The organism is Streptomyces sp. NPDC049541, from assembly GCF_044465725.1.
In the GTDB taxonomy this organism is placed as follows: domain Bacteria; phylum Actinomycetota; class Actinomycetes; order Streptomycetales; family Streptomycetaceae; genus Streptomyces.
The window spans coordinates 1-57671 of the sequence record NZ_JBITLY010000019.1 but is presented as its reverse complement, the minus strand read 5'-3'; the positions used below and the strand labels follow the sequence as shown (position 1 = coordinate 57671).

At 71.7% G+C, this 57671-nt stretch carries 40 protein-coding genes and 1 pseudogene; 13 read left to right on the top strand and 28 right to left on the bottom strand.

Going from position 1 to position 57671, the window contains the following annotated elements; genetic code table 11:
• Positions 1–93: 93 nt before the first annotated feature.
• The 11 genes from ACIBW9_RS40765 to ACIBW9_RS40715 all read right to left on the bottom strand — a co-directional run bounded on the left by ACIBW9_RS40765 (position 94) and on the right by ACIBW9_RS40715 (position 26372).
• Complete coding sequence (locus ACIBW9_RS40765; RefSeq protein ID WP_398963375.1) at positions 94–858, bottom strand: ABC transporter permease; 765 nt, start codon at positions 856–858, stop codon at positions 94–96.
• Positions 855–1829: an ATP-binding cassette domain-containing protein gene (locus tag ACIBW9_RS40760; RefSeq protein ID WP_398963372.1), complete on the bottom strand. Its 975-nt coding sequence runs from the start codon at positions 1827–1829 to the stop codon at positions 855–857. The genes ACIBW9_RS40765 and ACIBW9_RS40760 overlap by 4 nt, the downstream gene beginning before the upstream one ends.
• A gap of 100 nt (positions 1830–1929) precedes the next feature.
• The gene (locus tag ACIBW9_RS40755) at positions 1930–2619 is read right to left on the bottom strand and encodes a thioesterase II family protein (protein ID WP_398963515.1); all 690 of its coding nucleotides are present in this window, start codon (positions 2617–2619) and stop codon (positions 1930–1932) included.
• A gap of 114 nt (positions 2620–2733) precedes the next feature.
• Complete coding sequence (locus ACIBW9_RS40750; RefSeq protein ID WP_398963369.1) at positions 2734–6621, bottom strand: amino acid adenylation domain-containing protein; 3888 nt, start codon at positions 6619–6621, stop codon at positions 2734–2736.
• A 4-nt stretch (positions 6622–6625) separates the two neighbouring features.
• Positions 6626–14371 carry an amino acid adenylation domain-containing protein gene (locus tag ACIBW9_RS40745; protein ID WP_398963367.1) on the bottom strand — a complete coding sequence of 2582 codons (7746 nt, stop codon included), beginning with the start codon at positions 14369–14371 and terminating at the stop codon, positions 6626–6628.
• The gene (locus ACIBW9_RS40740) at positions 14368–22161 is read right to left on the bottom strand and encodes an amino acid adenylation domain-containing protein (RefSeq protein WP_398963364.1); all 7794 of its coding nucleotides are present in this window, start codon (positions 22159–22161) and stop codon (positions 14368–14370) included. Before ACIBW9_RS40740 ends, ACIBW9_RS40745 begins: the two co-directional genes overlap by 4 nt.
• Before the next feature lie 40 nt (positions 22162–22201).
• On the bottom strand, positions 22202–23389 hold the full coding sequence (locus ACIBW9_RS40735; protein ID WP_115914663.1) for an NAD(P)/FAD-dependent oxidoreductase: 1188 nt from the start codon (positions 23387–23389) through the stop codon (positions 22202–22204).
• A 13-nt stretch (positions 23390–23402) separates the two neighbouring features.
• Complete coding sequence (locus ACIBW9_RS40730) at positions 23403–23633, bottom strand: phosphopantetheine-binding protein (protein ID WP_398963361.1); 231 nt, start codon at positions 23631–23633, stop codon at positions 23403–23405.
• A 34-nt stretch (positions 23634–23667) separates the two neighbouring features.
• Complete coding sequence (locus ACIBW9_RS40725; protein ID WP_398963357.1) at positions 23668–25254, bottom strand: amino acid adenylation domain-containing protein; 1587 nt, start codon at positions 25252–25254, stop codon at positions 23668–23670.
• Between the two features lie 90 nt (positions 25255–25344).
• Entirely contained in the window at positions 25345–26037 is a 693-nt protein-coding gene (locus ACIBW9_RS40720; protein WP_398963354.1) for an LmbU family transcriptional regulator, read from the bottom strand.
• A 119-nt stretch (positions 26038–26156) separates the two neighbouring features.
• Positions 26157–26372 (bottom strand): MbtH family protein, encoded by a 216-nt coding sequence (locus ACIBW9_RS40715; protein ID WP_398963352.1) that lies wholly within the window; start codon positions 26370–26372, stop codon positions 26157–26159.
• Between the two features lie 473 nt (positions 26373–26845).
• Between ACIBW9_RS40715 and ACIBW9_RS40710 the strand changes: the two genes are divergently transcribed.
• The 9 genes from ACIBW9_RS40710 (at position 26846) to ACIBW9_RS40670 (ending at position 36366) form a co-directional block, all read left to right on the top strand.
• Positions 26846–27592, top strand: a complete 747-nt coding sequence (locus ACIBW9_RS40710) for a thioesterase II family protein (RefSeq protein WP_398963350.1) — start codon at positions 26846–26848, stop codon at positions 27590–27592.
• Between the two features lie 27 nt (positions 27593–27619).
• Positions 27620–28603: a BTAD domain-containing putative transcriptional regulator gene (locus ACIBW9_RS40705; protein ID WP_398963347.1), complete on the top strand. Its 984-nt coding sequence runs from the start codon at positions 27620–27622 to the stop codon at positions 28601–28603.
• Positions 28604–28738: 135 nt separating this feature from the next.
• On the top strand, positions 28739–29935 hold the full coding sequence (locus tag ACIBW9_RS40700) for a serine hydrolase domain-containing protein (RefSeq protein WP_398963345.1): 1197 nt from the start codon (positions 28739–28741) through the stop codon (positions 29933–29935).
• Between the two features lie 27 nt (positions 29936–29962).
• Positions 29963–30991 (top strand): N-acetyl-gamma-glutamyl-phosphate reductase, encoded by a 1029-nt coding sequence (gene argC, locus ACIBW9_RS40695; RefSeq protein WP_398963342.1) that lies wholly within the window; start codon positions 29963–29965, stop codon positions 30989–30991.
• Positions 30988–32139, top strand: coding sequence for a bifunctional glutamate N-acetyltransferase/amino-acid acetyltransferase ArgJ (argJ, locus tag ACIBW9_RS40690; RefSeq protein ID WP_398963340.1), 1152 nt, complete (start codon positions 30988–30990; stop codon positions 32137–32139). Before argC ends, argJ begins: the two co-directional genes overlap by 4 nt.
• Positions 32136–33095: an acetylglutamate kinase gene (gene argB, locus ACIBW9_RS40685; protein ID WP_398963337.1), complete on the top strand. Its 960-nt coding sequence runs from the start codon at positions 32136–32138 to the stop codon at positions 33093–33095. Before argJ ends, argB begins: the two co-directional genes overlap by 4 nt.
• Positions 33092–34324, top strand: coding sequence for an acetylornithine transaminase (locus ACIBW9_RS40680; RefSeq protein WP_398963334.1), 1233 nt, complete (start codon positions 33092–33094; stop codon positions 34322–34324). Before argB ends, ACIBW9_RS40680 begins: the two co-directional genes overlap by 4 nt.
• A 184-nt stretch (positions 34325–34508) precedes the next feature.
• Positions 34509–35201, top strand: coding sequence for a DUF4097 family beta strand repeat-containing protein (locus ACIBW9_RS40675; protein ID WP_398963331.1), 693 nt, complete (start codon positions 34509–34511; stop codon positions 35199–35201).
• Between the two features lie 373 nt (positions 35202–35574).
• Positions 35575–36366, top strand: a complete 792-nt coding sequence (locus ACIBW9_RS40670) for an LmbU family transcriptional regulator (protein ID WP_398963328.1) — start codon at positions 35575–35577, stop codon at positions 36364–36366.
• Between the two features lie 28 nt (positions 36367–36394).
• On the opposite strand, the gene ACIBW9_RS40665 is transcribed toward ACIBW9_RS40670, so the two are convergent.
• The gene (locus tag ACIBW9_RS40665) at positions 36395–37039 is read right to left on the bottom strand and encodes an FMN-binding negative transcriptional regulator (RefSeq protein WP_398963326.1); all 645 of its coding nucleotides are present in this window, start codon (positions 37037–37039) and stop codon (positions 36395–36397) included.
• Between the two features lie 298 nt (positions 37040–37337).
• Here ACIBW9_RS40665 and ACIBW9_RS40660 point away from each other — a divergent pair, with 298 nt between their 5' ends.
• Positions 37338–38684, top strand: a complete 1347-nt coding sequence (locus tag ACIBW9_RS40660) for a lysine N(6)-hydroxylase/L-ornithine N(5)-oxygenase family protein (RefSeq protein ID WP_398963324.1) — start codon at positions 37338–37340, stop codon at positions 38682–38684.
• Positions 38685–38771: 87 nt separating this feature from the next.
• Here ACIBW9_RS40660 and ACIBW9_RS40655 read toward each other — a convergent pair whose 3' ends face one another.
• Positions 38772–39008, bottom strand: coding sequence for an MbtH family protein (locus ACIBW9_RS40655; RefSeq protein ID WP_398963321.1), 237 nt, complete (start codon positions 39006–39008; stop codon positions 38772–38774).
• A gap of 252 nt (positions 39009–39260) precedes the next feature.
• On the opposite strand from ACIBW9_RS40655, the gene ACIBW9_RS40650 reads away from it, so the two are divergent.
• A complete protein-coding gene (locus tag ACIBW9_RS40650; protein WP_398963318.1) occupies positions 39261–39578 on the top strand; it encodes a hypothetical protein in 318 nt (105 codons plus the stop codon).
• A gap of 67 nt (positions 39579–39645) precedes the next feature.
• Positions 39646–40152, top strand: a complete 507-nt coding sequence (locus tag ACIBW9_RS40645; RefSeq protein ID WP_398963315.1) for a hypothetical protein — start codon at positions 39646–39648, stop codon at positions 40150–40152.
• Between the two features lie 92 nt (positions 40153–40244).
• On the opposite strand, the gene ddaH is transcribed toward ACIBW9_RS40645, so the two are convergent.
• Positions 40245–41093, bottom strand: coding sequence for a dimethylargininase (ddaH, locus tag ACIBW9_RS40640; RefSeq protein WP_398963312.1), 849 nt, complete (start codon positions 41091–41093; stop codon positions 40245–40247).
• 233 nt (positions 41094–41326) lie between these two features.
• Entirely contained in the window at positions 41327–41788 is a 462-nt protein-coding gene (locus tag ACIBW9_RS40635; protein WP_398963309.1) for a nuclear transport factor 2 family protein, read from the bottom strand.
• Between the two features lie 248 nt (positions 41789–42036).
• Between ACIBW9_RS40635 and ACIBW9_RS40630 the strand changes: the two genes are divergently transcribed.
• Complete coding sequence (locus tag ACIBW9_RS40630; protein WP_398963307.1) at positions 42037–44280, top strand: MMPL family transporter; 2244 nt, start codon at positions 42037–42039, stop codon at positions 44278–44280.
• 283 nt (positions 44281–44563) lie between these two features.
• Here ACIBW9_RS40630 and ACIBW9_RS40625 read toward each other — a convergent pair whose 3' ends face one another.
• The 13 genes and pseudogenes from ACIBW9_RS40625 to ACIBW9_RS40565 all read right to left on the bottom strand — a co-directional run.
• The gene (locus ACIBW9_RS40625; protein WP_398963304.1) at positions 44564–45832 is read right to left on the bottom strand and encodes an MFS transporter; all 1269 of its coding nucleotides are present in this window, start codon (positions 45830–45832) and stop codon (positions 44564–44566) included.
• Between the two features lie 34 nt (positions 45833–45866).
• Positions 45867–47156, bottom strand: a complete 1290-nt coding sequence (locus tag ACIBW9_RS40620) for a M16 family metallopeptidase (protein WP_398963301.1) — start codon at positions 47154–47156, stop codon at positions 45867–45869.
• Positions 47153–48463, bottom strand: coding sequence for a M16 family metallopeptidase (locus ACIBW9_RS40615; RefSeq protein WP_398963299.1), 1311 nt, complete (start codon positions 48461–48463; stop codon positions 47153–47155). Before ACIBW9_RS40615 ends, ACIBW9_RS40620 begins: the two co-directional genes overlap by 4 nt.
• Complete coding sequence (locus tag ACIBW9_RS40610; RefSeq protein ID WP_398963296.1) at positions 48460–49002, bottom strand: GNAT family N-acetyltransferase; 543 nt, start codon at positions 49000–49002, stop codon at positions 48460–48462. The genes ACIBW9_RS40615 and ACIBW9_RS40610 overlap by 4 nt, the downstream gene beginning before the upstream one ends.
• Positions 48999–49919, bottom strand: a complete 921-nt coding sequence (locus tag ACIBW9_RS40605; RefSeq protein ID WP_398963294.1) for an aminoglycoside N(3)-acetyltransferase — start codon at positions 49917–49919, stop codon at positions 48999–49001. Before ACIBW9_RS40605 ends, ACIBW9_RS40610 begins: the two co-directional genes overlap by 4 nt.
• Complete coding sequence (locus ACIBW9_RS40600) at positions 49916–51862, bottom strand: prolyl oligopeptidase family serine peptidase (RefSeq protein ID WP_398963291.1); 1947 nt, start codon at positions 51860–51862, stop codon at positions 49916–49918. The genes ACIBW9_RS40605 and ACIBW9_RS40600 overlap by 4 nt, the downstream gene beginning before the upstream one ends.
• Positions 51859–53133, bottom strand: a complete 1275-nt coding sequence (locus ACIBW9_RS40595; protein WP_398963288.1) for a TfuA-like protein — start codon at positions 53131–53133, stop codon at positions 51859–51861. The genes ACIBW9_RS40600 and ACIBW9_RS40595 overlap by 4 nt, the downstream gene beginning before the upstream one ends.
• Complete coding sequence (locus ACIBW9_RS40590) at positions 53130–54323, bottom strand: YcaO-like family protein (protein ID WP_398963286.1); 1194 nt, start codon at positions 54321–54323, stop codon at positions 53130–53132. Before ACIBW9_RS40590 ends, ACIBW9_RS40595 begins: the two co-directional genes overlap by 4 nt.
• Complete coding sequence (locus ACIBW9_RS40585) at positions 54320–55258, bottom strand: JmjC domain-containing protein (protein WP_398963283.1); 939 nt, start codon at positions 55256–55258, stop codon at positions 54320–54322. Before ACIBW9_RS40585 ends, ACIBW9_RS40590 begins: the two co-directional genes overlap by 4 nt.
• Complete coding sequence (locus ACIBW9_RS40580; protein WP_398963279.1) at positions 55258–56124, bottom strand: JmjC domain-containing protein; 867 nt, start codon at positions 56122–56124, stop codon at positions 55258–55260. Before ACIBW9_RS40580 ends, ACIBW9_RS40585 begins: the two co-directional genes overlap by 1 nt.
• 73 nt (positions 56125–56197) lie before the next feature.
• Complete coding sequence (locus ACIBW9_RS40575) at positions 56198–56374, bottom strand: hypothetical protein (RefSeq protein WP_398963276.1); 177 nt, start codon at positions 56372–56374, stop codon at positions 56198–56200.
• 196 nt (positions 56375–56570) lie between these two features.
• On the bottom strand, positions 56571–57242 hold the full coding sequence (locus tag ACIBW9_RS40570; protein WP_398963273.1) for a DUF4097 family beta strand repeat-containing protein: 672 nt from the start codon (positions 57240–57242) through the stop codon (positions 56571–56573).
• A 184-nt stretch (positions 57243–57426) separates the two neighbouring features.
• Positions 57427–57671: pseudogene (locus ACIBW9_RS40565) on the bottom strand (2-oxoacid:ferredoxin oxidoreductase subunit beta); the annotation flags it as partial.

Below are 57671 nucleotides of genomic sequence, written 5' to 3'. Positions count from 1 at the left end.
GCCCCCGGCCGGGCGCGGAACACACAAAGCCGCCCCGGCGAAGTGGAGTTCGCCGAGACGGCAGGGGAAGTGGTGCGAACCGGTGGGGCGGAGTCACACTCGCTTCTTGAAGTTGGCGATCGCCCACACATAGCCGACGACCGTGAGCCCCGCGCACCAGGCGACGGCGGCGATGACGTGGCCGGTGGACGGCGTGGTGTCGAACAGCAGGCCGCGCAGCGTCTCGATGATCGGGGTGAAGGGCTGGTACTCGGCGAACTGCCGCACGCCGGCCCCCATCGTGTCCGCGGGGACGAACGCGCTGCTCAGGAACGGCAGCATGATCAGCGGCACGGTGGCCATGCCCGCGGATTCCACGGTCTTCGCGCCGAGGCCCATGGCGACCGTGAGCCAGCTGGTCGCGAACCCGAGGAACAGCATGAGGCCGATCGCGCCGAGCCACTGCGGGAAGCTCGCGTGCGGACGGAACCCCATCGCGAAGCCGACGCCGATGATGGCCGCGTCGGCGATCAGGGCGCGCAGCGTCGTGGAGACGACGTGACCGAACAGCACGGCGCCGTGCGAGACGTCCATGGCCTTGAACCGGTTGGTGATGCCCGTCGTCATGTCGCTGTTCACGGCCGCAGCGGTCGGTCCCAGCCCGTACGTGATGGCCATCACGATCAGGCCAGGCACCGCGTAGTCGACGTACTCGCCCTGGACCTTGAAGGCGCCGCCGAACACGTAGACGAACATGAGCATCATCACGATGGGAAACAGGACCGCGTTGAACACGGTGACCGGATTCCGGGTCGTGTGCTTGTAGTTGCGGCGCATCATGATCGCCGCGTCGCCGAACGCCGTCGCGACACTGCTCACGGTGCGACCGCCTCCTTCTCCTTGATCGTGTTCTCGGTGTTCGTGCCGCCGGTGGCCGTGTTGTCGGTCAGGGCGAGGAAGACGTCGTCGAGGTCCGGTGTGTGCACCGAGAACTCCCGGGCGTTGATGGCGTTCTCGTCGAGCCGGCTCAGCAGGGCCAGCAGCGACCTCGACTCACCGTCGTTGGGCACCCGCAGTGTCAGCTCCTCGTCGTCCCGCGTGGAACCGGGCAGCACCCGCGCCGCCGCGTCGAGTTCGTGGAGGTCGGCGAAGCGGAACCGGGCGTGGGTGCCGGGGATCTGGCGCTTGAGCTCCTCGGGGGTGCCCTGAGCGACCAGGCGGCCCTGGTTGAGCACCGCGATCCGGTCGGCGAGCTGGTCGGCCTCCTCGAGGTACTGGGTGGTCAGGAAGATCGTGGTGCCCTCGGCCACCAGCTCGCGGACGATCTCCCACATCGTGCGCCGGCTGCGCGGGTCGAGACCCGTCGTCGGCTCGTCCAGGAAGATGACCTGCGGGTTGCCGACCAGCGTCATGGCCAGGTCCAGCTTGCGGCGCATACCGCCGGAGTAGGTCGCCGCCATCTTGTCCGCCGACTCCACCAGGTCGAACCGCTCCAGGAGCCGCGTGACCAGCTGGTCGGCCGCGCGCACGCGCTTCAGGTCCGCCACCAGCCGCAGGTTTTCCCGGCCCGACAGCAGCTCGTCCACCGCGGCGAACTGGCCGGTCACGCCGATGGCCGCGCGCACCTGCTTGGTCGCGGTCACCACATCGTGCCCGGCGACCTGCACCGTTCCGGCGTCGGCCGTCATCAGCGTCGTCAGGATGTTCACCGTCGTCGTCTTGCCGGCCCCGTTCGGACCGAGCAGGGAGAAGATCGACCCGGCGGCGACATCGAAGTCGATGCCGTCGAGCACGACCTTGTCGCCGTATGCCTTGCGCAGCCCTGAAACTGCAATCGCTGAACTTCTCATGCTTCCACTTTCCTCTCCGGGCCTGTTACGCCCCTGTCACGGCGCTCGACCCCGTCTCCGCCGGTCACAGCCGCGCCTACGGTCGGTGGCCGACGCCTCGTCAGCGGCCGCGGGCGGACTCCGCTTCGATCACGTCCAGCACCTGGCGGCCGTGGTCGACCAGGTACATGTGGTCGCCCGGGAGCTCCGCATAGCTGAATTCCGCCGTGGTCGCGGCCTGCCACTGCCGGGCCTCCTCCGCGGTGACCAGGCCGTCGATGTCGCCGCGCAGCGAGCAGATCGGCACCGACACCGGTTCGTCGGTGCTCGGGACGTAGGCCTCGTGCATCTCGCAGTCGGCCTGCAGGGTGGGGAGGATCAGTTCACGCATCTCCGGGTGGTCGAGGGCCTCGTGCCGGAAGCCCGCGAACTCCTCGACCCTGGCGAGGAACTCGTCGTCCGGGAGGCCCGCCGCCCGCCGCTCGCGCTGGGTCCACGGCCCCGGCGAACCACTGACGACCAGCCGCTCGACGTGCACGTCGCGCGCGCTCAGCAGGTGCACCAGCTCGTAGGCGAGCACCGCGCCCAGGCTGTGCCCGAACAGCACGGCCCGCGTCCCCGCACCGAGGTCCGCGACGATGTCGTCGATGGAGCCCTTGGCCGCCTCGACGACATTGCGGTACGGCGTCTCAAGGATCCGCCGTTCCCTGCCGGGCAGTTCGACCGAGGTCACGCGCCACCGGCCGGCGGCCAGCTCCCGCCACGGGTGGAAGAACGAGGCACCTGCTCCCGCGAACGGCACGCACAGCAGCGTGGTCTGTTCCCCGTGTTCCGCGGATACGCCGGGTCTTGTCACCCTGACCAACCCCCATCATCTTCGCTTGGATCGCTTGTTGAACCAGTTCCGGACACAGCGGTCCGGTCGCTACGCCAGCTTGGGCCCGACGACCTCGAAGAACTGGGCCACGGGTGCGGGCATATGCATCTCGTGGTGCGTCGCGTGCAGGTCGTGGACCTGCAGGGAACCGCCGACGTACGGCCGCCACAGGTGCGCGTACGACGTGTCCTCGAGCGCCGCGTGGAAATACAGCACGTCGCCGCGGTAGACCGGCGACTCGAAATCGATCATGAGCGACGTGTTGTTGGCCATGACCTTCGCCATGGTGTCCAGGAAGCCCTGCCGATTGCCCATGCGGATGTACTGGCCGAAGTCGTCCTCCAGCTCCGCCCGGTAGTCCGACGACTCCTTGTCGGCATGTACCTGCCTGAACCCGTGGCCCCCGGGCTGGGCGTCCAGGACGGCCACGAGAACGACCTCGTGCCCGCGCCGGTCGAGCGCGTCCGCGACGGCCTGCACGACCGTGCCGCCGTAGGACCAGCCGATCAGGTTGAAGGGGCCTTCCGGCTGGATCTTCAGGATCTGGGTGACGTAGTCCTCGATCATCTCCTGCGCGGAGCCCGCGAGCGGCTCCACGCCGTCGGAGCCGCGGGACTGCAGGGCGTAGGCCGGCCGGTCCTGCAGATGAGCCGCGAAGCTGTAGTACGCCCAGCCCAGCCCGCCCCCTCCGTGGAAGAACCACACCGGCGGCTTGCCCGTACCGGGATCGCTGTTCAGGGGCAGCACGACCGCGAAGGTGTCGGCGTCGTCGGCGGGCACGCCGCCGGCGAGCATCAGCGCCGCCAGCTCGGCCACCGTGGGGTACTTGATGATCGTCCTGATGGGGATGTCGATGTCGAACTGCTTGCGGATCTGGACGCTGAGCCGGGTGGCCAGCAGCGAGTGGCCGCCGAGCGCGAAGAAGCCGTCGTCGATACCGACGTTCTCCCGCCCGAGCAGCTCGCCGAAGAGGGCGCACAGCTTCTCCTCGTAGGCGTTGCGCGGCTCCCGGCCGGCCACGGTGTTCGTGTCCTCCGCGGGCAGTGCGCGCCGGTCGAGCTTCCCGTTCGAGGTCAGCGGAATCTCCGCCAGTGAGATCAGCGCGGACGGCACCATGTAGTCCGGCAGCCGCTCGTGCAGGTACGCGGACAGCTCATCGGCGTCGACCGTGGCATCGGGCTCGGGCACCACATAGCCGACAAGGCGCTTGTCCCCCTCCTGGTACTCGCGCACCAGGACCACCGCCTGCGCCACGCCCGGGTGTCCGGCCAGCGCGTGCTCGATCTCGCCCAGCTCGATGCGGAAGCCCCGGATCTTCACCTGGGAGTCGGCTCGCCCGACGTACTCCAGTCGGCCGCTCCTGCTCCAGCGGACCAGGTCGCCGCTGCGGTACATGCGCTCGCCCGGCTCGCCGTAGGGGCAGGCGACGAACCGTCCCGCGGTCAGGCCCGGCCTGCCGTGGTAGCCGCGGGCCAGGCCGTAGCCCGCCACGTACAGCTCCCCGGTCACGCCGGTGGGCGTCGGCTTGAGGTTCGTGTCCAGGACGTAGGCGCGCAGCCCCGGGACGGCCGGGCCGATCACGCTGGCCTTGTAGCGGGCGGCGGAGTGCTCGTCCAGGTCGATGCGGGTGACGTGCACGGTGGTCTCGGTGATGCCGTACATGTTCACCAACACCGGCGCGTCGGAGGCGTGGCGCGCGTACCAGTCCGCGAGGCGGCCCAGGTCGAGGGCCTCACCGCCGAACACCACGTACCGCAGGGCCAGTTCCTGGCCGGGCGCCTCTGCGTCGGCCTGGACGAGCTGGTAGAAGGCCGAGGGTGTCTGGTTGAGGACGGTGACCCGCTCGCGCGCGAGGAGCTTCAGGAAGTCGGCCGGGGAGCGGGAGACGTCGTAGGGGACCACGACCAGGCGGCCGCCGTACAGCAGGGGCCCCCACAGCTCCCACACCGAGAAGTCGAAGGCGTAGGAGTGGAAGAGTGTCCACACGTCGTCCGCGCCGAAGGCGAAGTCCTCGGTGGCGGTGAAGAGCCCGACCACGTTGCGGTGCGGGATCAGCACGCCCTTGGGGCGGCCGGTCGACCCGGAGGTGTAGATGACGTACGCCGGGTGCTCAGGACGCAGGGTCGCCGGGCGCTCGGTGTCGGTGAGGTCGGCGGCCGGCTGCTCGGCGAAGGCCTCGGCCTGGTCGAGGTGGACCAGGGGCAGGTCGTGGGCCAGGTCCTGTGCGGTGGCGTTCGTGCTGGTGGTGACCAGCAGGACCGGCTGGGCGTCCTGGACGATGTAGGCGATGCGGTCGGCCGGGGAGTCGGGGTCGATCGGCAGATAGGCGCCGCCCGCCTTGAGCACCGCGAGCAGCGCGACGACCAGCTCGGCCGAGCGCTCCAGGCAGATCCCGACCAGGGACTCGGGGCCCACTCCCTGAGCGACGAGGTGCCGCGCGAGCCGGTTGGCCCGGGCGTTCAGCTCACCGTACGAAAGTGTGGTGCCGTCGCAGGTCACCGCGACCGCGTCCGTCCGCTGCGCCGCCTGCCGTTCGAACAGCTCGACCAGGGTGGCCTCGGGGATCTCGCCGCCGGTGGCGTTCACCTCCGTCAGCAGGTGCTCCCGCTCCGCCGCGCCGAGCACGTCGATGTCCCCGATGCGCAACGCCGGATCGGCGGCCAGCTGCTCCAGCACCCTCACGAGCCGGGCGGCGATCACCTCGGCCGAGTCGCGGTCGAACAGCTGGGTCGCGTACTGCAGGTCGCCCCGCAGCGCCCCCGACTCGTCCACGGTCAGGCTGAAGAACAGGTCGACCATGGCGGTCGACGGGATGGCCTGCTCGAACGTCACCTTGAGGCCGGGGATGTCGAGGTCCGGCTTCTGGTAGCTCTGCCAGGCGAACATCACCTGGAACAGCGGCTGGTAGGCGGCGGAGCGTTCGGGGTTGATGGCCTCGACCAGCAGGTCGAACGGCACGTCCTGGTACTCGTAGGCCGTCAGCGCCTTGTCCCGCACCTGCGCGAGCAGCTCGGTGAACGTCGGGTTGCCGGACAGGTCGGCGCGCAGCACCTGGGTGTTGACGAAGAACCCGATCAGATCGGCCAGCGCCTCGTCGGTCCGCCCGGCGATCGGGCTGCCGATCGTCAGGTCGTCGCCGCCGCCGAGCTGGCGCAGCAGCACCGCGAGCGCGGCCTGCAGGACCATCGACATGCTGGCCCCGCGCTCGTCGGCGAGCTTCTGCAGCCTGGCCGCCACGTCCGCCGCCACCGTGAGGGAGATCGTGTCGCCGTGCGAGTTCGCCTCCGCGGGCCGCGGGCGGTCGAACGGCAGGGTCAGCGGCTGCGGCACCCCGTCCAGTTCCTTGCGCCAGTACTCGACCTGCGTCGCGGCGAGAGAGTCCGGATCGGTGACGTCGCCGAGCACCTCGCGCTGCCACTGCGCGTACTCCTTGTACTGCACGGGCAGCGGCTCCCACTCCGGTGCCCGGCCGTCCTTGCGGGCGGTGTAGGCGTGGATCAGGTCCCGCATCATCGGTGCGCTGGAGCTGCCGTCCGAGGCGATGTGGTGGACGACCATGACCAGCACATGTTCCTGGGGGGAGCAGCGCAACAGGCTTGCGCGCAGGGGGAGTTCGGCCGACAGGTCGAACTGGTGCGCTACGGCCTCCTCGATCGCGCCGGTCAGGTCCTCGGGCGCCACTTCGGCCACCCGCAGTTCCGGCGCGGCCTGCGCCGTCGGCAGGAGCCGGGAGCAGGGCTCACCGGCGTCGTCCGTCGCGTACGTGGTGCGCAGGATCTCGTGGCGGTCGACCAGGTCCTGGACCGCCGCACCGAGAGCGTGCTGGTCCAGGGCTCCGGTCAGCCGGAACGCCGCCGAGATGTTGTAGGTCGCCGCCCCCTGTTCCAGCTGGTGCAAAAGCCACATCCGGCGTTGGGCGAATGACAGCGGAATCATTGCTTCACTCCTTGACGATCATCTGGCGGAGACTGGGGCGCCGGGGGGCCGCCGACTGCTCCGACCAGGCGGCGAGCGCGGCCACCGTGGGCAGGTCGAAGATCTTGCGGATGGGTATCTCGATCCCCAGCTCGGCGCGGGCGCGGCTGATCAGCCGGGTGGCGAGCAGGGAGTGCCCGCCGAGCTCGAAGAACCCGTCGTCGATGCCGACCCGGTCCATGCCGAGCACCTCGGCGAAGAGCCCGGCCAGGGTCTCCTCGCGGGGGGTGCGGGGCGCCCGGTAGGCGGCGCCGGTGTACTCCGGCTCGGGCAACGCGGCCCGGTCCAGCTTGCCGTTCGGGGTGAGCGGCAGCCGGTCGAGGACCATGAAGGCGGCCGGCACCATGAAGTCCGGGAGCCGCTCAGAGACGAAGCCGTGCAGCTCCCTCGTCTCCAGGCCGGCGCGGTCCTCCGTCGTGCCGTCGCCGGTGGCAGCGGGCACGGCATACGCGACCAGCTGCTTGCCCGCGCCGCTGCCACGCCCCTCGCGGGCGATGACGGCGGCCTGCGCGACCCCGGGGTGCGCGAGGAGCGCGGCCTCGACCTCGCCGGGCTCGACACGGAAGCCGCGCACCTTGACCTGCGTGTCTCCCCGGCCCTCGTACTCCAGTTGGCCCTCGCCGTTCCAGCGGGCGAGGTCACCGGTGCGGTACATGCGCGAGCCGGACGGGCCGAACGGGTCGGCCACGAAGCGCTCGGCGGTCAGTGCGGCGCGGCCGTGGTAACCGCGGCCCACGTTCCCGCCGACGTACAGCTCACCGACCGTGCCCGGCGGCACCGGAGCGAGGCCGGGGCCGAGGACGTAGGCCCGCATGTTCCCGAGCGGGGTGCCGACGGGCGCGGTGCCCGCCCAGCCCCGGGTGTCGCCGGGGACGGTGAAGGTGGTGGCGTAGAACGACTCGCTCTGACCGTAGGCGTTGACGACCCGTACGCCCGGGAAGGCGTCCCGTGTCTTCTCGACGAGCGACGCGGGCAGTGCCTCGCCGGCGAAGACGACCGTCTCCACGCTGGTGCGGTCGGAGATCTGGTCGACGAGTTCGGCGAAGGCGGACGGCACGGTGGAGATGACGCCGCCGCTCCAGCCCTTCCGCTCGCCCAGGACCAAGACGTCCCGGACCACTTCGACGACGCCGCCGGCGGCGAGGGTCGTGAAGATCTCGAACGCCGAGACGTCGAAGTTGACCGATGTGCCCGCAAGGATCCGCTTGCCCGGCTCCATGCCCACGCGGGAGGCGAGCCGCAGCACGCCGTTGACCACGTTGGCATGGGTGATGGCGACACCCTTGGGCTTGCCGGTGGAACCCGAGGTGTACATCACGTACGCCAACTGCCCCGCGTGGAGCGTCAGTTCGAGGCCGGTGCCGTCTTTCGACAGGTCGAGCGTGTCGAGGAAGACGTCCGGGGCCGCGTGCTTCGGCAGTACCGCGACCGTCGCGGAGTCCGTCAGGACGAGGCGCGGCCGCGCCTCCTCGAAAATGGCCGCCAGGCGATGGCTGGGGTACTTGGGGTCGACCGGCAGATACGCACCGCCCGCCTTCAGGACCGCGAGCAGGGCGACCACCAGGTCCGCCGACCGCGGCAGCGACACCGCGACCACCGACTCCGGGCCCACTCCGCGTCCGGCCAGTTCGCGCGCCAGGCGGCCCGCCCGGGCCTCCAGCTCGCGGTAGGTGAGCGACTCGCCCTCGGCGACCACGGCGACCTCGTCCGGGGTCCGCGCCGCCTGTGCCTGCACGAGCCCGGTGATCGTGACGTCGGGAGTCGGGACGGCCGTGTCGTTGAACTCGGCCAGCAGCCGCTCGCGTTCGGCCGGATCCAGGATGTCGACCTGCGCGACCTTCAGCTCGGGGGTGGCCGCCAGCTGCCGCAGGACGCGCAGCAGGCGGGCCGCGAGCACCTCCACCGTGTCCCGGTCGAGGACGCCCTTCGTGTACTGGAGGAAGAGCTGGAGGTGCGGGTCGACCGCCGCCATCAGGGTCAGCGGGTAGTTGGTGGCCGTCGAGGCGCGCAGGCCGGTGAAGGTGATCCCGTCCGCGGCGTCGGAGGCGGCGCTGATGCCCTCACGGTCGACCGGGTACGACTCGAAGACCACCAGGGTGTCGAAGAGGGACTGCAGGCCGACGGACTGCTGGATCTCCGTGAGCCCGTAGTAGTGGTGGTCCATGAGACCGGCCTGCCGGTTCTGCAGCCGGGTGAGGACCTCGGCGAGGGTGTCGCCGGGCGCGTACTCGACGCGTACGGGAAGGGTGTTGATGAACATCCCGACCATCGAGTCGACGTCCGTCACCGCGGGCGGGCGCCCGGAGACGGTGGCGCCGAACACCACGTCCTGGCGGCCGGTGAGATGGCCGAGCAGCAGGGCCCAGGCGCTCTGGACCAGGGTGTTGACGGTGACGCCCAGCTCGACGGCACGCCGGCCCAGTGCGCGTGCCTCGTCGGCCGGGAGCGCGATCTCGACCTGGTCGACGCCCTCGCCCGCGCCTTCGGAGCCGGGGGCGAGCAGGGTCGGCTCCTCGACGCCGTCGAGCTCGGCCGCCCACACCCGTGCGGACTCCTTCTCGTCCTGCCGGGCGCGCCAGGACAGGAAATCGCCGAAGTCCCGGGGCGCGGCCAGAGCGGCCGGGTCGCCGCCGGAGGCGTAGAGCAGCAGCAGGTCCTGCATCAGCAGGGGCATGGACCAGCCGTCGATCAGCACGTGGTGGGCGGTCATCACGAGTTCGGCGCGGCCGTGTTCGAGGACGGCGAGGGCCATCCGGATCAGCGGCGGGGCGGCCACGTCGAAGTGGGCGGCCCGGTCCTCGGCGAGGAACGCCTCGAACCGCTCGGTCCGCTCCGCCTCGCCGGCGGCGGTCAGGTCGAGGTACTGCCACGGCAGGGACACCGTCTCCGGCACCACCTGCACCACCTCGCCGTCCGCCCGGTCGACGAACGCCGCACGAAGGCCGGCATGGCGCCCCAGCAGGGCCTGGGCCGCCCGGTGCATCCGCTCCGGGTCGACCTCGCCGGACAGGTGGAACACCAGCTGCATGTGGTAGGCGTCGAACGAGGACGCGGCCAGCATCGTGTGGAAGAGCATCCCGGACTGCACCGGGGTGGTCGGCCACACCTTGGCCAGCCTGCCGAACTGCGCCTCCCAGGTGTCGATCTCCTCCTGGCTCACCCGGACCAGGGGTGCGTCGCTCGGGGTCAGCCCGCCGGCTTCGGGGGTCGTGGCGTGCCGGGCCAGGGCGGTCAGTGCCTCGACCCACAGCCCGGCCAGCTCGGTCACCTCCGCGCGGGTCAGGACCCCGGTCGGGAAGCCGAAGTAGGCGGTCAGCTCGTCACCGGCGGCCACCGCGTTGATCTCCAGCGCCGACAGCACCGGCATGTCCGCGTCGGGCGAGGCGATCAGGTCCCGGTGCGTGCTGTCCGGTGCCCAGCCCAGGCCCCGCAGTTCCTCGGGGATGTCCGCGCCGGAGGAGCGGCCCAGGTAGTTGAACCCGATCTGCGGCATGCGCTGTCCGGCCAGCTCGGCGGCGGTCTCCTCGTTGAGGTGGCGCAGCAGGCCGTAGCCCATGCCGTTGTCCGGCACCGCCCGCAGCTGTTCCTTGACGGCCTTGACGGCCCGCCCGGCGGCCGCACCGGCGGCGAACGCGTCGGCCACGTCGAGGCCCGCCAGGTCCAGGCGCACCGGGTACATCGCGGTGAACCAGCCGATCGTGCCCGACAGGTCCGCGCCGGGCACCAGGTGCTCCTCGCGGCCGTGTCCCTCCAGCCGCACCAGCGCCGGGGACGCCGAGACACCACGCGTCTCGCGCCAGCGGGCCAGTGCCAGTGCCAGTCCGGCCAGCAGCCCGTCGTCGACACCGCCGCGGAAGACCGCGGGCAGCGTGGTCAGCAGGGCCTGGGTGACGTCCGCGGGCACCTGGACGCGTACCGTGTCGACGCTGGCCGTGACATCGCGCGCGGGGTCCAGCTCCCGCGTGCCCAGCACGGGCTCCTCTGCGCGCAGGATCTCCTGCCAGACGGGCAGTTCGGCCACCCGCTCGGGGGTGGCCGCCTCGGCGGCCAGGGCGTGCGCCCACCGGCGCAGCGAGGTGCCCACCGCGGGCTGTGCCGAGGGGTGACCGTCGCGGACCCGCTGCCAGGCGGACACCAGGTCCGGCAGCAGGATCCGCCAGGACACCCCGTCGACGACCAGGTGGTGCAGCACGATCAGCAGCCGTTGCGGGTCTGTCTCCGTTTCCGGGTCCGCGTCCGTGCCGGAGGTGAACCACACGAACTGCGCCATGACGCCCGCGTCCGGGTCCAGGCGGTCCGCGGCCGCGTCCAGTTCAGCCTGCACATCGGCGTCGCCGTAGGGGACTTCCCGTACCAGGGCGCCGGCGTCCACCAGGCCGGCCGGCTCCATCCGCAGGCCCGGCTGTGCCCGGTCGAGCCGGGAGCGCAGCACGTCGTGCCGGTCCAGTACGGCCTGCAACGTCGCGAGCAGGCCCGTACGGTCGATGTCCGCGGGCAGGGTCAGCATCGCGGACATGCAGAACCGGCCGATGCCACCGCCGAGCGCGAGGACGTTGGCCGCCGTCGGCGGCAGCGGGGCCCAGCCCACGCCGCCGCCCGGCAGCTCGGCCAGAGTGACGCGCTCCTCTTCCTGCCGGCCCTCGACCAGCTCCGCGAGCCGGGCGACCGTGCGGTGCTCGAAGATCTCCCGCGTACTGACCACGACGCCGCGCGTCTTGGCCCGCGCGACGACCTGGATCGACCGGATGCTGTCCCCGCCGCTGGTGAAGAAGTCGTCGTCGATGCCCACCTGTCCGGCGTCGAGCACGTCGGCGTAGACCTCGGCCAGGATCCGCTCCGCCTCGGTGCGCGGCGCCCGGTACGCGGCGCCGGTGAACTCCGGCTCGGGCAACGCGGCCCGGTCCAGCTTGCCGTTCGCGTTGAGCGGGAGCCGGTCCAGCACCGTGAACACGGCGGGCACCATGTAGTCCGGCAGCCGCTCGGCGACGAACCGCCGCAGCTCCGCCACCGGAACACCGGCGTTCCCCACCGGCGCCACATAACCGACGAGTCGTCTGCTGCCGGTGTGGTCCTCGCGGACCATGACCGCTGCCTGACCGATCGCGGGGTGCTGGGCGAGGACGGTCTCGATCTCGGTCGGATCGAGGCGGATGCCGTTGATCTTCGTCTGGGTGTCGGCCCGTCCCGCGTACTTCAGCCGGCCGTCGTGGTCCCACTGGGCCAGGTCACCGGTGCGGTACATGCGGGCGCCGGCGGGACCGAAGGGGCAGGGGACGAACCGCCCCGCGGTCGCCGCACCGTCGTGGTGGTAACCGCGGGCGAGCAGGCCGCCGACGTACAGTTCGCCGACCACACCCGGCGGGAGCGGAGTCAGCTCCGGCCCCAGGACGTAGGCGCGCATGTTGGCCAGGGGCTGTCCGACCGGAATCGCGCCGGTTTCGGTCCACTCCTTCGGGAGCGTGAAGGTGGAGGCGTAGAAGCTCTCCGTCTGCCCGTAGGCGTTGATGACACGGACGTCGGGGAAGGCCTTGTGCACCTTGTGGACCAGGTCGGCCGAGAGTGCCTCACCGGCGAAGACGACGGTTCGCACGTCGAGTTCGACGTCCTGGTCCAGCAGCGCGGAGAACACCGCGGGCACGGCGCTGATGGTGGTGCCGGACCAGCGGCCGCGCTCCGCGAGTTCGAGTACGTCACGGACGATCTCGACGCTCGCTCCGGCGGTGAGCGCGGTGAAGATCTCGAACACGGAGACGTCGAAGTTCACCGAGGTCGCGGCGAGCATCCGGGAACCCGCCTCGACGTGCACGATCCGGCGCAGGTCCCGCACGCCGTTGACCACGCCGGCATGGGTGACGGCGACACCCTTGGGCGTCCCGGTCGAGCCCGAGGTGAACATCACGTAGGCCAGGTTGTCCGGGTCGATCCGGACGTCCGGGGCTTCGACGGCGCGGTCGTCCAGGCACAGGTCATCGAGGTGAAGCACCGGCGTCCGGCACTTGGCCACGGTCGCCGCCGCCGCGTAGTCGGTCAGGACCAGGGCAGGATCGGCCGCGCTGAGCAGGAGGTCGACGCGCGCGGCCGGGTAGTGGGGGTCGACCGGCAGGTAGGCGCCGCCGGCCTTGAGCACCGCGAGCAGCGCGACCACCAGGTCCGCCGAGCGCGGCAGTGCCACAGCGACCAGGACGTCCGGTCCCACACCGCGGTCCCGCAGGGCCGCGGCCAGCCGGTCGGCGCGGGCATCCAGCTCCCGGTACGACAGTTCGGTCTGCCCGGACACCACCGCCGTCGCGTCCGGTGTCTTCGCCACCTGGGCGGCGACCAGCTCCGGCACCGTCGCTCCGGGCACCGGTGCCGTGGTGTCGTTCAGCTGTGCCAGCCGGTCCCGCTCGGCCCCGGTGAGCACGTCCACCCCGCCGAGCCGCGTCCCGGGATCGGCGACCACCTGCCGCAGCACACGCACATAGCGGTCGACGAGGCTCTCGGCGGTGGCGTGGTCGAACAGTTCCGTCGCGTACTCCAGCCGGCCGTACGCGCCGCCGGACGGGGCCGGGACGATGTTGAAGAACAGGTCGAACTTCGCGGTACCGGTGCCCGCCGGGACGGGGGTGACCCGCAGATCCGGTATCTCGATCTGCGACCACTCGAACTGCCAGGCCAGCATCACCTGGAACAGCGGCTGGTACGCGGTGGTGCGCTCGGGACTCAGCAGCTCCACCAGCCGCTCGAACGGGACGTCCTGGTTGTCGTACGCGGCCAGGGCCCGGTCGCGCACCTGCTCCAGCAGCTGGCCGAACGACGGGTTGCCGGACAGGTCGACGCGCAGCACCCAGGTGTTGGCGAAGAACCCGATCAGATCGTCGAGTTGCTCATCGGCGCGTCCCTCGATCGGGCTGCCGATCGTCAGGTCGTTGCCGGCGCCGACGTGGTGCAGGAGCACCGCGAGCACGGCCTGCGCGACCATCGGCGCCGTGCCGCCGCGCTCCGCGGCCAGCTTCCCGATCCCGGCCAGCAGGTCCGCGTCCAGTTCGAAGTCGACATGGCCGCCGTCGTGGCCGGCCGCCGTCGGCCGCGGCCTGTCCAGCGGCAGCTGCACCGGCTGCGGCACCCCGGCCAGTTCCCCCCGCCAGTACTCCAGCTGCGCGGCGGCGATGCTCTCCGGGTCCTCCTCGTCGCCCAGCAGCTCCCGCTGCCACAGTGTGTAGTCCTTGTACTGCACCGGAAGCGGCGGCCACTGCGGCGCCTCGCCCCGGTGACGGGCCGAGTACGCCGACAGCAGATCCCGCAGGAACGGCGCCATCGAGGCCCCGTCCGCGGCGATGTGGTGGAACACGAACACCAGCACGTGCTCCTGCGGACCGACGCGGAGCACGGTGGTCCGCAGGGGCAGTTCCGTGTCCAGGTCGAAGCCCTCGCACGCGGCCTGCTGCAGCGCGGCGTCCACCGCGTCCGCGGCCACGTCGGTCACCGAGAACGGCGCAGCCGCCTCCTCGGGAGGCAGGATCCGCTGCTCCGGCGTGCCGTCCGCGTTCTCGGCGACCAGGGTGCGCAGGCTCTCGTGCCGGGTGACGACATCCGCGACCGCCGCGGCCAGGGCCGCCGTGTCCAGCGGCCCGTCCAGGCGCAGCACGAACGGGATGTTGTAGGTCGCGGACGGGCCTTCCAGACGGTGCAGGAACCACAGCCGGCGCTGGGCGAAGGACAGGGGGATCATCGACGCGTCTCCTCAACGGTCATCTGGCCCAGCCGGGGACGCAGCCGGGGGCGGTTCGACGTGGCCTGTTCCTCGATCTGAACCGCCAGCTGGGCGACGGTCGGATTGCGGAACACCGTCGTGACCTTCACCTCGGCGTTCAGCTCGTTGCGGATGCGGCCGACCAGTCGGGTGGCCAGCAGCGAATGCCCGCCGCGGCTGAAGAAGTCGAGGTCGATACCGACCTCCTCCAGGCCGAGCAGGTCCGCGAACAGCCGGCACAGGACTTCCTCGGTCTGGTTGCGCGGCCCGCGCCCGGTGTCGGCCTCGGTGTAGTCCGGTGCCGGCAGCGCCTTGCGGTCGAGCTTTCCGCTCGGTGTCATGGGCAGCTCGTCCAGCGGCACGATCGCCGAGGGGACCATGTACTCCGGCAGGTGCTCCCGGACCTGGCCCGTCAGGGCCGTGAGGTCGAGTCCGGCCGGATCCGTGCCCTTGACCGGCACCACGTACGCGACCAGTCGCTGGTCGTCGGCGCGGTCCTCGCGCACCACGGCCACCGCGCTGTCGACGTGCGGGTGTGCGGCCAGCGCCTGCTCGATCTCGCCGAGCTCGATGCGGAAGCCGCGCACCTTGACCTGGAAGTCGGTCCGGCCGATGTACTCGACCTGGCCGCCGGTGTTCCACCGCACCAGGTCACCGGTGCGGTACATCCGGGTCCCCGGCTCGCCGAAGGGGCAGGCCACGAACCGGCCCGCGGTCAGCCCGGGCTGTCCCAGGTAGCCCCGGGCGAGCCCGGTACCGGCCAGGTACAGCTCACCGGCGACCCCGGGCGCGACCGGACGCAGCGCCGCGTCGAGCACGTACACCTGGGTGTTCCAGATCGGGGCGCCGATCGGCACCCGGTCCGCACCCGGCACGTGCTGCCATGCCGTGACCTCGACGGATGCCTCGGTGGGCCCGTAGAGGTTGTGCACCCCGCAGTCCGGCAGCACGCCGGCCGCCTTGTTGGCCAGTGCGGGCGGGAACGCCTCGCCCGCGACCTCGATCCAGCGCAGGCTGGTGCACTCCTTGGCCGCCGGCTCGGCGACGAACGCCTCCAGCAGGGAGGGCACGAAGTCCGCGCCGGTCACCCGCTCGCGCTGGATCAGGTCGGCGAGGTAGGCCGGGTCCCGGCGCCCGTCCGGACGCGCGATGACCACGGCGGCCCCGACCTGCAGCGGCGCGAACAGCTCCGGCACCGACACGTCGAAGCTCGCCGTCGTGCTGAGCAGCACCCGGTCCTCGGCCCCGACGTCGAAGTGGGCCAGGCCCCACTGCAGCCGGTTCATGATGGACCGGTGCGCCACCTGCACGCCCTTGGGGCCGCCCGTGGAACCGGAGGTGAAGATGACGTACGCGGCGTGGTCCGGGGACAGCGCACGCTGCGGGTCGGTCTCCGGGTACGCGGAGACGTCCGGAAGGTTCTCGTCGAGGACCAGCAGCGGCTTGGCGCTGTCCAGTACGTGCCGCACCCGGTCCTCGGGCAGCTCCGGGTCCACCGGCACATAGGCCGCGCCCGCCTTCACCACCGCGTAGAGCGCCACGAGCAGGTCGACGGAGCGGGGGATCTTCACCGCGACCAGCCGCTCGGGACCGGCACCCTGCTCCACCAGCCAGTGCGCCAGCCGGTTCGCACGCCGGTTGAACTCCCCGTAGCTCAGCGTCTCCTGCTCACCGATCAGCGCCACCCGGTCCGGGTCACGCTCCACCTGGGCCTCGAACGCGGCCGGCAGGGTGTCCGCGGTCACCGGGTGCGCCGTGTCGTTGACCTGGCGCACCAGCCAGTCCCGCTCGTCCTCGCCGAGCACCTCCACGGCACCCACCGGCACCGACGGATCCTGGAGCACCTGCTCCAGCACCCGGACGAGCCGCGCGGCGATCACCTCGGCCGAGGCACGGTCGTAGAGGTTGCGCTGGTAGTCGAGGGAGAGCCGCAGGTAGGGGTCGGAGGAGTTGAGGGTGAGCGGGTAGTGCGAGCCCGCGAACGGCCGGATGGCATCGATCGTGAAGCCGGCCGAGGTGTTCGCCTCCACCATGCCCTCGCGGTCGATCGGGTAGTTCTCGAACACCACGATCGTGTCGAACAGGGCGGGCAGGCCGACACCGCGCTGGATGTCGGCGAGGCCGTAGTAGTGGTGGTCGAGCAGGCCGATCTGCCGGTTCTGCAGGTCCGTGATGACGTCGGCCAGGCTCTGGTCCGCTCGGCACATGGCCCTGGTCGGCAGGGAGTTGATGAACAGGCCGACCATCTCGTCCGAGCCGGTCAGGTCCGCGGGGCGGCCGTTGACGGCGGCACCGAACACCACGTCCTGCTGCCCGGTCAGTTTCGAGATCAGGACCGCCCACGCGCCTTGCAGGAGCGTGTTCAGCGTGACCCCGAGTTCCGCGGCGCGCCGGGCGAGTTCACGTCCCTTGTCGATCGACAGCGGTACCTCGACCCGCCCGAGGGCGGTCGCCTCCCCCTCGGAGGGCAGACCCGCGGCCACGAGGGTCGGCTGGTCGAATCCTTCCAGCTCGGCCTTCCACCGGGCCTCGGACGCCTCCCGGTCCTGCCGGGACAGCCAGGCCAGGTAGTCACCGTAGGAGCGGACCGGAGCCAGCTCACGGGTCTCGGCGTACAGGCGGATCAGATCCGTGATCACCAACGGCGACGACCAGCCGTCGAACAGGGTGTGATGGGCCGTGATGATGAGTTTCGCCTGCTCGGGCCCACAGGTGAGCAGGGCCAGGCGGATCAACGGCGGCCGGGTGGGGTCGAGTTGGTCGGCGCGGTCGTCGGCGAGGGCCACCTCGAGCGCCGCGTCCTGCTCGGCCTCGCTCCGCGCGGTCAGGTCGAGGTGCCGCCAGGGCAGGGCGACGTGTTCCGCCACGACCTGCACCGGATCGCCGTCGGCCGCGGTGAGGAACGCGGAGCGCAGGTTCGGGTACCGCTCCAGCAGCGCCTGTCCGGCCGCCCGCATGCGCTCCGGGTCCACCTGCCCGGACAGGTGCAGTACGAACTGCATGTGGTAGACGTCGAAGGTGCCGTCGGCGAGGGCCGCCTGGAACTGGATACCGGACTGCCCCGGGGCCTGCGGCCACACCTCGACCAGCCGGCCGTAGCGCTCCTCCCAGGTCTCGATCTCGTCCTGGCGCACCGAGACCAGGGGGGCGTCCGAGGGCGTGAGCCCGCCGATCCCGGGGCGTGCCGCGTACGCGGCCATGCCGTGCAGCACCTCGACCCACAGCTCGGCCAGTTCGGCGGCCCGCTCCCGGGAGAGCACCCCGGTGGGGAACATGAAGGCCGCCTGCAGCCGGGGGCCGTCGGCGGTGTCCGTGACGACGGAGTTGACCTCGAGCGCGGAGAGCGCGGGCAGGTCCGGGTCGGGCGCCGCGATCAGTTCGGCGGACCAGGACGCCGGCCCCCACCCGTTAGCGCGCAGGTGCTCGGGCACGTCGGTGTCGGAGATCCGGCCGAGGTAGTTGAAGCCGATCTGCGGCGCCGGGTACTCGGCGAGCTGCTCGGCGGTCTCCGGGTTCAGGTAGCGCAGCAGCCCGTAGCCCAGGCCCTTGTCCGGGACCCCGCGCAGCTGCTCCTTGACCAGCTTGATCGCCCGCCCGGCGGCGGGGCCGCCCGCCAGCACGTCGGCCAGGTCCACCCCCTGCACATCCACCCGGGCCGGGTACATGGTGGTGAACCACCCGACGGTCCGGGAGAGGTCGGCCCCGGGCACGGCCTCCTCCTCGCGGCCGTGTCCCTCGAGACGGACCAGGGTCGAGCGGTCCTCACCGCGCCAGCGGTTCACCGCGAGGGCGAGCGCGGCGAGCAGTACGTCGGTGCCGGTGCCCTTGAACGCCGCGGGCAGTGTGGTCAGCACGGCCTCGGTGACCTCGGCGGGCAGCTGCGCCCGCACGGTGTCGAGCGTCGACCACACGTCCACTGCCGGGTCGAACACCCGTGTGCCCAGCGGGGGGTTCGACGCCTCCAGCAGGTCCCGCCAGTACGTCAGTTCCGCCTCCCGCCGAGGGGAGAACGCCTCGTCCTGGAGCGCCGACGCCCAGCGCCGGGCCGAGGTGCCGACCGCGGGCAGCTCGGGCGCCTTGCCGGAGCGGACCTGCTGCCAGGCCTCGGCGAGGTCCGACATGAGGATCCGCCAGGAGACGCCGTCCACCGCCAGGTGGTGCAGCACCACGAGCAGCCTGCCCGGGCCCGAGGACGCGGCGAACCAGACGAAGTCCGCCATGGTCCCGGCTTCCGGGTCGAGCCGTCCGACCGAGGCGTCCAGCTCGGCCTTGGCCGCCTGCAGCGAGGACGGCTCGTCCCAGCGGCCGTCGCAGTCGACCCGGTGGATCAGGTCCGCGGCCCGTACGGTGCCCGCCGGGCGCACGTCGAGGGAGGGCTCGTCGCCGCGCACCAGCCGCGCGCGCAGGAGGTCGTGCCGGTCGAGCACGGCGTCCAGCGTCGCGGCGAGGCCGCCGGCGTCGATGTCCGTGGGCAGTTCGAGGACCATCGACATGGCGAAACGGTTCATCCCGCCGCCGTACTCGAACACCTGCCGCGCCACCGGCTGCAGCGGCATCGGGCCGACCCCGCCGCCCTCCAGCTCGGCGAGCACGGGCACCCGGGTCGTGCGGGTGGCGGCCACCTCGGCGAGACGGGCCGCCGTGCGGCACTCGAAGATCTCCCGCGTGCTCAGCTCCAGGCCCCGGGCGCGGGCCCGCGCCACCACCTGGATGGAGCGCAGGCTGTCGCCGCCCACCGCGAAGAAGTCGTCGTCGACACCGACCCGCTCCACTCCGAGCACGTCCGCGTACGCCGCGGTGATGATCTTCTCGGCCTCGGTGCGCGGCTCCCGGTAGGTCTCGCCGAGGAACTCCGGTTCGGGCAGCGCCTTGCGGTCCAGCTTGCCGGTCGGGCCGAGAGGAAGCCGGCCGAGGGCCACGAAGGCCGACGGCACCATGTAGTCGGGCAGCCGGGCCGCGACGAACTTGCGCAGTTCGGCGGCGGAGGCGCCGGACTGCACATCCACGTCGCCGATGCCGCCGGCGCCGTCGTCACCGACGGCTCCCTCGCCGGTGTGCACCACGTAGGCGACGAGCCGCTTCCCTCCCGAGGGCACCTCCCGGCTGATCACCACGGCCTCGCTGATGCCGGGGTGCGCGGTGATCGCGGCCTCGACCTCGGCCGTCTCGATGCGGAAGCCGCGCACCTTCACCTGGCCGTCGCCGCGGCCCACGCACTCCAGCTGCCCCTGCGCGTTCCAGCGGGCCAGGTCGCCCGTGCGGTACATCCGCTCGCCGGCGGGACCGAACGGGCTGGCCACATAGCGCTCGGCGGTCAGGCCCGGGCGGCCGTGGTAGCCACGGCCGAGGCAGGTCCCGACCACGTACAGCTCACCGACCACGCCCTGCGGGACCGGGGCGAGTCCCGGCCCCAGCACGTAGGCACGCATGTTCCCGAGCGGGGTGCCGATGGGGGCGACATCGCTGTCCGCCCACTCCTCGGACGCCGCGAGGGAGAACGTGGTGGCGTAGAAACTCTCGCTCTGCCCGTAGGAGTTGACGATCTGCACGCCGGGCAGGGCCTCACGGACCTGCCGCACCAGCCGGCCCGGGAGCACGTCGCCCGCGAAGACGACCGTGCGCACGTCGGGCGCCTGCTCCAGCTGGCCCACCAGCTCCCCGAGCACCGAGGGGACCCCGCTGATCACGTGGCCGTCCCAGCGCTCACGCTCGCCGAGCGCCAGCGCGTTCGCCACCACCTCGGCCGTGCCGCCGGTGGTCAGGGTGGTCAGCAGTTCGAAGACCGAGACGTCGAAGTTGACCGAGGTGCCGGCGAGCATGCGCCAACCGGCCGGCGCGTCGAGGACGCGCACCAGCTCCCGCACGCCGTTGACGACGCCCCGGTGGGTGATCGTCGCGCCCTTCGGCTTGCCCGTGGAGCCGGAGGTGTACATCACGTAGGCCAGGTTGTCCGGGCTCAGCGGTGCGATCCGGCTCGCGTTGTCCGGCGCCCCCGCGGACGTCTCCCAGTCCGCTTGCTCGTCGAGGTTGACGCACGACATGCCGCCCTGCGGCAGGTCCTGCCAGGTGGCGGTGTCGGTGACCGCGAACCGGGGAGCCGCTTCGGACAGCACGCTCTGCGCCCGCCCGCTGAGGTACTGCGGGTCCAACGGCACGTACCCGGCTCCGGACTTGAGGATCCCGAGCAGGCCGGCCACCAGGTCCTCGGTGCGCGGCAGCGCGAGGGCCACCAGGTCCTCCGGCCCGGCACCGCGCCGGATCAGCTCCCAGGCGACGCTGTTCGCCCGGTCGTCCAGCTCCCGGTAGGTCAGTGTCCGGTCGTCGCACACGAGCGCGGGGGCGTCGGGCGTCCTGGCCACCTGGGCTTCGAACAGCTCCGGGACCGTCGACTCGGACGCCGCCGCGCGGGTGTCGTTGAACTCGGTGAGCAGCCGCTCCCGCTCGGCCGCGTCGAGCACGTCGAGAGTGCCGATCGCGCGCTCCGAGTCGGCCGCGAGCAGGCCCAGGACGCGGACGAAGCGCTGCGCGATGCCCTCGGCCGTGTCCCGGTCGAACAGGCCGGTGGCGTACTCCAGACGGCAGTTCGCGCCGCCGTTGCCGTTCGGGATCAGGTCGAAGAACAGGTCGAACTTGGCCGTCCGGGTCTCGAGCCGCTCGGCCCGGACGCCGAGGCCGGGCAGTTCCATGGGCGGCACGGGCGGCTGCCAGGAGAGCATGACCTGGAAGAACGGGTTGTAGGCGGTGGACCGGTCCGGGTTGAGCAGCTCCACCAGCCGCTCGAACGGCATGTCCTGGTTGTCGTACGCGGCCAGGGACCGGTCCCGCACCTGCTCCAGCAGCCGGCCGAAGCTCGGGTTCCCGGAGAGGTCGACGCGCAGCACCCAGGTGTTGACGAAGAACCCGACGAGGTCCCGCAGTTCCTCGTCGGTGCGGTCCGTGATCGGCGCGCCGATGGATACGTCGTCACCGCACCCGAGGTGGTGCAGGAGCACCGCGAGTGCCGAGTGCATGACCATCGACACGGTGGTGCCCGCTTCCGCGGCCAGCTTCTCCACGGCTGCGAGCAGGTCGGGGCCGATGGAGAACGGTATGCGGTCGCCGGCGGGGTCCATCACCCGTGGACGCGGGCGGTCCGTCGGCAGGGCCAGCGGCTGTGGCAGATCGTCCAACGCCTCGCGCCAGTAAGCGAGTTGCCGTGCCGCCGTGCTGCCCGGATCGGACTCGTCACCGAGCACGTCCCGCTGCCACAGTGTGTAGTCCGCGTACTGCACCGGCAGCGGCTCCCACGCCGGGGCCCCGCCCTCGATGCGGGCCGTGTAGGCCGTGGTGAGATCGCGGAACAGCGGCCCGAAGGACTCCCCGTCCACGGCGATGTGGTGCGCCACGACGACGAGGGTGTGCTCGTGCGGCCCGGACCGCACCAGCCTGGCGCGGATCGGAGCGTCGGCGGACAGGTCGAAGGTGGCGGTGGCCACCTCGTCGACCGCCGCCGTCCGCTCCTCCTCCCCCGCGACCTCGACGAGCGGCAGGTCGAACGGCTGCTCCCCGAAGGGCAGCACCTGCTGGTGCGGGACGCCGTCGTCGCCCTCGACGATCACCGTGCGGAGGACTTCGTGCCGGTCGATGACATCGCGGAGCGCCGCCTCGAGCGCATCCGTGTTCAGCTCACCGGTCAGCCGCAGGGCGAACGCGCCGTTGTAGGTCGGCGACGGGCCTTCGAACCGGTCCACGAACCACAGCCGACGCTGCGCGAACGACAACGGGATCATTGTGTCTCCAAATCGGCAAACCAGGTGAGCGGGTCGTCAGTCAGCCCTGGTCGAGCAGGGTCAGCAGGTCGTCGTTGTAGAAGTCGTCGATGGAGCACGCGCCCGACAGCGTCGAGAAGTACCGGTCGATGTGGTCCTGGTGGCCGACCAGCTTGCGCAGCATGTCCGTCCGCCCCTCGGGCTTGAGCTCGGCCACGTTGAGCGCGCCCTGGTAGTGGCTGAGGGCTTCGCCGCCCAGGTCGTTCTCGTAGCGCCGCAGCGCCGCCTTGAGCGCGTCGTCGTCGTGCAGCCGGTCCCCGATGTGGTCGGTGAGCGACTGGGCCTGGACGAAGGCCTCGGTGATACCGCGGGCGGTGATGGAGTCCTTGTGGTTCACCGCGTCGCCGACCAGCGCCCACCCGGGCCCGTAGGCCTTGCGGAAGTAGTTCTCCTGGTGCCCCGTGCCGTACAACTGCTCCTCGCGCTTGCCCGACTGCATCCGCTCCCACAGTTCGGGCGCCGTCGTGCGGAACGCGTCGAGGTAGGCGGGCTCCACGTTCTTGCGGACCTCGTTGTAGTCGTCCTGCGGGAAGTAGGCCATGAGCAGCGTGAGGTCGTCGTTGGTGGGCAGGACACCGATCCAGCGCCCCGGCCGCTCGTACAGCTCGAAGTTCGCGGGAACCCCGGACCAGTAGCTGTAGTAGGTGGTGGTCAGCCGCGGGTGCTCGATGACGTTCTCCGCGCCCGCCTTGCGGGCCACCAGCGAGCGCATGCCGTCCGCGCCGACGACGAGGCGCGCCCGGTCCGTCGTCTCGGCGCCGCCGGGTGTCGTGTACCGCACCCCGACGACCCGGTCGTCCTCCCACACCAGGTCCTTGACCGCGCACCCCTGCCGGAACTCCACGCCGGCCGCCACGGCACCGTCCGCGAGGATCGGGTCGAGCACGTACCGCCTCGGCGCGTACGTGGTCGTCAGGCCGTCGATCGGCAGGGAGAAGCCCTCGATGCGGACATCGGGCCCCTGGTAGCTCTGGCGGGTGATCGGCTGGGCGCCCGAGTCACGGATCCTGTCGAGCAGCCCCCACCGGTTCAGCAGCGCCACACCCTGCATATGGAGGTAGTGCGAGGAAAGCGTGTCCTGCGGGAATTTCGCCTTCTCCAGGAGCAGGACGCGATAACCCTGCCGCGCGAAAAGCATGGCCGTCGGCGAACCCGCACAACGGGCACCTATGACAATGACGTCGTACATGGCCCCTCTCTTTCTATTCGGTGACCGCACTCAGGGATTCGATGTAAGCGGAGATCGACGCCACCGTCGGGTTGAGGAAGAGCTGGTCCATCGGCACCTCGGCGCCCAGCTCCTCGATGAAGGCACCCTGGATCCTGACCATGATCACGGACTGGCCGCCCAGGGCGAAGAAATCGTCGTCGGCCGAAATGTCATCGCGCTGGAGTTCCCGGCACCAAATGGCGCGCACGCGGTCGGCAATCATCACAGTCCTCTCGTTCGTCAGCAAGGTCCGTCGACTATGCCGCCGTGCCGCTGTTCGCGTAATGGCTCTTGAGTGAATCGACCAGGGCCGCCCGGTCCACTTTTCCGTGCGGGCTCAGCGGAAGCCGCAGAACGTTCACGAATCTGGCCGGGACCATGTTCCGCGGCAGTGTCTGCAGAAGGCGGTTGCGCACGTCGTCCTCGAAGAGACCGGCCCCCGCCGGGACGAGGAACGCGGTCAGCTCGGCCTCTCCGGCGTCGGTGTACGTGACCACCACGGCGGCTTCCCGGACCTCGGCCAGCCTGCCGAGCACGCGCTCGATGTCGGTGGGGTCGATGCGCATGCCCCGCACCTTCACCTGCGCGTCCATCCGGCCGGCGACGACGAGGTCGCCGGCCTCGTTGACGTGGCCGCGGTCGCCCGTGCGGTACAGCCGGCGCGGCTCGCCGTCGACGACGACGGTCGTGAACTTCTCGTTCTCGGGGCCCGAGCCGTTGAGGTAGCCCGCGCCGACGCTGGCCCCGGCGATGCAGATCTCGCCGTACTCCCCCGGCGCGACACCGCGCAGGTTCTCGTCGAGCAGGTGGATCTCGGTGTTGTAGGCCGGCCTGCCGACGGGGGCGATGTCCTGGTCGCAGGGCCGGTGTCCGGCGAGGTCGTACGAGGTCGCGACATCCGTGCACTCGGCGACGCCGTACTGGTGCAGGAGGGTGCAGTAGTTGCCCTCGCGCCCCATCCAGTTCGCGATCCGCTCGAACTTCAGCGGCTCCCCGCCGAAGAGCACGTAGTCGAGCTGGGTGAGCGCGTCGCCGCCGCGGGCCGTCTCCCAGTCCACCAGCAGGTAGAGCGTGCTCGAAGCGCAGTGCACCGTGCGGATGTCGTGCTCGGTCAACAGGCGGTACGCCAGCATGGCGTCGAAGTTCCGGCTCGCCATCAGGTACTGGGTGGCGCCGCAGAACAGCGCCGTCATCAGGGCGCGCTGGGAGAGGTCGAAGCCGAAGGCGCTGACGACCAGGTTGTTCGAGTCGCTGTCCAGGTTGTACTCGAGCTTCAGCCAGTTCATCAGGTTGAACCAGCCCTCGTGCCGCACCGCGGTCAGCTTCGGCGTGCCGGTCGAGCCGGATGTGAAGACCGCGTAGCACACGTCGTCCCCGGTGACCTGGACGTCGGGCGCGGTCGCCGGGAGACCGGCCAGCCGGCCGGGCAGCTGCTCGACCCCGACGACCTCGGTTGCCGCCGACTCGACCATCCCGGCCGTCGCCTGCGAGGCCACGATCAGGGCGAGATCGGGGACCTGGCTCAGCAGCAGCTGCAGTCGCGCTGCCGGGTAGGCCGGGTCGAACGGCACGTAGGCCGCGCCGGCCTTCAGCGTGCCGAGGATGGCGACGAGCATGTCGGTCGAGTAGTCGAGGCAGACGCCGACCTTCGCCCCGCGGCCGTGTCCGCGCGCGGCGAGGAAGTGCGCGAACCGGTTCGCTCGCGCGTCCAGTTCGGCGTACGTCACGCGCTCGCCGCCGCAGACGACGGCAAGCGCGTCGGGAGCGGCCTCCACGTGGGCCTCGAACTGCTTGTGGACGACGGGTGCCGAAGGCAGGGCGACCCGCTTTCCCTGAAGGATCATCAACTGACTCCGATGTGAGAGGTGTCCGGTCGGACGAACCGTCGGCACACCCCGGGGGAGGGGCTTGCCGGCACCTGCGGGCGTGCGCCGCTAGGCGGTGCGCATCTCGGGGATGCGCCGGTCGGCGGTCTCGAGCAGCTGGGCCACCCACTTGTCGACGGGCAGACCGTGCGCGGCGGCGGCCTTCGAGAGGTGCTCCAGCCGGCCGGCGGACAGTTCGATGGTGAGCGTGGTGACCTGCTGCGGGCGCTGGTCCGCGACCGCCGGTTCGGCCGGCCGGGGCACCTCCTGCTGCTCGTCGCCGCCGCTCGGGGAGACCTCGGCCGTCTCGCTCTGCACGGCCAGGCCGGCGCGCACCGCCCTGCGCAGTTCGTTGCGCGACCACTTCTGCTGTTCGGCCTTGCGCAGCCAGTAGTCCTGCTCCGGCGGCGACAGCCGGGTCACCTCGGCATGGTGGGCGAAGCTGAGGCTGTCCCGCCTGCGGTGGTGCTCGAACCGCCGGGCCACCCACGCATAGTTGCGCAGGGTCTGGTAGTCGAGCCCGGTGCGCTCGATCGCCTCCTTGTAGCGGCGCCACCCGTAGGTGGCCTCCCCGTAGATCAGCCAGTCGGCGAGCCACCACGCCGAGGAGTTGACCAGCTCACGCAGGTTCGTGCCGATCTGCTCCCAGGACCGCTCCGGCAGGTTCTGCGGAAAGACCATCCCCGACTTCTGCACCTTGGCCTGTGTCCCCACAAAGGACAGGAGCACATCGCGCTGTGCCGGTTCACCGCTGTTGTCCACCGGAATCGCCTTGTACCTGCTCGCGGTTCTCACAGCGCCCGTCACTGCCCTCATCTCCCAACTCAGCCTGTCTTGCCTGGGTGTGCGGGCCGGCGAGCCCGTCGGTGTGCGGCGGGTGTTCAGCCCGCCGCCATGACCTCGCGCAGGCTCTTGGGGCGCAGGTCGGTCCAGTTCTGCTCGACGTACTCCAGGCACTCGGCCCGGGCCGCCTCACCGAAGACCACCCGCCAGCCCGCAGGGACCTCGGCGAACGCCGGCCACAGGGAGTGCTGCTCCTCGTCGTTCACCACGACGTAGAAGCGGCCGTCCTCGTCATCGAAGGGGTTCGCGCTCAACTGGCACCGTCCTTAACCGTCATGGAATGACTCGGGATTGGGAATTCGCCAGGCCGGGTGCGAGAAAGCACCGGGCGCGAGGTCGCCGATCGGCGTCGTCCGGTCGACAGGACGATTCGGCTGTCCGGTCGACAGGACACTCGGCCGTCCGGTCGACGGGACACCTGGCATCGATGGCGACCCCGGCGTTGCCACGTCACCGTAAGGACTCGACCGTCAGCGCTACAAGGCGACGGGCTCGCCGACCGCCCGGTCGTCCACCCGGATCCGCACCCCACCGGATCCTCTGTACCCGACCGGATTCGTGTGCCACGATGCCGGGCTCCCCCCGCCCGAGTGGCCGGGGCCGCCCGCCACCTGAGGATCGCTCAAGAACTGCCACACCCTCGGCGGAGACCGCCCGCTGCCCGCGCCCTCGCGGCCGGACGCCGTTCTATGGTTCGAAGGTGCGCCGCCCGATCCGAGGGAGAGCGATGGACAGCACACGACCTGACCTGCGCCTGTTCGTCCTGCACCACGCGGGCGGCTCACACCTGCTGTACCGCGACTGGCCGAGCCGGCTACCGGACACCTGGCACGTCCGGCTGCTCGACGCGCCGGGCCACGGCCTCCTCCTCGACCTGCCGCAGATCCCCGACGCCGGCCGCCTCGCCGACTACCTGCTGAGCAGCATCGAGCCCGAACTGACCTGTCCCTACGCCCTGTTCGGACACAGCATGGGTGCCCTCGTGACGTACGAGATCATCCGGCGGGTCGTCGAACGGGGCCTGCCGCTGCCGGTGTGGGCCGGTGTCTCCGCACGCTCCGCACCGCAGCCGGGGGGGCCGGGAGGCGAATACCACAAGCTGTCCGACACCGAGCTGCGGACTCGTCTGAGCCTGCTCGGCGGCACACCCGACGAGGTCTTCGACGACCCCGAGCTGTGGAACCTGTTCGCCCCGGTCATCCGGGCCGACCTGCGTCTGGTGGAGAACTGGCGCCCCGATCCCGATGCCGGTCCGCTGCCCGTGGCGCTGTCCGCGTTCGCGGGCGCCGGGGACCACTCCGCCTCACCGCAGTCGATGGCCGGCTGGGCGGAGCACAGCGAGCACTTCCTGGGGCTGCGGGTCTTCGAGGGCGGTCACTTCTACTTCCACAACGATCCGGGTCCGCTGCTGCGGCACATCGCACGCGACGCGACCACGGCGCTCGAGGCGGCGGGCGCGGCGCGCCCCTCCTGAAGCCACCAGCCTGGGTGAGGGAAAGAGATGCTGTTCCGCATTCTCGGCCTCGTGGAGGTCCAGGACGATCAGACCAGTCTGCGTCTCCTTCCCACGGGTGCCAAGCAGCGTGCACTGCTCGGGGCGCTGGTGGTGAAGGCCGGACACAGCGTCTCGGTGCAGCGGCTGATCGACGAGCTGTGGGGTGAACACCCGCCCGCCAATGCGGCGAACGCGCTGCAGCTCCAGGTGACCCGGCTGCGCCGGCTGCTGTCGGGCTCGCAGAGCCGTGACACCGGCAGGCCCGCACCGCACCCGTGGATCGAGACCACCTCGCGCGGCTACGTCCTGCGGATCGACCCCGCCGACACTGACGCCGCGCGCTTCCAGCACCTGGCCGACCGGGGCCGCAGGGTCCTGCGCGACGACCCGGGGCAGGCCGGCGAACTGCTGTGCCGGGCACTGTCGTTGTGGCGCGGCCCGGCGCTGGAGGGCAGCGTGCTCGGCGACATCTGCGCGGGCCGGGCGGCCCAGCTCGAGGAGCACCGGCTGACCGCCCTGGAGATGATGTACGACGCGTATCTGCGCACCGGGCGCCACCGCGAGATCACCGGCGAGCTGATGGAGCTGATCAGCGACCACCCCATGCGGGAGCGGTTCTACGAGCTGCTGATGGTCGCCTTCTACCGCTGCGGCCGGCAGGCGGACGCGCTCGGCGTGTACGAACGCGCGCGCAAACGCATGGCGCACGAACTCGGTGTGGAGCCGGGTCCCGTCCTGCGCGGCCTGATGGAGGCGATCCTCCACCACGACCCGGCCCTCGCCACCGCGGTGCGCCCCCGCCCGGCCGCCCCGGCTCAGGCCGAGGCCGTGTCCGCGCAGCCGGGCGCGACGGCCGACGACGCGGTGCTCACCGTCTGCCGGCAGATAGCCCATCTGCAGCGCCGCATCGAGCGACTGCAGCAGGAGCAGAACCAACTGGTCAGGCGCTTCCACGAGTTGAAGGCGAGTACCACGGCGCCTGCCTGCTGACAACGCTGCCAAGCCGCTGCACGCCCCGTGGTGTGGCCACACGACCCGCGCTCAAGGCAGGTGACCTACGGTGCCGTCCACGGACCGCACAAGTACGACATCAGCCAAGTAGAGACGATTCTCAGGAGCGGGGAAATGACGAGACGGAAGAGACCACGGGCCCGCTTGGCCGGTCTGGCAGCGCTCGTGCTCACGGCCACCGCCTTCGCGGGCCCCGCCCAGGCAGCGCGGGGCGCGGCTCCCAGGGCGGCCGACCACCAGGCGACGCAGCGCGCGATCGACGCGGCCGTCGCGGCCGGGATCCCCGGCATCACCGTCGAGGCACGCGATGCCCACGGGGTCTGGAAGTCGGCGTCGGGCGTGGGCGACCGGCAGACGGGTGCGCCGCGCGGCAAGAACGACCGGTTCCGCATCGGCGGCCTCACCGACACGTTCGTGGCCACCGTCCTCCTGCAGATGGAGGCGGAGAAGAAGCTCAGCCTCGACGACACCGTGGACCGTTACCTGCCCGGCCTGGTGACGGGCAACGGCAACGACGGCCGCAAGATCACCGTACGGGAGCTGCTCAACCACACCAGCGGCCTGTTCGACTACCTCGCCGTCAAGGACTACTACGAGACGTACTCGCTGGGCGACGGCTTCCTCCAGCACCGGTACGACACGCTGACGCCCGAGCAGCGCGTGAAGGTGGCCCTCGGCCAGGCGCCCCTGTTCGCCCCCGGGGCCCGGTTCTCGTTCTCCAACACCAACGACGTCCTGGCCGCGCTGATCGTGGAGAAGGTCGGCGGCGGGTCGTACGAGGACGAGGTGCGCGAGCGCATCATCGAACCCCTGCGGCTCAGGGCGACGTCCAACCCCGGGGACAGCATCGGGCTGCCTCAGCCGAGCGGCCGCGGCTACTCCAAGCTCTTCCTGTCGCAGCCGGACCGGATCGACGACGTCACCGAGTTGAACGGCTCGCAGCTCTGGGGCAACGGCGACATCATCTCCAGCGCGGCCGATCTGAACCGGTTCTACGGGGCCCTGATCCGCGGCAAGCTGCTGCCGCCGCAGCAGCTGAAGGAGCTGACGACGACCGTCGCCAACCCCGACTTCCCGGGCGCGACCTACGGACTCGGCATCGAGAAGATCACCCTGAGCTGCGGCACACCCCTCTGGTTCCGCGACGGAGGCACGTCGGGGTGGCTCACCATGGCCGCCCTCACCGAGGACGGCCGCCATCAGCTCGCGTTCAACTACAACAGCGACTGGGGACCGGAGACCCTGATCCCCATTCTGAACGCCGAGTTCTGCGACACGCCTGCCGCCTCGGGGCCCGGATCGCATGCGTAGCGACATGTCTGTCAACGGAGAGGGTCCATGACCGTCCGAGCAGCCGTGGCGGGAGCGAGCGGATACGCGGGGGGCGAACTCCTCCGCCTGCTTCTGGCCCACCCCGAAGTGGAGATCGGTGCCCTGACCGGGCACTCCAGCGCGGGAGCGCGTCTTGGCACGCTGCAGCCGCACCTGGCTCCGCTGGCCGGGCGGGAGGTACGGCCCACGACCGCCGACGCCCTCAAGGGGCATGATGTCGTCTTCCTCGCCCTGCCGCACGGCCAGTCCGCTGCCGTCGCACAGCAGCTGGGCAAGGACACGCTCGTCATCGACTGCGGCGCGGACTTCCGCCTCGCGGACGCCGCTGACTGGGAGAGGTTCTACGGCTCGTCGCACGCGGGCACCTGGCCCTACGGGCTGCCCGAACTGCCGGGTGGCCGCGCCGCGTTGGCGGGCGCCCGACGCATCGCGGTGCCGGGCTGCTACCCGACCGCCGTGTCGCTGGCGCTCTTCCCCGCCTACGCGGCCCGGCTGGCCGAGCCCGAGGCGGTGGTCGTCGCGGCGTCCGGCACGTCCGGCGCCGGGAAGGCGCCCAGGGCGGACCTGCTCGGCAGCGAGGTCATGGGGTCCATGCGGCCGTACGGCGTGGGGGGCGGCCATCGGCACACGCCCGAGATGGTGCAGAACCTCAGCGCCGTGGCGGGTCGCCGGGTCACCGTCTCCTTCACCCCGACCCTGGCACCCATGCCGCGCGGCATCCTCGCCACCTGCTCCGCCGCGGCGCGCCCCGGGGTCGGCGCACACGACGTACGGGCCGCGTACGAGAAGGCGCTGGCCGACGAGCCGTTCGTACGGCTGCTGCCTAAGGGGCAGTGGCCCGGCACCGCGGCCGTGTACGGATCGAACGCCGCGCACCTCCAGGTGACCCTCGACCCGGCGGCCGGCCGGATCATCGCGATCAGCGCCATCGACAACCTCACCAAGGGCACCGCGGGCGGGGCGGTCCAGAGCATGAACATCGCCCTCGGCCTCCCGGAGGGACTGGGGCTTTCCACGATCGGAGTCGCACCGTGAGTGTCACCGCACCGCAAGGCTTCACCGCGGCGGGCATCGCCGCCGGCATCAAGGAGAACGGCGACCGGGACCTGGCGCTCGTCGTCAACAACGGGCCGCACTCGGCCGCGGCGGGCGTCTTCACCTCCAACCGCGTGCAGGCCGCCCCCGTCCAGTGGTCCCGGCACGTGCTCGCGGACGGCAAGATTCGCGCGGTCGTGCTCAACTCCGGTGGTGCCAACGCCTGTACCGGACCACAGGGCTTCCAGGACACCTGCGCCACCGCCGAGCAGGCCGCGGGGCGGCTCGGCCTGGACGCGACGGACGTGGCGGTCTGCTCCACCGGGCTGATCGGCGTGCCGCTGCCCATGGACCGGCTCCTGGCCGGCGTCGACCGGGCCGTCACCCAGCTGTCCGAGTCCGGCGGCGAGGACGCCGCGGTCGCAGTCATGACCACCGACACGGTGCACAAGACGGCCGCCGTCACCCGGGACGGGTGGACGGTCGGCGGCATGGCCAAGGGTGCCGGGATGCTCGCCCCCGGACTCGCCACCATGCTCGTGGTGCTCACCACGGACGCCGTCCTGGACAGCGCGGCCCTGGACCGGGCGCTGCGGGACGCCACCCGTGTCACCTTCGACCGGGTCGACTCCGACGGCTGCATGTCCACCAACGACACGGTGCTGCTGCTCGCCTCCGGTGCCTCCCGAGTCGCCCCCGAGCACGGCGAGTTCGCCGAGGCCGTCCGCGCCGTCTGCGCCGACCTGGCCGCGCAGCTCATCGGGGACGCCGAGGGCGCGAGCAAGGAGATCCGCATCGAGGTCGTGGGCGCCGCGAGCGAACAGGACGCGGTCGAGGTGGGCCGCTCGGTCGCCCGCAACAACCTCCTCAAGTGCGCCGTCCACGGCGAGGACCCCAACTGGGGCCGCGTCCTGTCCGCGATCGGCACCACCTCCGCCGCCTTCGAACCCGACCGGCTGGGCGTCGCCATCAACGGTGTATGGGTCTGCAAGAGCGGCTCGGCGGGCGAGGACAGAGAGCTGGTGGACATGGCCGCCCGCGAGGTCCAGATCACCGTGGACCTCGCCGCGGGCGCGGACTCAGCCGTCATCTGGACCAACGACCTCACCGCCGAATACGTCCACGAGAACAGCGAGTACGCCTCATGAGCGCCTCTCCGTCTCGGCAGCCCGCTCCGCGATCGGCCGCCCTGCCCAAGGCTCATGCCCTCGTCGAGGCGCTGCCCTGGCTGGCGCGCCACCACGGCAGGACCGTCGTCATCAAGTTCGGCGGCAACGCCATGGTCGACGACGACCTCAAGACGGCCTTCGCCATGGACGTCCTCTCGCTGCGGCACGCGGGCCTGAACCCCGTCGTGGTGCACGGCGGTGGCCCGCAGATCAGCGCACAGCTCCAACGCCTGGGCCTGGAGAGCCAGTTCGAGGGCGGCCTGCGGGTCACCACCGACGAGACCATGGACGTGGTACGCATGGTCCTTGCCGGGCAGGTGCAGCGTGAGCTGGTCGGGCTGCTGAACGCGCACGGCCCGCACGCGGTGGGCCTCACCGGCGAGGACGCCCGCCTGATGACCGCCGTCAAGCGCTACGGGGAGAAGGACGGCAGGGCCGTGGACATCGGCCGCGTCGGCGAGGTCACCCACGTCGACGCCGGGATCGTGCAGGACCTCATCGACAACGGACGCATCCCCGTCATCTCCTCCATCGCCCGGCCCGAGGACGACAAGGACGCCGCCGAGGGCGGTGTGTTCAACGTCAACGCCGACACCGCGGCCGCGGCCCTCGCCGCCGCGCTCGGCGCCGAGATGCTGCTCGTCCTGACCGACGTCGAGGGTCTGTACGCGAACTGGCCGCACAGCGACGAGGTGATCCCCCGCCTGACCGCCTCCGAACTGGCCGAGCTGCTGCCCGGGTTGGCCTCCGGGATGATTCCCAAGATGGAGGCCTGCCTGCACGCCGTGCGGCACGGGGTGCGCTCCGCGCGCGTCATCGACGGCCGGGCCAGGCATTCCATCCTGCTGCAGATCTTCTCGGACGAAGGCGCCGGCACGGTGATCGTGCCGGACGACGACATCAGCGACGTGAGCTTCGAGGGAGCATCGGCATGAGTGCGGGCGCGATCGACGGCACGGACCTCACCGGGGCGGGCAACGCGGCGCTGACCCGCCGCTGGCAGGGCGTCATGATGGACAACTTCGGCACCCCCCGGCTGCCTCTGGTCCGCGGCCGGGGCGTCCGGGTCTGGGACGCGGAGGGCAACGAGTACCTCGACTTCCTCGGGGGCATCGCGGTCAATGCGCTCGGCCACTCGCATCCCGCTGTCGTACAGGCCGTCTGCGAGCAGATCGCCTCGCTCGGGCACGTCTCGAACCTGTTCCTGGCCGAACCGACCGTGCGCCTCGCCGAGCGCCTGCTGCACATCGCCGGGCGCGCGGGCCGGGTCTACTTCGCCAACTCCGGCGCCGAGGCCAACGAAGCGGCCTTCAAGATCGGCCGGCTCACCGGCCGTACCCACATGGTGTCGGCCACCGGCGGCTTCCACGGCCGCACCATGGGGGCCCTGGCCCTCACCGGCCAGCCCGCCAAGCAGCGCCCCTTCGAGCCACTGCCGGGCGACGTCAGCCATGTGCCGTACGGGGACGTCGAGGCCCTGCGCACCGCCGTCACCCCGGACACCGCGCTGCTGGTCCTGGAGCCCCTGCAGGGGGAGAACGGCGTGGTCGTGCCGCCGCCCGGCTATCTGCGGGCCGCCCGCGAGATCACCGCGGCGACCGGCTCCCTCCTCGTCCTGGACGAGATCCAGACCGGCATCGGGCGCACGGGCCACTGGTTCGCGGCGCAGGCCGAGGGCGTCGAGGCGGATGTCGTCACCCTCGCCAAGGGCCTGGGCGGCGGGCTGCCCATCGGCGCGACGCTCGCCTTCGGCGCGGCCGCCGAGCTGCTCACGCCCGGCGCGCACGGCTCCACCTTCGGCGGGAACCCCGTGGTGTGCGCGGCCGCCCTGGCCGTACTGGACACCATCGAGCGGACGGGCCTCCTCGCCCACGTGACCTCGGCGGGGCAGCGGCTGCGGCACGGCCTGGAAGCCCTGGGCCACCCCCTGGTGCGCGAAGTCCGCGGCGCCGGCCTGCTGTTGGGCATCGCGCTCCACGGGAACCTCGCGGCGCGCGTCCAGCAGGCGGCCCAGGACAGGGGGCTGCTGGTGAACGCGGTGATGCCGGACGTCATCCGGCTCGCCCCGCCGCTGATCGTGTCGGACCGCGAGGTGGACACCTTCGTCGAGGGCTTCCGGGCGGCCCTGTCCGAGACCCTCGACGGGGAGCTGGCGGCGGCATAGCGTTCACGTCCAATCCATTGCAACGCATCCAGTGCGGGCTGTTGCGTTAGGTTCAGATCCATTGCAACAATTTCTCGGCTTCTACCTGCAACAATCGTGATTGCGCGCAACGAACACGTTGCTGGAATCATGAATGCAACGTAGCGTTTCCGTCATCAGAAACAGCGAGCCGAAGGAACGCGCCATGCAGAAGAACCTGAGCACCCCGCAGAAGTTCGACACCCCCGCCCCCGTCTCCGCCGTCCTCGACATCCCCGCCGGACGCCTCCAGTTCATCGCCGCCGACCGGGCCGACACCACGGTCGAGGTACGGCCCGCCAACCCCGGCAAGAGCCGCGACATCAAGGCCGCCGGGGAGATCACGGTCTTCTACAGCGACGGAGTCCTGCGCATCCAGGCCCCGGAGGCGAACGACCGGTTCCTCGGAAGCTCCGGGTCCGTCGAGATCACCGTCCAGCTGCCCGCCGGCTCCCGGATCGAGGCGAAGACCGCCGGCGCCGAGTTCCGCGGCGTCGGACGGCTCGGCGACGTCGCCTTCGAGGGCGGCTACCGCTCGGTCAAGCTCGACGAGGCCGCAAGCGCCCGCATCACCGCCCACGACAGCGACATCACGGTCGGCCGCCTGAGCGGCCCCGCGCAGATCAGCACCCAGCGGGGCAACATCCGGATCACCGAGGCCCACGGCGGCACCGTCGCACTGGACACCCAGTACGGCGACATCTCGGTCGGCGCCGCCCGCGGCGTCTCCGCCACCCTCGACGCCGGCACCACCTACGGCCGGGTCCACAACGCGCTCAACAACACCGCAGGCGCCGCCGCCGGCCTGAACATCCGCGCCACCACCGCCTACGGCGCCATCACCGCCAGCAGCCTCTGAGAGCCTGGGTCACGTCCCCGGCCGGGCGCGCGACGCCTGGCACGCACTCCCCCACCGCCTCATAGGCGTGGGGGACCCCCAGCCGCGGTGCCGAAACGCCCTGGTGGCTCCTGCCCGTCGAGGGCGCTGCGGCGCCTTGCGATCGCACGCTCCCCCATGACGCCGCGCGCCGATCCGACCGGGGTTCCGACACAGGCTCTGACCACTGCCGTGCTCGGTGGCCCCGACGGCCGTACGGTGTCCCGTCGGCGGGACACCCCACGCCATGCCACCAAGACGTTCGACGCGCAACCGTTCGAGTGCCGCTCCGGCCCTGCTCCACCCCGCGCTGCGAGGCTTCTCGCCGGTTATGTGGACCCTTCTTGGAGGCATGATGACGCGTCAGGCCGGTCAGTCCGCGAGGTCGAACGGCGGCCCGGCAACCGCCCTCCCGCAGCACCCGCCGCGCACCGTGGGGACCGCGCCGCGCCGGGGCCAGGTGCTGACGACCAGGGTGGGCCTGCAGATGCCGGCCATGATGGCCTACGACGAGTGGGAGCGGGCCGGGCGCCAGCTCGCCGACGTCGTCGACTCGTCCGCCTGGTGGCTGGCCGACTGGCTCGTGTACGGCAAGGACCACTACACCGACCGGTACCAGCGGGGGATACGCGCCGCCGGGCTGTCGTACCAGACCCTGCGCAACTACGCCTGGGTCTCACGGCGTTTCGACCTCACCCGGCGCCGGCCCGCCCTGAGCTTCCAGCACCACGCCGAGCTGGCTTCCATGCCGGTCGAGGAACAGGAACTCTGGCTCGACCGCGCCGAGCAGCGTCAGTGGACCACCAAGCAGTTGCGCGGCGCCATCCGCGCCGCGCGCCAGAGCGAGCAGCAGCCGCGCACTCCCGCCGAGCCGAACCGCCACCTTCAGGTCCCCGGCAGCCGTTTTCAGTGGTGGCACAAGGCCGCGGAGCAACTCGGCGTCGACTTCGAGCAGTGGGTGACGACCACGCTGGACAGCGCGGCCGCGAGCGCTCTGAAGGACCTCGGCACGCCGACGCAGCGCGCGGAGGTGCCCGGGCTGGGGCGCGTCAAGGTGCTGGCCGCGTCGGCCGCGGGCGTCCCCGAGGAGCACACGCGGCCCGAGGGCCTCGCCGAGCGGATCCGGCCGGCGGCCATCAGCGCCTGAAGTACGCGGAGCCGAGGCCCGCGGCCCGTCACGGCAGCCGGTTCATCAGCCCGGCGACCTCGCGCTTGTACGTGCACCCGTGCTGCCCGAACGACTCCCGTACCCGCTCGCGCACCTCGCCCGGCTGCTCCTGGCTGAGCTTGAACATGCCCTCGGCCCCGGTCACAGTGAGCCGGAAGGCCCCCACGTCGGGCACGATCTTGCGGAAGTAGTCGAGCGACTCGGTCATGTCCCAGCCGTTGCCGAACGCCCCTTCGTAGGCGCGCACGGTGGACTGCACCACGCCGAGCGTCTCCTCGATCGTGTCGATCTTCTCCACCACGCCCCGGACGTGCACCGCGGTGAAGTTCCAGGTCGGGGCGGCCGGGGTCACCTCGTACACGGTGGGCGACACATAGGAGTGCGGGCCGGTGAACGTCAGCAGCAGGACGCTGCCGTTCTCCAGCGCCGTCCAGTGCGGATTGTTCCGGTTCATGTGCCCGAGCAGCGTGGCTCCCGGCAGCTCGCCGGACCAGTCGCCGGACGTCTCGGGGTCGAAGATGACCGGCAGGTGCGTGGCATAGGGACCGTCCTCGGGGCTGCCATTGGTCGCCGCCAGCGCCAACGGGTTCCCACGGATCAGGTCGACAATCCATGAACTGTCCGGTTCCCGATAAAATCTAGGCACGAACATCCGGATTCACCTTTCGGCAATTGGATCGGGGCATGGCTCTGGCTCAGGGCAGATTGATGCATTACTCCGGACACACACGCCATGGGCCGCGCCAAGCGGAAATCTTGAGAATCCGCGCCGACCCTACCGCCCGTCCCGTCGACGGGACAACGCCTTCGGGTGCCGAGCACCCGATGAGTCCGTCGAACAGTCTTCGTGCCGTCCTCGAGTTGCCTTTTAGACACTCTCCGGAGAACACTGCAAGACGGTCTCTCGAGCCACCGGTCAAGTTTTCCAGACGCAAGCGGGAGAATTTTCTATGGACATAGCGGGTAGGCCCAGCCAAGAGATCTACGACGTGGTCGGTATCGGGTTCGGCCCGTCCAACATGTCGCTCGCGATCGCCCTGGAGGAGCACGAGGCGAGCTCTCCGCAGCATCCGATCACGTCGCGCTTCTTCGAGCGGCAGCCCGCGTTCGGCTGGCACCGGAACATGCTGCTGCCGTCGACGACCATGCAGATCTCGTTCCTCAAGGACCTCGTGACCTTCAGGAATCCGATGTCCCGGTACAGCTTCATCTCGTTTCTGCACGCCTCGGACCGGCTGGTGCAGTTCGTGAACAACCAGGACTTCTTCCCGACCCGGCAGGAATTCCACCAGTACCTCGAGTGGGCGGCAGCCGACCTGAGCGACCGGGTCACCTACGGCGCCGAGGTCACCTCGATCCGGCCCCGCACCGAGGCCGGTGCCGTGACACCCGGCCTCCTCGAGATCGAGGTGCGCGGCAGCGACGGTGCCACCAGCGTCGTCACCGCACGCAACGTGGCCATCTCGACGGGCCTGGTGCCGCGCCTGCCCGAGGGCATGACGGCCGGCAAACGGCTGTGGCACAGCTCCGAGTTCCTGAGCAGGTTCAACGCACAGGACCCGGGCGACCTGCGGAGCGTGGCGGTGGTCGGCGCCGGCCAGAGCGCGGCCGAGATCACCCGGTTCCTCTACGACTCGCTGCCGCACGCCCAGGTCTCCGCGATCATGCCGTCCTACGGCTACTCCATCGCCGACGACACCCCGTTCGCCAACCAGGTGTTCGACCCGAGCGCCGTCGACGAGTACTACTTCGGTACCGAGCGGGCACGGGACTCGTTCTGGCGCTATCACCGCAACACCAACTACTCGGTGGTCGACGCGGACGTCATCCGGGCGCTGTACCAGCGCTCGTACGACGAGCAGGTGCGCGGCAGCCAGCGGCTGCACTTCCGCAACCTCACCCGGGTCGCCGACGTCGAACAGACCAGTGACGCGGCGCAGGTGGTCCTGCACTCGCTGCTCGACGACCGGACGACGGAACTGGCCGTCGACGCAATCGTGTTCGCCACCGGCTACGACGGCGTGGACCCGGCCCGCCTGCTCGGCGACTTCGACCGGCACTTCGAGCGCGACGAGAAGGGCAGGCACCGGGTGACGCGCGACTATCGCCTCGTCAGCGCATCGGGGCTGGCCTGTGGCGTCTATCTCCAGGGCGGCACCGAGCACACCCACGGCCTGACGTCCGCCCTGCTGTCGAACATCGCGATGCGCAGCGGCGAGATCGCCGACTCGATCGTGCTGCGGCGCACCCAGCAGGAGCTGGGCAGGACCGTGGAGACCGCGCGCTCGGCCGCCTGAGACGGCACGCATGGGGGTGGGCCCCGGCGCTGCAGCGACAGCACCGGGGCCCACCCCCATGGCAATACCGGGCGGTGCCCGGTCACCTCACGCGGCGTCGGCGCCGGCCGTACCGGCGTCCATCGCGTCCCGCAGGCTCTGCGGCCGCAGGTCGGTCCAGTGCTCCTCCACGTATGCGAGGCACTTGTCGCGGCTCTCCTCGCCGAACACGACGCGCCAGCCGACGGGAACCTCGGAGAACGAGGGCCACAGCGAATGCTGCTGCTCGTCGTTCACCAGAACGTAGAACCGGCCGTCGGCTTCGTCGAACGGGTTGCTGCTCATCATTCCACTCCAATTCAAGCCGTCCACGATTCACTTTCGAGCGGAGAGTGAATCATCATCCCTCGGTGGGGCGGACCCAATTGGACAGTAATAGAAGCAGCCGCCATTCCGTGCGAGTTGACGGGAATCGATGTTCCGTCGGCCCGCGTCCGCGCGCGATGATTACGGCGCAGCCACAGCCCGGGCCGGCAGGTATTCACCTTTCCAAGAGCCCGCATCACAGCCAAGTGTTCTCCTGCCGTGCTCAAGCGCATGTCCACCGGTCATCGGGCCCGGCCCACGGCCGGAATCCCCCCGCAGAAGGAGTCGTGCCCATGGGCGCCGTCATCGTGCACCCGGCCCTGGAGGGGGCCCGGTCCGTCGGCGACGCGGCAGTACGCGGGCCGGCCGCACGGTGGCGAGGTCGTCCCGCGGCTCACGGCCGGCGAACTGGAGAAGCTCCGGCCGGAGTTGAGCGACGGCATGGTCCCCAAGATGACCGGCTGCGTGCATGCCGAGCAGATGTTCACCGACGACGGGTTCGGCACGGTGATCGTGCCGGCCCCGGACGAGCCGGAGGCCCTGCGGTGAACGAACAGCGGCAACGGCACCCCGGCATCCGAACGACGACTTTCCAGCGAAGGCGAGGGCAGTACCCGTGACACACACCCCCTGGGCTTCTCCCCCGCCCGACGGCAGCTTCCCGCGGCCGGCGGCCCTCGGCCACGAACCGGCCCTCGCGGCCGGGACGGACGGGAACGCGGCCCGCGGGCTCGGCCGCCGGCTCGCCGCATCGCTCTCGCCCGTGCCGACGTACCGGGAGCCCGGCGCGGACCGACCGGCCGGCGATCCCGATTCCGGCGACCCCAGATCCCGGCAGGCGCCCCGAGATGATCCGCCCGACGCTCTCATCCGCCTGCGGTTCGCCGACGCGATCGCGCTCGCACGGGCCGGCGCCGCCTTCCAGGCGGGATCGGGCCCGGGCTTCGGCGACGCGTGGAGCGACCCCGTGACGCTCACCCTCCAGATCCCCGGCGACGCCGGCATCGAGACCCTGCGGGCCGTACTCGCCGTCCTCGACGCGGCGGCGGTCACGGCCGAGTCGCTCACCGTGCACACCCACGAACTCGACGACGTCTTCGCCGCGTTCACCGCCCTGCCCTGAGCGTCGCTCAGGGGCGGTACCGCCGTGGCCGCGGTGTCCCGGAGCACCGGTCGACGGCGGCCGCGGGGCGCCGCGTCACGACGGCCCGCGCGTCACGACAGCGCGAGGGTGCAGCACTTGACGCTGCCGCCCGCCTTGAGCAGCTCCCCCAGGCTCACCCCGATCGGGTTGAAGCCCCGCTCCTTCAGCTGCGCGACGAGACCGGTGGCCGCCTGGGGCAGCAGCACGTTGAGCCCGTCGGAGAAGGCGTTGAGGCCGAAGACCGCGGCGTCCTGATCCGAGGCGAGGACCGCGTCCGGGAACATCTCGTGCAGCACCGCCTGGCTGCCCGCGCTGAAGGCCGCCGGGTAGTACATGACCTCGTCCGGGGAGAGCACCGAGAGCGCCGTGTCCAGGTGGTAGAACTTCGGGTTGACCAGGGTCAGGCCCGTCACCGGGATGCCGAAGAACTCCTGGGCCTCCGCGTGCGAGCGGGGGTCGGTCCGAAAGCCGGTGCCGGCCAGCATCCGGCGTCCCACGCGCAGGTAGTCGCCCTCGCCCTCGTTGATGTGCTCCGGCCACAGCAGCTCCTGGAAGCCGTTGCGCGCGAACCAGTCGAGATAGGCCGGCCCCTCCGCGGTCCGCTCCCGGTGCCGGAACCGGGCGCCGAGCACCTTGCCGTCCACCACGGTGGCGCCGTTGGCGGCGAACACCATGTCCGGCAGGCCCTCGACCGGCTCGACCAGCTCGACCGTGTGCCCGAGCGAGACATACAGCTCCCGCAGCTGCTCCCACTGGAGCAGGGCCGTCTGGGCGTCCGTCGGCTTGTCCGGGTTCATCCACGGGTTGATGCTGTACGTCACGTCGAAGTGGAGCGGGCGGCACATCAGCAGACGGTGCGCGACCGCCTTCCGTGCCGCCCGGGGTGCCCGTTCGTCGACTGCGGAGCCGTTCAGAGCCATGGGCGGGTTCCTCCTCGTGTTCCTCGTGAGACAGCTGCGTGCTCGGCGCTGCGGGGGTGTGCGGCGCCGGCCACCGACCCCTACGTCGACGCGCCCGCCCGCGTTCGTGACGGCGGGCGGGCGCGGACAGGGAGGGGATGTGCACGGCCCACCGTAGGCAACGGACGCTGCCAAGTCCCTTGCCTTGTACGGAACTTCGAACTCAATTACAGCGGTGTTCCATCTCGTGCCGCCTAGGCCAGGTCGTCGCGGGTGACCCGGCGGTGCGCGGTGCGCCACCCGCCGTGGGTGCGGACCAGGACGTCCTCCATGACGTACACGTACAGGACCCTGGCACTGTCACCGCTCGGCGCGAGGCACACCAGGGCCGAGCAACGAGTGTGCAGCGACCCGTCGGCCTGGGGATGTACGTCGAGCATGCCGACCCAGTGATCGAGGCGGCTGCCGGCCCGCCGCTGCCGTGCCGCGCCGGCGCGCACGTAGTGGGCGAGCCCGTCGCGCACACGCAACGGCTCGGACCAGAAGGGCAGTTCGAAGACGGCGTCCTCGGTGCAGGTGTCCGCCCAGCGCTCGGTGTCGTGCGCGTCCAGGATCTGCATCTGGTGCGCGTAGAACTGCTGGACCTGCGCGTACAGGGCGGCGAAATTCTGGCTCTGGGGCGGGCGTTCGGCGGTTCCCACCAGCTCGACGGTCATGATCTCGGCCTCCGCCTCCAAGGAATCCGAACTCGGTCCGGACAGTCTCCGAGGCTCGGCTCGAGCTTCTTTCAAATACGCCTCAAGCGCTCCCGGCCACGCTGTACACCGCGGGGTCACGACTGCCGCGACCCCACAGACCTCGCGAACCTGCAGGCCGCCCCCGCCCCCTGGACACGTGACCGGCGACCGGTCCCGGCAGCACCACCACCCCTCACAATCCGCTCAAGAGCAGGAGTCCGTACGCCATGGCCACCTTCCTCTCATCAGTGGGCCGATTCGCCTTCCGGCGACGCGGCCTGGTGACTCTGCTATGGCTCGCCGCCCTCGTCGGAATCGGCGTCGCCGCCTCGTCCGCTCCCACGCCGCCGGCCGACACGTTCTCCATGCCGGGCACCGAGTCCCAGAAGGCCTTCGACCTGCTCAAGGAGAAGTTCCCGGCGGCGAACGCGAGCGGCGCCACCGCCCGCGTGGTGCTCCGCGCCCCGCAGGGCCACAAGCTCACAGACCCGGAGGAGAAGGCCAAGGTCGGGGACCTGGTGGCCCGGCTCGGCAAGGCACCCGAAGTGGTCGCCGTGTCCGACCCCTTCAAGACGAACGCCGTCAACAAGGACGGCACCACCGCCTACTCGGTCGCCACCTACAAGGTCGCCGCCACCGAACTGGACGACAAGGCGCACAACGCCCTCACCGAAACCCTCGACCAGTCCCGCAAGGACGGCCTGACCGTCGAGGCCGGCGGTGACGCGGTCAAACTGGAGGCGGCGGGCGGCGGCGCCGAGGGCATCGGCATTCTGGTCTCCGCTCTCGTCCTGGTCCTCACCTTCGGCTCGATGATCGCCGCGGGCATGCCCCTGCTGACCGCGCTCATCGGCGTCGGTATCGGCACCTCCGCGATCACCGCGCTCGGCTCCACGCTGGGCCTGTCGAGCACCACCACCACGCTGGCGATGATGATCGGCCTCGCGGTCGGCATCGACTACGCCCTGTTCGTCATCTCCCGCTACCGCTCCGAGCTGTCCGAGGGCCGCGAGCGCCAGGACGCCGCCGCACGCGCCGTCGGCACCGCCGGCACTGCCGTCGTCTTCGCCGGCCTCACCGTGATCATCGCCCTGGCGGGCCTCGCCGTGGTCAACGTGCCGATGCTCACCAAGATGGGCCTCGCCGCGGCCGGAACGGTCGCCATCGCGGTCCTCGTCGCTGTCACCCTCGTTCCCGCCCTCCTCGGCTTCGCACCGATCAAGGTCATGCCCCGCGCCGAGCGCAAGCGGTTCTACGGCAAGCCGCTGAGCGAACGTCAGCAGCGCAAGGCGGACAAGCGGGCCGCACGTCAGAAGCCGAACATCGGCACCCGCTGGGGCACGTTCGTCGTCCGGCGGCCCCTGGCCGTCCTGGTCGTCGGTGTCGTGGGCCTCGGCGCCCTCGCCATCCCCGCGGCCAGCCTGCAGCTCGGTCTGCCGAGCGAGGGCACGTACGCGAAGGACACCACCCAGCGCAAGGCGTACGACATGCTGTCCGCCTCCTTCGGAGCCGGCTTCAACGGCCCGCTGACCATCACGGTCCAGGGCAAGGACACGGCCGCCGCGGCGGGCAAGGTCGGCGAGCAGCTCGTCAAGGTGAAGAACGTCGCGACGGTGAGCTCCGCGTCCGTCAACCCCAAGGGCGACACGGCGATCATCACGGTCGTACCGAAGACCGGCCCGATGGACGACGCCACCGAGGAGCTGGTGAAGACCATCCGCGGCATGAAGGACGACTTCCGGTCCTCCGACAACGCCACGGTCCTGGTCAGCGGCCAGACCGCCCTCTACATCGACTTCTCCAAGACTCTCGACGACGCGCTCCTGCCCTACCTGGGGCTGGTCGTGGGCCTCGCCTTCCTCCTGCTGATGCTGGTCTTCCGCTCCGTCCTCGTCCCGCTCAAGGCGGCCCTGGGCTTCCTGCTCTCGGTCGGCGCGGCGCTCGGCGCGGTCGTCGCGGTCTTCCAGTGGGGCTGGCTCGCCGAGGTCTTCGGCATCCACCAGACGGGCCAGGTCATGAGCACGCTGCCGATCTTCATGATCGGTGTGGTCTTCGGTCTCGCGATGGACTACGAGGTCTTCCTCGTCGCCCGGATGCGCGAGGCGTACGTCCACGGGGCGAGCCCCTCCGATGCCGTGGTCACCGGCTTCCGCTACGGCGGACGAGTCGTCACCGCCGCCGCGATCATCATGACCAGCGTCTTCTCCAGCTTCATCCTGGACACGAACGACTTCGTGAAGATGATCGGCTTCAGCCTCGCCACCGCCGTCCTCTTCGACGCCTTCGTGGTCCGCATGGCCCTGGTCCCGGCCCTGTTCGCCCTGCTCGGCAGGTCCGCCTGGTGGCTGCCGGGCTGGCTGGACCGGCTGCTGCCGAACATGGACGTGGAGGGCGAGAAACTCAACCGCCTCCCGGCCGCCGCCCCGATCCCCGGCGCCCGCCACGAGCACGAGCCCGAGTACATCGGCTGACCGCCGCCCCTGACCCCGGGCCGTGATCCCCCGTCCGGCCCGGCAGGCGGCCACCGCCGGCCCGGTGCCTCACAGCACCGGGCCGGCGGTGGCAGGGCCTCGAAGCAAGCGAAGGCTGGGCGCCCTGGTGGTGTGTCCCTTCCCCGGTACGACGGACCGGGGAAGGGAGACGGCCGGGGCGCCCAGCCATTGGCGTGACGTCGGCTGAGCTGTGGGGGTTGTGCCGTCCACGGCCTCGACCGGGGTCTCCTCACCGCGCGACGAGGGCGCATGCGGGACCCGGTCAGGCAGTTGTCCGGGACTGAGGTGCGGGCTCGGGGTGCGCTGTCGGCTCAGGGCGTTCAGCCGGCAGGTTGCGGCGGGCCCGGTCGACCGACGGGCCGATCGCCGCCGTGCCGGCCAGGAAGAAGGCTGCCAGGACCAGCCAGCCCAGGGAGTCATGGCCGACGACCAGGAAGGCGACCAGGGCAGGGCCGAGGGTGGCCTGGACGACCATGTGCAGATGGAAGGCGCCGAGGTATTCGCCGCGTGCCTGCTCGGGGGCCAGACCGAAGCCGAGACCGAAGCCGCTGGCCGACTGCCACAGTTCGGCGAGGGTGAACAGCAGGACCGCGGCGAGCGCGATCGCACCGGTGCCCCAGGATCCGGTGAACCGTCCTGCTGCCAGGGCGGCGCAGGCCAGCACGCTCACCAGTCCCGCCCTGCGGGCGGCGCCGACGGCGCCGTCCAGGTTCTCCGAGCCGCGGGCCGCGGCCACCTGGAAGAGAACCACCAGGACCGTGTTGACGGCGAGGATCAACGGGACGACGCCGTGCGGCAGATGGGTGTTCCTGACGATCCACAGCGGTATTCCGGCGAGCAGTACGGCGCTGTGCAGGGCGAGCAGGCTGGAGGAGCCGATGACGCTGAGGAAGGGCAGGTCGCGCAGGACGCGGAAGGGTTTGCCGCCGTCGGCGGCGGCCCGTGCGTCGGTCGCGGGCAGCTTCAGCACCCAAGCGGCCGCCGCCAGGAAGGTCAGGCCGTTACCGAGCGGCAGCAGGCTGAGGGTGTCCTTGCCCAGGGAGATCAGCGCGCCCGCCGCCAGCGCGCCGACCGAGAAGCCGGCGTTGAACAGGGAGCGCAGCGCCGCCCGCGCGGTGACGCGTTCGCCGTCCGGGACCAGTTCGGCGATCAGGGCACCGAAGGCCGGTCCGCAGCCGTATTCCAGGGCGCCGATCAGGACGACCACCGGGAAGTAGGCGGTGGGCGAGTGGACGGCCGGGTAGAGGGCGTAGGCACCGGCCAGGAGGAGCAGCAGGACGGCGAGCAGGCGCCGGGCGCCCGCCTTGTCGGTCAGCCGGCCGAAGACGAGGCTGGCGACGAAGCCGCTGAGGCCGGCGAGGGAGAGGCCGAGGCCGACGACGGTCGCGGACAGGCCGGCCACGGTGACGAAGTAGACCGCGGAGCCGGCCATGAACAAGCCGTTGCCGAGGCTGTCGACGAAGTGCAGCGCGCCGAGCGTCCTGGCCGGCCCGCGCAGTGACGAGAACGTGCGCTGGATGAACGTTTTCACAAGAGTGGATCCCATCGTCGTCGGTCCGGGTCTGTCAGCCCTCGGGTGCGGTCGGCGGCAGCCCGGGGAGCCAGGTGGGGGCGACCACCACTCCGGTCAGGCCGGGCGGGGCCAGGTGGGTCGCGGCGGCGCGGGCCACGTCGGCCGCGGTCAGGGCGCGCAGCCGGTCCTCGTAGCCGGCCGGCCAGCTTGCGGGCAGGCCGCTCGCCAGCACCGCGGCGTATGTCGAGGCCAGTCCGGACCGGGAGGAGCAGGCCATCGCCATGGAACCGACGGCGTAGTTCTGGGCGCTGCGCAGTTCCTGTGCGCTGAAGCTCCCGGCCGCCAGGCGTTCCGCCTCCTGGTTGACGAGGGTGAGGGCGCGGGTGGCACCGTCGTGCCGTACGTCGGCCTCCACGGTCAGCACGGCGTGGGGGCCCAGCGGGTCCAGGACCGCGCGCGGCGCGTAGGCGAGGCCCTCGCGTTCACGCAGGACGCGGGTGAGGCGGCTGGCGTAGTAGCCGCCGAGCATGAGCACGGCCAGCTGCAGTGCCGGGTAGTCGTCGTGGCCCCGGCCGGGTACCAGGCCGCCCAGGCGGAGCAGGGTCTGCGGGGTGGCGGGATGGAGCACGGTGGTACGGGGGCTCGGCGCGGGCGCCGGCGGGTCGGCCTCCTCACCTGGTGCGCCGCTCGCCCGGGGCAGCAGTCCGGCCGCCTGGACCAGGAGCTCCTCGACCGGGCTCGGGCCGACGGTGACGCTGTGACGGCGGGCGGGTCCCGCGCTGTGCAGCAGGGCCGCGATGTGCGGGCCGGTGACGTCGGCCGCCTGGGCGGCGGTCGCTGCCCCGCCGTAGGGGTGGGGGCCGTAGACCGCGGCGAGGAAGCCGGTGCGGGCGAGGAGGGTGGGCGCGGGTTCCGCGGCGGTCAGCCGCCGGGCGACGCGGTCGGCCGCCTCGCGCACCCGGCGGGCCTCGTGCGCCCGGCCGGCGTCGAGGCAGTCGCGGATCCGGGCGCAGGTGGCGGCGAAGTCGTCGGCGAAGGTGCGTACGGCGACGACGGCCCGGTCGCTGCGCGCCTCCACCCGTACGGTCGCGAGGTCCGCGGCGGCCTCGGTGAGGGCGTCGCGCAGTGCTTCGGCGGTCACCTCGACCCGGGTCTGGTGCGGGCCGGGCACCGGAGTCAGCGGGAACAGCAGCCTGGCTTCGGTCAGTTCACCTGTTCCGGCCCGCCGCACGGCGACGGCGGTACCGCGGCCGGTGACCTGTTCGCGGGGTACGGGGGCGGCGAAGCGGGGGGCGGGCGCGGGCTGCGCGGGGGCGGGCCGGGGTGTGACGGGGGCGGTCATGCTGCGGCTCCTGTCCGGGCGGGGGCGGCCGCGGTCGCGGAGGGCGTTGTCAGGGCCGGGAGGCTGGTGAGGCGGGCGGCGGGGGCCGCCGCGTAGCGGGCGGCGACGGCGGCCACCTCGGTGTCGGGGAGCAGGTGCAGGGCGCCCGGCAGGCCGGCCAGGTGGAGCGGGTCGTCGTGGAGGGCGGCTCCGACGCACAGCCAGGACGCCTGGCTCGCCACGGAGTCCAGCTCCGCGTGCAGCGCGAGGGCGAGCTGTCTGCGGATACGGGCCAGGGGTTCGGTGAGCCGTACGGTGCCGTCCGCGACGGTGCCGAGGACGGAGCGCAGGCACTGTTCGGCCTCGTCGGGATCGGTGTCCACGGGGTGGGGGAAGTCCACGGCGAACAGCGCGTCGCGGGCGACGTCGAAGGGGTTGCCGGTGCGGTGGGCGCGGGCCCGGAACGCACCCCAGGTGCGCCGGGTGCCCGGGTGGCAGGCGCAGTCGGTGCCCAGGGTGTCCAGCAGTTCGCCGAGCAGGACGGTGGCGAGGTGGGCGCCGGGATCGGTGGCCGGGTCCACGGTGCGGAAGCCGAGCGCGGTGCGCGCGGTGCGCGCGATCCGTTCGGCGCGCAGGGCCCGGCGGGGGGCGGTGAGCGGGGCCTCCTGGACCTGGGGGTGCGGCCGGCCGGTGCGTGCGGGCACCGGGGACAGGCGGTGCTCCACCAGGTCGCGGGCGTGGTCGGGGTCGAAGTCGCCGACGAGGGCGAGGTGCACGTTGCCGGGTGCGTAGGACTCCTCGAAGAAGCGTTCCAGTTCGGCGGGGCCGAGGTCTTCCAGGGCCTCGATGTCGCCGTATCCGTTGTGCCGGTTCTCCCAGGTGTCGTGCAGCAGGGCGGGCAGGTCGAACAGGACCAGCCCGCCGTGCGGACGTTGCAGCATGTTGCGGCGTATCTCGGCCTGGACGACGGCGATCTGCGCGGCGACGTGGCCGGCTCCGAGGTCGGGGTCGGTGAGCCGGTCGTGTTCGATGCGCAGTCCCAGGTCCAGTGCGCCGGCCGGGAGGATGGCGGTGTACTGGGTGTAGTCGGCCGCGGTGCGCGCGTTGGTGATGCCGCCGGTGGCGGCCACGGCGTCGGTGAGCGGTCTGCTGCTGGAGGCGCCCTGGGCCAGGACGTGCTCGAGCAGGTGGGCGGCGCCCGCGACCGGCTCGTTACGGAATCCGGTGCCGACGTGCAGGCAGGTGGCGACGACCTGGCAGCCGGGCAGCGGTTGCAGGAGGACGCGCACGCCGTTCTCAAGGCGCAGGGTGGTCGGCTGCGAGGTCATCGGGGCTCCTCGTCCCACAGGGGTGTGTCGGTGCGCAGCACCGAGTACAGGACCTGGTCGTGCCAGCGGCCGGCGCGCCACTGGGCGGAGCGCAGGGTGCCCTCGCGGCTGAAGCCGGCCTTCTCCAGGGCTCGTTGCTCGCCGAGGTTGGCGTGGTCGGTGAAGGCCTGGACGCGTTCCGCCCGGGTGTGGGCGAAGAGGTAGCGGACCAGGTGGCGTTGGGCGGCGGTACCGGTGCCGCGGCCGCGGGCGGCGGGGAACAGGCCGATGGCGATGGTCCAGCAGGAGGAGGTGTGGGGGCGTCCCCAGGTGGAGGCGAACCACTCGACGCGGCCCACGGCGGCGCCCGCCACGGTGACGGTGAGCACGCCGCCGTCGCTGCCGAGCAACCCGTCCTCGGCGAAGCGGGCGCGCAACCGGTGGGTGGAGGTGAACCCGAACCACTGGAAGGGGCCCGTTCCCTCCTCGGTGGTGAACTCCCGCTCGAAGAGATCGAGGTCGCCGGGGGTGACGGGTCGCAGGGACACTTCGCTGGTCATGGGGTCTGCTCCTTGGCCGCCGAATCGGAATGCGCCGCGCCGAGTTGTCCGGCGGGCAGCGGGGACTCAGCATCCACCACGTCCCGCCAGCCGGGCGGGGGCACCGCCCGGCTCAGGTCGCGGTGGTCGGCCAGCCGGCGGCAGGCGAAACGCACCAGGGGCCGCAGCGGTACGGCCCTGCAGAGCGCGCCGCCGACGCGCGCGGTGGCGAGCGGGCCGCCCGCGGCTTCGTAGGCGGCGCCGATGCCGTCGAAGTCGCCTTCCCACACGAGGAGTTCGGGCACCTCGAGCCAGCGGGTGCGGCCGTGCCCGTCCGGTTCGGGCACCGCCCAGAGGCCGGCGCGCCGGCCCGGGTAGGCGGTGGCGTACTCGGCGAGGTGGAGGGCGGTGCACTTCTCCCAGGGCGCGCCGAGCAGCAGCACGGTGGCGTCGAGGTCCCACAGCCGCCCGAGCGGGCCGTGGGCGGCGAGCCGCCAGGCTGCGGGGTGGTCGCGCACGATGCCGTCGGCGAGGGGGCCCTGGGCGGCGAAGGAGACGTGCGGGTGGCTGGAGCGGCGGGTGCCGGGCTGGGTTCTGAGCAGTTCGGGCAGCACGCCCATGGTGCGGGCGACGGGGGTGCGCCGCGGGTCGAAGGGGGGCATCTGGGCCGCGGTGTCCGGGTCGGCGGCGGCGCGGGCGAGGTCGGGTGCGCGCCAGGTGTGCGGATGGCACAGCTGCGGGGTGAAGGCGGGCATGACGAGGGTGCCCTGGGGGCCGAGGGTGTCGCGCAGGGCGAGCAGGACGCTGTGGGCGCCGCCGACGACGTAGCCGAAGGAACTGAGCGAGGTGTGAGCGATGACGGTGGCGCCGGGGCGGATGCCGAGGCCGGTGAGGCCCTCGGCCAGCGCGGATCTGGTGACGACATGACGGCCCGTCATGAGCTTGCCCCCGCAGGGGAGTCGGTGACTGCCGGGGCGAGTTCGTCGGCGGCCGCCGACAGGACCCAGCGGTACCAGGCGCGGATGTTCCCGGGCCGGCTGAGGGGGTGTGCCTCGGAGCGGAAGAACGCCACCTCGCTGCGGACGCCCTGGCGGGCGAGCGCGCGGTGGGTGCGCAGGGCCTCCGTGGGCGGTACGAGACCGTCGTGCAGCCCGTGCGAGAGCAGCACCCGGGTGCCGGGCCGTACGGCGCGCGGGGCCAGGCTGTTGAGCTGGTAGAGCGGGCGCCACTCGGTGGGGTCTCCGAACTCGCGTATCCACTGCCAGCCCACGTCGCTGCCCTCGGCGACCTGGGTGAGGTCGAGAGGGGCGGCGTGTGCGACGACCAGGTCGGGGTTGAGTGAGTCGGCCGTGGTCAGCGCGAGGTAGCCGCCGAAGCTGCCGCCCATGAGGGCCAGGGGGGAGTCCAGCAGGCCTTCCGCGGCGCGGACCGCCTCGACCTGGGCGGCTGCGCTGGCGGCGATTCCGCCGCGCCACTGGCGCCAGCCGGTGCGGACGGCGTCGGGATAGCCGAGGCTCAGCGGGGGTTCGACGAGGACGACGGCGAAGCCGCAGGCGACGAACGGCCACGGGTTCCACCGCCAGGACCAGTCGCTCCAGCTCTGGAACGGACCGCCGTGGTAGAAGACGACGGTGCCGTGGGGCGGGCCCTGGTCGGGCAGGCACACCCAGCTGGCGACGTCGCCGTCCAGGCCGGGGATCCGCTGCGGCCGGTACTGGAGCCGGCCCGGCAGCGCCGGCGCCTCGGCGGACACGACGTGTTCGCCGGTGCCGGTGTGCAGACCGGTGACCTCCACAGCGGGCGGCATGTCGGGGGCGGAGGTCAGGACGGCGGCCCGGCCGGCGTGGATCCGGGCGTTCATCACCGACGCCCGGGCGGGCACCGGCCGCCAGGTGGTGTGGTCCAGGTCGTGGACGTACAGGCTGCGGCGGGGCCCGGACTCGGCGGTGCACACCAGTCGGCGCGGCCCGTCCCAGCCGACCGGGCGCTGCCACAGGCCGTCCTCGGCGGCCAGCAGGACGGGCTGGTGGAGCTCCTCACCGACGAGGCAGGCGTACTGGGCGATGGGCTCGTTGTCGTGGCGTGGTGTGGTGCCGAGGTAGGCGACCTGCCCGTCGGGGCCCTGCACGGGGTAGCAGAGGTCGACGGTGTCGGAGAACAGTTCGCGGGTCGCGTCGCCTGCGTCGACGGCCAGGGAGAGCAGTCCGAAGTTGCGTACTCCGTGCCGGTGGTGGCGGTGGGCACCGAGGAGCAGCGTGGCCGACGTGGGCCAGGCCGCCTCGCCGGTGAGCGCGAGGTCCGCGGGGATGTCGGGGGTGAGCCGGCGCGGGGCGGTGCCGTCCAGCGGTACGAGGTGGACCTGCCACTCGCCCTGCGGCTGTTTGGCGTGGCTGAGCGTCATGTCGGAGCCCGCGGCCCAGACGGCGTCGGAGCCCGCCAGCAGGCCCTCGGGGTGCTCTCCCGGACCGCCGAAGGTGCTGGTGGTCACCGCGATCCAGCCGCCGCCCGGCCGGGGGGCGAGGACGCCGACCCGTCCCTGGGTGGTCAGCAGGACCTGTTCGGGTCCGCCGTCGGCGGGCCGCAGTTCCACCAGGGTGCGCCCGCCCGCGCGGCGGACACACACGTATCCGCCCGGCACGGGCAGCGCCTGGGTGCCCCAGGGCACCGTCCAGGTGGGTTCCCAGGTGCCGTCGGGGTGGCGCCGGTAGTGGACCAGGTGCTGCTGTTCGGCACCCTGCCGGGTGGGGACGTCGACGCGCAGCAGCAGTCCGTCGTCGCCGTAGGCGGCCACTTCGGTGGGCCGCGGCTCCGCACACAGCGCCTCGGCCAGGGACATGCCCTGCGTGAGCAGACCGGCGGCCGGTGCGGTGGTGGGGCTCATCGGGCCGCCGGCGCGTGCAGGAGCCGCGAGATCAGGGCGAGGTCGAATGCGCCGGCCAGCCGGGCGGCCTCGGCGGTGTCACGGAAGCCGCGTTCCAGCGCGCACAGCCGGTGACCGTGGTCCGAATCGGCCTGCCACAACTGCCGCAGCAGGGCGTGCCGGTGTGCGGTCGGGGCGGCCTGCGCGGAGGACGGCAGCAGCAGCCTCAGGCACCGCTCCTCCACTTCGTCCAGGGTGGTGCCGGCGACGGCTTCGGCGGGCAGGTCCTGGTAGACGAGCCGGCCGGGCGGCAGGCGGAAGGTGCGGGCGAGCAGCCGTTCGTCCGCGCTCCAGCCGGCGGTGGCCTCGGTGGGCCGGGCCAGGTGGGCGTCGGGGCGGGAGGCGGGGGCGAACCCGGCCGCGCTGAGGATCGCTCCGGCAGAGCCGGTGCGGCCGGTGGTGGCCGCGGCCAGGCGCAGGGCGTAGGCGCGGTGCCGCTCGGGGAAGTCCGCGGCGAACAACTGCAGGCAGGCCAGGGCGAGTCGGGCGCTGACGGCGGAGCCCGGCTTGAGCGGCCGGTGCTCGAAGTCCCATTCCCTGCCGTAGGAGCTGGGCCAGGCCTCGGCGGTGCCGGGGCCGGGGGCAGGCTGTGGGACGGGGCGGGAGGCCAGGGTGTCCAGGGCGTGGCGGGCGTCGCGGGTCTTGATGTCGCCGTGCCGGCCCAGGTGGTCCAGCAGCAGTTGCATGGCATCGCGGTCGGGGCCGGCAGCGTGGCGCAGGCCCGCGGCGGAGCGTTCGGTGAAGTGCAGTCGGCCGGCGGCCTGTTCGAGGCGGGCTGCCTGACCGGTGTCCAGCCGCCGTGCCTGCAGCAGTTCGGCCAGTCCCTGCCGGACGGACACCATCGCCTCGGTCAACCGGCGGGCGCCCTCGCTGTCGTCGGTGTGGAGTACGGCGACGTCCGCGTCGGCGGCCAACCGGCCGGCGCGGGCCTCGGCGTACACCTGGCCGAGGCCCTGCATGCCGAAGTCGGCCAGCTCGGCGGCGCGCAGCGCGCCCAGGCTGGCGGTGCCGGCGACGTGCACGCCGCGGGCGAGCTGGGCGAGGATCTCCTTGTGCCGGATGGGTGCGAAGTGCTGGTAGACGCCGTCCACGATCAGTACCTGGTCGCCGGGGCACAGGCACAGGTCGAAGAGGTCACCGTGCTTCACGGGCGGCCGGTATTCGAAGGGGCCCGCGGGCCGCTGCCGTTCGGGCAGGGTGGGGCCGACGAAGGCGATGCGACGGGGTGTCACACGAAGCTCCTGCTGGCGAGGGACTGCGGGCGGGGGTGCTGGAGTGCGAGCCCGAGCCCCGGCGCGAAGACCTGGACGACGGCGGGCCACGGCTGCCGGCCGGGGGTGAGGTCGACGGCGATCACGGGCCGGCCGGTGGTGCGGTGCACGGCGGTGACGAGGCCGTCCAGCACCTCGCCGAGCGATGCTGCCGGCCGGGTCCCGGAGGGCATCGGTTCGGTGCGCCGCGGTGTGGGACGGGGCCGGTCGGCGGGGGCGCCCAGGCGGCGGAAGGTCCACTCGGGGATGTCGTCGCGTCCGCCGCTGATGGTGGAGCCCCGGCTCTGTACGGCCTCCAGCAGGGCCCGTTCGGCGGCGATCGCGGGGTCGGTGTGACAGCCGGACCCGGCGAAGATCTGCCACATCTCGGGCTGGGTGAGCCAGCAGGTGTACGCCCAGGTGCCCGGCACGGACGGGATGCGTTCCAGGGCGACATCGGCTCCGGCGGCGCGGATCCGGGCGACCACCGCGCCGAGCCGGTCCCCTACGGTGTCCAGGTCGGTGGCCACCGCGTCGCCCTCGCGCAGCCGGGCGAGGGCGTCTCGTTCGACGGCCTCCAGCAGTCCGTGGAGTGCGGCCTCGACGTGGTCGTTGCCCGAGGCCAGGCCGTTGGTGGTGGTGACGAAGGTGGCCGGCTGCCAGCGGTCGGCGGCCCAGCCGCGCAGGCCGACGGCGGCCGACGGGACGAGGGCCGGCGCGCCGGAGGCCAGGTCCCAGCCGCCGGTCCAGTCGAGCACGGTGCGGTCGTCGACCAGCGAGACGGGGTGCAGGGACAGTTCGTCGACCCGGTAGCCCGGGGCCAGCACGCCGGCGGTGTCGCGGGCGGTGACGGCGGGCCGGGTCTGCTCGGCGGCGGCGACTTCAAGGGATTCCATGACCGCCGAGATCCGGGCGGCGGTGTGCGAGAGGCCCTTGCCGGCGCTGGCGACCAGGGTGGCGGCGGCGGGCCGGATCGCCGTCCACACCGGGACGTCGAGGATGTCGAGGCCGGTGAGGTCGGCGACCCGGGTGATACCGCGGGCGGGAAGCTCCGGAGCGAGCCGGGCCCAGGTGTCCGCGAGGCCGGTGGTGCGCAGGGTTCCCTCGGTGACGGCTGCGGGCCCCCCGCCGCTCATCCAGGGCGCGCGGCGGGACACCCGCAGCCCTGTCACCGGTGCTCCCTGCGAAGGGTGACGGCGGCCTGGGTCACGGAGTGCTCGTCGGTGCCGGCAAGGTGGGCGAGCAGGGCCTCGCGCAGCAGTTCGGTGCGCTGCCGGAGGGAGTGCCGGTGGTGGCTGTCGTGCAGGGTCTTGAAGGCGGAGCTGCCGAGAAAGCCGGCGAGGAACACCTCGGCGAGGTTCTGCGCGGTGGGCTCCTCGATGGTGATGGCGATGTGGATGGAGTTGCCCTCGCGTGCGGTGGCGTAGTGCGGTGTGCCGTGCGGCATGTACAGCACATCGCCGGGGCGCAGGGTCAGCTCCATGCGGCGGTCGTCCGGGATCACGCCTTCGTGCAGGGTGGAGTCGCTGGTGGAGGTGGAGTCGATGCGGCCCACCACCCAGTCCTTGACGCCGGCGACCTGCAGGATGAAGACGTGTGCACCGTCCATATGGGCCTGCATCGCCGTCTTGCCGGGCGGGCTGAGGAAGACGAAGGACTCCAGTCCGCCGCTGAAGTACGGCTCCAGGGCCTTGACGAGCGTGCGGATGCGCGGGTGCCAGTGCTCGGCCTGGTTGAACTTGAAGGTGGCGCCGGCCGCGAAGTCCTCACGGATCCGCTCGGGCTCGATGTAGCCGGGCAGTTCGTGGCCCACGACCCGGCGCTTGCGGGTCATGTCGCTGATCGCGGTGCGCACGCCCTCGTTGAAGACGGTGAAGTACGGCCGGGACAGCAGGCCGCACTCGACCTCGTCCCACATCTCCTGCTCGGTGATGAGCCGGGTGAGGTCGCTGTGCGCGCGCAGCAGGACGGGCTGGTTCGCCCAGTGGTCGCGGAAGAAGGCGTCGGTGTCGCCGACCAGGTGCTCCAGCCGGGTGGGCATCCCGTCGTGCCCGGCGTGCTCCGCCGCCGGGGCGGCCTCGCGGATCTCGGTGGTCGTGGTGGTCATCAGCCGATCGCCTCACGCATCGTCTCAAGCGCCGTACCCGCCCAGCGGGCGCCGTCCAGCGTCTTCGCCTGTTCGGTCAGAGCCGAGCGGACCTCGCTGGTGCGCTCCGGAAGCGGGCGGGTGTGGAAGTGGTGGACGAGGTTGTGCTCGTCTTCCAGGAACCGCCGCAGGAGCGCGTCGACCAGATCCTCCGGGGTCGGCTCGGTGAGCGTGAACGTCAGGTGGACGGAGTCGCCGCCGCGGGCGACCGCGTCGTGCGGCCAGCCGTGCGGCAGATACAGCACGTCGCCCGGTTCGAGGGTGAAGACATGCGTGGGCCTAGCGGCGTCCACGTCCAGGCCCGCCGAGGCGCCGATCTGGTCGGGCTCGGCGTACAGGTGCCACTCCTTGCGGCCTTCGAGCTGGATGACGAGCACATGGGCGGCGTCCCGGTGGGGGAGCATGCCGCGCGACTCCTCGGGCGTCCAGAAGACGTAGGAGTTGACGGCCACGGGCAGCATCTCCTCCAGCTGCCGCGCGATGTCGCGGGTGGGCCGGTGCCAGTCGCCCACCTGGTTGAGCTTGAGGGAGGCGCCGCCCGCCATGTGGCGGCCGACGGCCCGAGAGTCCGCGAATCCGGCGACCTTGTGCCCGATCACGTCCCGCTTGGTCGTGTACGAGGACACCGTGGGCACCTCACCGTGCTTGAGCAGGGTGAAGTAGGGCCATTTGAGGAGACTGGCGTCGAGCAGCCGCCGGATGGCGTCCGACGTGAGCAGCGCCGCGGGGTCGACGGCCTGCTTCTCGACGCGGTGCGAGACGCCCCAGGCGGCGTCCCCGAGGAGTCTGCCGGTCAGGGCGGCGGGCAGAGGAGTGGCTGCGGTCATGCGGATGCCAACCTTTCCGGTGCGTGGCGCCCGGGAGCGGAGCGCTCCCGGGCAGCCCTCTGGTGGTTGCTTCTCAGGCCTCGTTGATCTGGCTGAGGACCGTCATGGGGGCGTCCGCGGCTTCCTCGTTGTTGTTGAGGACGGCGGCCTTCTCGGGGTCGATGAGACCCTCGCCCGCGAGGCGGGTCTCGGTCGGAGAGGCGACGGCGTCGGTCTCGTTCAGGGACTGGAACACATCGCGCAGGGCCATGCGAAACCTCCTTATGGACCACTGCCGTTCAGTGGCCGTTCCTGAAGAACACATGAGCGGACTTGGAGCGCGCCTGCGCGGTCCTCGTTCCCGGCTCGAACGCACGGCCGCACACGGACGGGGCGGCGTACACCGACGGGGTGTCGGGGTACGCCGCCCTCGGTGGTGCGAGGCCGACAGGGAGCGGGGTGCTCCTTCAGAGGCTGCGGGCGGTGACGTCGCCGTAGGAGGTGGTGGCGTGGATGTCGAGGCCGGCGTTGCCGCCGTCGCTGTTGTTGAGCGCGTTGTGGACGCGGCCGTAGGTGGTGCCTGCGTCCAGGGAGGCGGAGACTCCGGGGGCGGCGCCGACCGTGATGTCGCCGTGCTCGGTGCGCAGGGTGACCTTGCCCTTCACGGCTTCGGTGATGTGGAGGGCGCCCTTCTGGGTGCTGATCTCGGCGGGGCCGCCGAGGCGGCCGACGGAGATGTCGCCGTTCTGGAGGGTGAGGTGGGCGCCGGCGGTCTCGTCGAGCTCGACCGTGGCCTGCGCGCCCTCGAAGGTGACGTCGCCGAGCCGTCCGACGCTCCGGAGCTCGGCGAGGGCCGCCTTCGCCTCGACGTGGGAGCCGGCGGGCAGTTGGACGGTCACCTCGACGGACCCGGAGTCGCCGAGCATCCGGTTCTTGGCCTCCGGGGCCTCGATCCGCAGGAGGCCGTCACCGAAGGCGACCGTGATCTGCTCCGCCGCCTTCACGTCGCGGCTCTTGGCGGGATCCTGGGGCTGGACCTCGACGGTGGTGTCGGCCCGGTCCGCGGCGACGAACCGGATGCGTCCCGCGGAGATGTGCAGGACGGCCGAGATGGGGGCGGGGGTGTCGAACTTCTGCATCGTGCACTCCTTGGATCTGCTGTTTCCGATGAAGGAAACGCTACGTTGCGTTCATGAAGTCCGCAACATGCCTGTTGCGCATAGCCGCCATAACAGCAGGTAGATGGCGAGAATTCGTTGCAACAGCTTTGAACCTAATGCAACAATCCGCACTCCACTCATTGCAATGACCAGAGAGTGAACGCTATCGGTGCACCGTCCAGGTGTCGCCGCCGGCCAGCAGTGCGGCCAGGTCGCCCTTGCCGTTCTGTTCGATCGCGGTGTCCAGTTGGTCGGTCATCTGGGTGTCGTAGACCGGCCGGTCGACGTTGCGGAAGACACCGATGGGGGTGTTGTGCAGGGTGTCCGGGTCGGCGAGCCGGGACAGGGCGAAGGCGGTGGTCGGGGACTCGGCGTGGGCGTCGTGGACCAGAATCCGGGACTCGTTCT

Bases quoted from the DNA above. Each gene is read 5' to 3' on its own strand.
- ACIBW9_RS40750 (WP_398963369.1), bottom strand. From the start codon at position 6,621: ATGATTCCGCTGTCATTCGCCCAACGCCGGATGTGGCTTTTGCACCAG.
- ACIBW9_RS40650 (WP_398963318.1), top strand. From the start codon at position 39,261: ATGTCCACCGGTCATCGGGCCCGGCCCACGGCCGGAATCCCCCCGCAG.
- ACIBW9_RS40745 (WP_398963367.1), bottom strand. From the start codon at position 14,371: ATGATCCCCCTGTCCTTCGCCCAGCGCCGGCTGTGGTTCCTGCACCGT.
- ACIBW9_RS40760 (WP_398963372.1), bottom strand. From the start codon at position 1,829: ATGAGAAGTTCAGCGATTGCAGTTTCAGGGCTGCGCAAGGCATACGGC.
- ACIBW9_RS40740 (WP_398963364.1), bottom strand. From the start codon at position 22,161: ATGATCCCGTTGTCGTTCGCGCAGCGTCGGCTGTGGTTCGTGGACCGG.
- ACIBW9_RS40585 (WP_398963283.1), bottom strand. From the start codon at position 55,258: ATGACCACCACGACCACCGAGATCCGCGAGGCCGCCCCGGCGGCGGAG.
- argB (WP_398963337.1), top strand. From the start codon at position 32,136: ATGAGCGCCTCTCCGTCTCGGCAGCCCGCTCCGCGATCGGCCGCCCTG.
- ddaH (WP_398963312.1), bottom strand. From the start codon at position 41,093: ATGGCTCTGAACGGCTCCGCAGTCGACGAACGGGCACCCCGGGCGGCA.
- ACIBW9_RS40655 (WP_398963321.1), bottom strand. From the start codon at position 39,008: ATGAGCAGCAACCCGTTCGACGAAGCCGACGGCCGGTTCTACGTTCTG.
- ACIBW9_RS40620 (WP_398963301.1), bottom strand. From the start codon at position 47,156: ATGACCGCCCCCGTCACACCCCGGCCCGCCCCCGCGCAGCCCGCGCCC.
- ACIBW9_RS40660 (WP_398963324.1), top strand. From the start codon at position 37,338: ATGGACATAGCGGGTAGGCCCAGCCAAGAGATCTACGACGTGGTCGGT.
- ACIBW9_RS40670 (WP_398963328.1), top strand. From the start codon at position 35,575: ATGACGCGTCAGGCCGGTCAGTCCGCGAGGTCGAACGGCGGCCCGGCA.
- ACIBW9_RS40665 (WP_398963326.1), bottom strand. From the start codon at position 37,039: ATGTTCGTGCCTAGATTTTATCGGGAACCGGACAGTTCATGGATTGTC.
- ACIBW9_RS40570 (WP_398963273.1), bottom strand. From the start codon at position 57,242: ATGCAGAAGTTCGACACCCCCGCCCCCATCTCGGCCGTCCTGCACATC.
- ACIBW9_RS40725 (WP_398963357.1), bottom strand. From the start codon at position 25,254: ATGATCCTTCAGGGAAAGCGGGTCGCCCTGCCTTCGGCACCCGTCGTC.
- ACIBW9_RS40730 (WP_398963361.1), bottom strand. From the start codon at position 23,633: ATGATTGCCGACCGCGTGCGCGCCATTTGGTGCCGGGAACTCCAGCGC.
- ACIBW9_RS40615 (WP_398963299.1), bottom strand. From the start codon at position 48,463: ATGACCTCGCAGCCGACCACCCTGCGCCTTGAGAACGGCGTGCGCGTC.
- ACIBW9_RS40680 (WP_398963334.1), top strand. From the start codon at position 33,092: ATGAGTGCGGGCGCGATCGACGGCACGGACCTCACCGGGGCGGGCAAC.
- ACIBW9_RS40580 (WP_398963279.1), bottom strand. From the start codon at position 56,124: ATGACCGCAGCCACTCCTCTGCCCGCCGCCCTGACCGGCAGACTCCTC.
- ACIBW9_RS40630 (WP_398963307.1), top strand. From the start codon at position 42,037: ATGGCCACCTTCCTCTCATCAGTGGGCCGATTCGCCTTCCGGCGACGC.
- ACIBW9_RS40605 (WP_398963294.1), bottom strand. From the start codon at position 49,919: ATGACGGGCCGTCATGTCGTCACCAGATCCGCGCTGGCCGAGGGCCTC.
- ACIBW9_RS40700 (WP_398963345.1), top strand. From the start codon at position 28,739: ATGACGAGACGGAAGAGACCACGGGCCCGCTTGGCCGGTCTGGCAGCG.
- ACIBW9_RS40710 (WP_398963350.1), top strand. From the start codon at position 26,846: ATGGACAGCACACGACCTGACCTGCGCCTGTTCGTCCTGCACCACGCG.
- ACIBW9_RS40610 (WP_398963296.1), bottom strand. From the start codon at position 49,002: ATGACCAGCGAAGTGTCCCTGCGACCCGTCACCCCCGGCGACCTCGAT.
- ACIBW9_RS40705 (WP_398963347.1), top strand. From the start codon at position 27,620: ATGCTGTTCCGCATTCTCGGCCTCGTGGAGGTCCAGGACGATCAGACC.
- ACIBW9_RS40675 (WP_398963331.1), top strand. From the start codon at position 34,509: ATGCAGAAGAACCTGAGCACCCCGCAGAAGTTCGACACCCCCGCCCCC.
- ACIBW9_RS40635 (WP_398963309.1), bottom strand. From the start codon at position 41,788: ATGACCGTCGAGCTGGTGGGAACCGCCGAACGCCCGCCCCAGAGCCAG.
- ACIBW9_RS40600 (WP_398963291.1), bottom strand. From the start codon at position 51,862: ATGAGCCCCACCACCGCACCGGCCGCCGGTCTGCTCACGCAGGGCATG.
- ACIBW9_RS40575 (WP_398963276.1), bottom strand. From the start codon at position 56,374: ATGGCCCTGCGCGATGTGTTCCAGTCCCTGAACGAGACCGACGCCGTC.
- ACIBW9_RS40735 (WP_115914663.1), bottom strand. From the start codon at position 23,389: ATGTACGACGTCATTGTCATAGGTGCCCGTTGTGCGGGTTCGCCGACG.
- argC (WP_398963342.1), top strand. From the start codon at position 29,963: ATGACCGTCCGAGCAGCCGTGGCGGGAGCGAGCGGATACGCGGGGGGC.